48 protein-coding genes, 5 pseudogenes, 2 CRISPR repeat arrays and 1 riboswitch (2 of these 56 running past the window's edge) are annotated in these 56,677 nt (G+C 71.2%); of the genes and pseudogenes, 27 read left to right on the top strand and 26 right to left on the bottom strand.

The features are described 5' to 3' along the window. The 9 genes from ACH4KB_RS26515 to ACH4KB_RS26555 all read right to left on the bottom strand — a co-directional run. Positions 1–830: the 5' portion of a cytochrome P450 gene (locus tag ACH4KB_RS26515; protein ID WP_398068403.1), read on the bottom strand. 499 nt of this gene lie to the left of the window's left edge; only the first 830 of its 1,329 coding nucleotides appear in the window; the start codon lies at positions 828–830; the stop codon falls past the left edge of the window. Beyond that, entirely contained in the window at positions 827–1,441 is a 615-nt protein-coding gene (locus tag ACH4KB_RS26520; protein ID WP_398068404.1) for a GTP-binding protein, read from the bottom strand. Before ACH4KB_RS26520 ends, ACH4KB_RS26515 begins: the two co-directional genes overlap by 4 nt. After that, the gene (locus ACH4KB_RS26525; RefSeq protein WP_398068405.1) at positions 1,422–1,778 is read right to left on the bottom strand and encodes a DUF742 domain-containing protein; all 357 of its coding nucleotides are present in this window, start codon (positions 1,776–1,778) and stop codon (positions 1,422–1,424) included. The genes ACH4KB_RS26520 and ACH4KB_RS26525 overlap by 20 nt, the downstream gene beginning before the upstream one ends. Then, positions 1,775–2,191: a roadblock/LC7 domain-containing protein gene (locus ACH4KB_RS26530; RefSeq protein ID WP_007447032.1), complete on the bottom strand. Its 417-nt coding sequence runs from the start codon at positions 2,189–2,191 to the stop codon at positions 1,775–1,777. Before ACH4KB_RS26530 ends, ACH4KB_RS26525 begins: the two co-directional genes overlap by 4 nt. Positions 2,192–2,331: 140 nt before the next feature. Continuing rightward, positions 2,332–4,362: an ATP-binding protein gene (locus tag ACH4KB_RS26535; protein WP_398068406.1), complete on the bottom strand. Its 2,031-nt coding sequence runs from the start codon at positions 4,360–4,362 to the stop codon at positions 2,332–2,334. Between the two features lie 626 nt (positions 4,363–4,988). Continuing rightward, positions 4,989–5,354: a winged helix-turn-helix transcriptional regulator gene (locus ACH4KB_RS26540; RefSeq protein ID WP_398068407.1), complete on the bottom strand. Its 366-nt coding sequence runs from the start codon at positions 5,352–5,354 to the stop codon at positions 4,989–4,991. A gap of 44 nt (positions 5,355–5,398) precedes the next feature. Beyond that, positions 5,399–6,226 carry an NAD(P)-dependent oxidoreductase gene (locus tag ACH4KB_RS26545; RefSeq protein ID WP_398068408.1) on the bottom strand — a complete coding sequence of 276 codons (828 nt, stop codon included), beginning with the start codon at positions 6,224–6,226 and terminating at the stop codon, positions 5,399–5,401. 4 nt (positions 6,227–6,230) lie between these two features. Further along, positions 6,231–6,356, bottom strand: coding sequence for a DUF397 domain-containing protein (locus tag ACH4KB_RS26550; RefSeq protein ID WP_398068409.1), 126 nt, complete (start codon positions 6,354–6,356; stop codon positions 6,231–6,233). Next, positions 6,313–7,227 carry a Scr1 family TA system antitoxin-like transcriptional regulator gene (locus tag ACH4KB_RS26555; RefSeq protein ID WP_398068410.1) on the bottom strand — a complete coding sequence of 305 codons (915 nt, stop codon included), beginning with the start codon at positions 7,225–7,227 and terminating at the stop codon, positions 6,313–6,315. The genes ACH4KB_RS26550 and ACH4KB_RS26555 overlap by 44 nt, the downstream gene beginning before the upstream one ends. A gap of 167 nt (positions 7,228–7,394) precedes the next feature. Between ACH4KB_RS26555 and ACH4KB_RS26560 the strand changes: the two genes are divergently transcribed. Together ACH4KB_RS26560 and ACH4KB_RS26565 are read left to right on the top strand one after the other, a co-directional pair. Then, a complete protein-coding gene (locus tag ACH4KB_RS26560; protein ID WP_398068411.1) occupies positions 7,395–7,928 on the top strand; it encodes an ATP-binding protein in 534 nt (177 codons plus the stop codon). A 304-nt stretch (positions 7,929–8,232) separates the two neighbouring features. After that, positions 8,233–8,862: a hypothetical protein gene (locus tag ACH4KB_RS26565; RefSeq protein WP_398068412.1), complete on the top strand. Its 630-nt coding sequence runs from the start codon at positions 8,233–8,235 to the stop codon at positions 8,860–8,862. 33 nt (positions 8,863–8,895) lie between these two features. Here the strand turns inward: ACH4KB_RS26565 and ACH4KB_RS26570 are convergent, their stop codons facing one another. From ACH4KB_RS26570 to ACH4KB_RS26595, 6 genes and pseudogenes are all read right to left on the bottom strand, one after another. Beyond that, on the bottom strand, positions 8,896–9,285 hold the full coding sequence (locus ACH4KB_RS26570; protein ID WP_265601181.1) for a VOC family protein: 390 nt from the start codon (positions 9,283–9,285) through the stop codon (positions 8,896–8,898). Beyond that, the gene (locus tag ACH4KB_RS26575) at positions 9,282–9,575 is read right to left on the bottom strand and encodes an ArsR/SmtB family transcription factor (RefSeq protein WP_398068413.1); all 294 of its coding nucleotides are present in this window, start codon (positions 9,573–9,575) and stop codon (positions 9,282–9,284) included. The genes ACH4KB_RS26570 and ACH4KB_RS26575 overlap by 4 nt, the downstream gene beginning before the upstream one ends. Positions 9,576–9,957: 382 nt before the next feature. Then, positions 9,958–11,389: direct repeats of the CRISPR family, unit length 28 nt; unit sequence GGGACCACCCCCGCGTGCGCGGGGACCA. A gap of 191 nt (positions 11,390–11,580) precedes the next feature. Further along, positions 11,581–11,667, bottom strand: a pseudogene (locus ACH4KB_RS26580) (transcriptional regulator); the annotation flags it as partial. A 55-nt stretch (positions 11,668–11,722) separates the two neighbouring features. Further along, positions 11,723–12,052, bottom strand: a pseudogene (locus ACH4KB_RS26585) (methyltransferase); the annotation flags it as partial. Positions 12,053–12,212: 160 nt separating this feature from the next. Then, complete coding sequence (locus ACH4KB_RS26590) at positions 12,213–12,347, bottom strand: hypothetical protein (protein ID WP_274030583.1); 135 nt, start codon at positions 12,345–12,347, stop codon at positions 12,213–12,215. 125 nt (positions 12,348–12,472) lie between these two features. Continuing rightward, entirely contained in the window at positions 12,473–12,784 is a 312-nt protein-coding gene (locus tag ACH4KB_RS26595; protein WP_398068414.1) for a hypothetical protein, read from the bottom strand. A 30-nt stretch (positions 12,785–12,814) separates the two neighbouring features. Between ACH4KB_RS26595 and ACH4KB_RS26600 the strand changes: the two are divergent. The 3 genes and pseudogenes from ACH4KB_RS26600 to ACH4KB_RS26610 all read left to right on the top strand — a co-directional run bounded on the left by ACH4KB_RS26600 (position 12,815) and on the right by ACH4KB_RS26610 (position 14,455). Beyond that, positions 12,815–13,079, top strand: a pseudogene (locus ACH4KB_RS26600) (hypothetical protein). Beyond that, positions 13,048–13,578, top strand: a complete 531-nt coding sequence (locus ACH4KB_RS26605; protein WP_398068415.1) for a DUF6879 family protein — start codon at positions 13,048–13,050, stop codon at positions 13,576–13,578. Before ACH4KB_RS26600 ends, ACH4KB_RS26605 begins: the two are co-directional and overlap by 32 nt. Positions 13,579–13,603: 25 nt before the next feature. Next, on the top strand, positions 13,604–14,455 hold the full coding sequence (locus ACH4KB_RS26610) for a helix-turn-helix domain-containing protein (RefSeq protein ID WP_398068416.1): 852 nt from the start codon (positions 13,604–13,606) through the stop codon (positions 14,453–14,455). An 89-nt stretch (positions 14,456–14,544) separates the two neighbouring features. Beyond that, a CRISPR array of direct repeats spans positions 14,545–16,037; the repeat unit is 29 nt; unit sequence GGGACCACCCCCGCGTGCGCGGGGACCAT. A gap of 300 nt (positions 16,038–16,337) precedes the next feature. Here the strand turns inward: ACH4KB_RS26610 and ACH4KB_RS26615 are convergent. Continuing rightward, on the bottom strand, positions 16,338–17,387 hold the full coding sequence (locus ACH4KB_RS26615) for a MarR family transcriptional regulator (RefSeq protein ID WP_398068417.1): 1,050 nt from the start codon (positions 17,385–17,387) through the stop codon (positions 16,338–16,340). Positions 17,388–17,878: 491 nt separating this feature from the next. Further along, a complete protein-coding gene (locus tag ACH4KB_RS26620; protein ID WP_398068510.1) occupies positions 17,879–19,546 on the bottom strand; it encodes an MFS transporter in 1,668 nt (555 codons plus the stop codon). Between the two features lie 640 nt (positions 19,547–20,186). Between ACH4KB_RS26620 and ACH4KB_RS26625 the strand changes: the two genes are divergently transcribed. After that, on the top strand, positions 20,187–20,975 hold the full coding sequence (locus ACH4KB_RS26625) for an ABC transporter ATP-binding protein (protein ID WP_398068418.1): 789 nt from the start codon (positions 20,187–20,189) through the stop codon (positions 20,973–20,975). Beyond that, positions 20,972–23,557, top strand: a complete 2,586-nt coding sequence (locus ACH4KB_RS26630) for an ABC transporter permease (RefSeq protein ID WP_398068419.1) — start codon at positions 20,972–20,974, stop codon at positions 23,555–23,557. The genes ACH4KB_RS26625 and ACH4KB_RS26630 overlap by 4 nt, the downstream gene beginning before the upstream one ends. A gap of 232 nt (positions 23,558–23,789) precedes the next feature. Here the strand turns inward: ACH4KB_RS26630 and ACH4KB_RS26635 are convergent. The 3 genes and pseudogenes from ACH4KB_RS26635 to ACH4KB_RS26645 form a co-directional block, all read right to left on the bottom strand. After that, a pseudogene (locus ACH4KB_RS26635) lies at positions 23,790–23,885 on the bottom strand (hypothetical protein); the annotation flags it as partial. 309 nt (positions 23,886–24,194) lie between these two features. Then, a complete protein-coding gene (locus ACH4KB_RS26640) occupies positions 24,195–24,554 on the bottom strand; it encodes a hypothetical protein (RefSeq protein WP_398068420.1) in 360 nt (119 codons plus the stop codon). A 106-nt stretch (positions 24,555–24,660) separates the two neighbouring features. After that, complete coding sequence (locus ACH4KB_RS26645) at positions 24,661–25,332, bottom strand: DNA-binding response regulator (RefSeq protein WP_398068421.1); 672 nt, start codon at positions 25,330–25,332, stop codon at positions 24,661–24,663. A gap of 675 nt (positions 25,333–26,007) precedes the next feature. On the opposite strand from ACH4KB_RS26645, the gene mfd reads away from it, so the two are divergent. After that, complete coding sequence (gene mfd / locus ACH4KB_RS26650) at positions 26,008–29,541, top strand: transcription-repair coupling factor (RefSeq protein WP_398068422.1); 3,534 nt, start codon at positions 26,008–26,010, stop codon at positions 29,539–29,541. A 20-nt stretch (positions 29,542–29,561) separates the two neighbouring features. Here the strand turns inward: mfd and ACH4KB_RS26655 are convergent, their stop codons facing one another. Together ACH4KB_RS26655 and ACH4KB_RS26660 are read right to left on the bottom strand one after the other, a co-directional pair. Beyond that, entirely contained in the window at positions 29,562–30,431 is an 870-nt protein-coding gene (locus ACH4KB_RS26655; RefSeq protein WP_398068423.1) for a nucleotidyltransferase domain-containing protein, read from the bottom strand. A 137-nt stretch (positions 30,432–30,568) separates the two neighbouring features. Continuing rightward, positions 30,569–31,156, bottom strand: a complete 588-nt coding sequence (locus tag ACH4KB_RS26660; RefSeq protein ID WP_398068424.1) for a TetR/AcrR family transcriptional regulator — start codon at positions 31,154–31,156, stop codon at positions 30,569–30,571. Between the two features lie 114 nt (positions 31,157–31,270). Here ACH4KB_RS26660 and ACH4KB_RS26665 point away from each other — a divergent pair, with 114 nt between their 5' ends. Then, complete coding sequence (locus ACH4KB_RS26665) at positions 31,271–32,140, top strand: hypothetical protein (protein ID WP_398068425.1); 870 nt, start codon at positions 31,271–31,273, stop codon at positions 32,138–32,140. Positions 32,141–32,251: 111 nt separating this feature from the next. Next, positions 32,252–33,061, top strand: coding sequence for an HNH endonuclease family protein (locus tag ACH4KB_RS26670; protein WP_398068426.1), 810 nt, complete (start codon positions 32,252–32,254; stop codon positions 33,059–33,061). 22 nt (positions 33,062–33,083) lie between these two features. On the opposite strand, the gene ACH4KB_RS26675 is transcribed toward ACH4KB_RS26670, so the two are convergent. Beyond that, positions 33,084–33,755, bottom strand: a complete 672-nt coding sequence (locus ACH4KB_RS26675; RefSeq protein ID WP_398068427.1) for a hypothetical protein — start codon at positions 33,753–33,755, stop codon at positions 33,084–33,086. 83 nt (positions 33,756–33,838) lie between these two features. Continuing rightward, a complete protein-coding gene (locus tag ACH4KB_RS26680; RefSeq protein WP_398068428.1) occupies positions 33,839–34,396 on the bottom strand; it encodes a GNAT family N-acetyltransferase in 558 nt (185 codons plus the stop codon). A gap of 117 nt (positions 34,397–34,513) precedes the next feature. On the opposite strand from ACH4KB_RS26680, the gene ACH4KB_RS26685 reads away from it, so the two are divergent. Next, complete coding sequence (locus ACH4KB_RS26685) at positions 34,514–35,260, top strand: N-acetyltransferase (RefSeq protein WP_398068429.1); 747 nt, start codon at positions 34,514–34,516, stop codon at positions 35,258–35,260. Between the two features lie 194 nt (positions 35,261–35,454). Then, complete coding sequence (locus tag ACH4KB_RS26690; RefSeq protein WP_398068511.1) at positions 35,455–35,985, top strand: isochorismatase family protein; 531 nt, start codon at positions 35,455–35,457, stop codon at positions 35,983–35,985. Positions 35,986–36,017: 32 nt separating this feature from the next. Here the strand turns inward: ACH4KB_RS26690 and ACH4KB_RS26695 are convergent, their stop codons facing one another. Beyond that, complete coding sequence (locus ACH4KB_RS26695; RefSeq protein ID WP_398068430.1) at positions 36,018–36,746, bottom strand: hypothetical protein; 729 nt, start codon at positions 36,744–36,746, stop codon at positions 36,018–36,020. A 207-nt stretch (positions 36,747–36,953) separates the two neighbouring features. Here ACH4KB_RS26695 and ACH4KB_RS26700 point away from each other — a divergent pair, with 207 nt between their 5' ends. The 5 genes from ACH4KB_RS26700 to ACH4KB_RS26720 all read left to right on the top strand — a co-directional run bounded on the left by ACH4KB_RS26700 (position 36,954) and on the right by ACH4KB_RS26720 (position 43,614). Next, complete coding sequence (locus ACH4KB_RS26700) at positions 36,954–39,344, top strand: N-6 DNA methylase (protein ID WP_398068431.1); 2,391 nt, start codon at positions 36,954–36,956, stop codon at positions 39,342–39,344. Positions 39,345–39,442: 98 nt separating this feature from the next. After that, positions 39,443–40,030 carry a hypothetical protein gene (locus ACH4KB_RS26705; protein WP_398068432.1) on the top strand — a complete coding sequence of 196 codons (588 nt, stop codon included), beginning with the start codon at positions 39,443–39,445 and terminating at the stop codon, positions 40,028–40,030. Further along, positions 40,027–41,670 (top strand): protein kinase, encoded by a 1,644-nt coding sequence (locus ACH4KB_RS26710; RefSeq protein ID WP_398068433.1) that lies wholly within the window; start codon positions 40,027–40,029, stop codon positions 41,668–41,670. The genes ACH4KB_RS26705 and ACH4KB_RS26710 overlap by 4 nt, the downstream gene beginning before the upstream one ends. 196 nt (positions 41,671–41,866) lie before the next feature. Next, on the top strand, positions 41,867–42,523 hold the full coding sequence (locus ACH4KB_RS26715; protein ID WP_398068434.1) for a SurA N-terminal domain-containing protein: 657 nt from the start codon (positions 41,867–41,869) through the stop codon (positions 42,521–42,523). 74 nt (positions 42,524–42,597) lie between these two features. Beyond that, entirely contained in the window at positions 42,598–43,614 is a 1,017-nt protein-coding gene (locus ACH4KB_RS26720) for a nucleoside triphosphate pyrophosphohydrolase (protein ID WP_398068435.1), read from the top strand. 46 nt (positions 43,615–43,660) lie between these two features. Here the strand turns inward: ACH4KB_RS26720 and ACH4KB_RS26725 are convergent, their stop codons facing one another. Next, positions 43,661–44,917, bottom strand: a complete 1,257-nt coding sequence (locus ACH4KB_RS26725) for a cytochrome P450 (protein WP_398068436.1) — start codon at positions 44,915–44,917, stop codon at positions 43,661–43,663. A gap of 419 nt (positions 44,918–45,336) precedes the next feature. On the opposite strand from ACH4KB_RS26725, the gene ACH4KB_RS26730 reads away from it, so the two are divergent. The 10 genes and pseudogenes from ACH4KB_RS26730 to ACH4KB_RS26775 form a co-directional block, all read left to right on the top strand. Then, positions 45,337–47,493 (top strand): recombinase family protein, encoded by a 2,157-nt coding sequence (locus ACH4KB_RS26730; RefSeq protein WP_398068437.1) that lies wholly within the window; start codon positions 45,337–45,339, stop codon positions 47,491–47,493. Continuing rightward, positions 47,441–47,734: pseudogene (locus ACH4KB_RS26735) on the top strand (cytochrome P450); the annotation flags it as partial. The gene ACH4KB_RS26730 and the pseudogene ACH4KB_RS26735, both read left to right, overlap by 53 nt. Before the next feature lie 175 nt (positions 47,735–47,909). Then, positions 47,910–49,001, top strand: coding sequence for a transglycosylase family protein (locus ACH4KB_RS26740; protein WP_398068438.1), 1,092 nt, complete (start codon positions 47,910–47,912; stop codon positions 48,999–49,001). Between the two features lie 289 nt (positions 49,002–49,290). Continuing rightward, positions 49,291–49,474: riboswitch (cyclic di-AMP (ydaO/yuaA leader) on the top strand. 5 nt (positions 49,475–49,479) lie between these two features. Continuing rightward, positions 49,480–50,190 (top strand): transglycosylase family protein, encoded by a 711-nt coding sequence (locus tag ACH4KB_RS26745; protein ID WP_398068439.1) that lies wholly within the window; start codon positions 49,480–49,482, stop codon positions 50,188–50,190. 324 nt (positions 50,191–50,514) lie between these two features. Further along, positions 50,515–51,795: a phosphopyruvate hydratase gene (eno, locus tag ACH4KB_RS26750; protein ID WP_398068440.1), complete on the top strand. Its 1,281-nt coding sequence runs from the start codon at positions 50,515–50,517 to the stop codon at positions 51,793–51,795. A 110-nt stretch (positions 51,796–51,905) separates the two neighbouring features. After that, positions 51,906–52,385, top strand: a complete 480-nt coding sequence (locus tag ACH4KB_RS26755) for a septum formation initiator family protein (RefSeq protein ID WP_398068441.1) — start codon at positions 51,906–51,908, stop codon at positions 52,383–52,385. Positions 52,386–52,474: 89 nt separating this feature from the next. Further along, positions 52,475–53,083 carry a DUF501 domain-containing protein gene (locus ACH4KB_RS26760; RefSeq protein WP_398068442.1) on the top strand — a complete coding sequence of 203 codons (609 nt, stop codon included), beginning with the start codon at positions 52,475–52,477 and terminating at the stop codon, positions 53,081–53,083. Further along, entirely contained in the window at positions 53,080–54,033 is a 954-nt protein-coding gene (locus tag ACH4KB_RS26765; RefSeq protein WP_398068443.1) for an exopolyphosphatase, read from the top strand. Before ACH4KB_RS26760 ends, ACH4KB_RS26765 begins: the two co-directional genes overlap by 4 nt. A gap of 489 nt (positions 54,034–54,522) precedes the next feature. Next, positions 54,523–55,908 (top strand): NAD(P)/FAD-dependent oxidoreductase, encoded by a 1,386-nt coding sequence (locus ACH4KB_RS26770; protein ID WP_398068444.1) that lies wholly within the window; start codon positions 54,523–54,525, stop codon positions 55,906–55,908. A gap of 329 nt (positions 55,909–56,237) precedes the next feature. Next, positions 56,238–56,677: the beginning of a class I SAM-dependent methyltransferase gene (locus tag ACH4KB_RS26775; protein ID WP_398068445.1), read on the top strand. The gene runs 874 nt beyond the window's last position; the window shows 440 of its 1,314 coding nt (coding positions 1–440); the start codon lies at positions 56,238–56,240; its stop codon lies beyond the right edge, outside the window.

Here is a 56,677-nt window from a genome sequence, read left to right on the forward strand (position 1 = left end):
GCGGCGGCGATCACCGAGATCAGGTCCTGGACGATCTCCTCGTCCGTGAGGCCGGCCCCGTGCGTCACCATGCGGGAGGTGACGTCGGTGCCGGGTGCCGCCCGCTTGTCCTTGACCAGTTGGCGCAGCCGGTCGCCGACGCGTCCGTAGGCCGCCACCGGGTCGTCGCCCTCGCCGGCGTCGAGCGAGATGCGCAGGTCGTCCACCAACTGCTGGGTGTCGGAGCCCGACACCGGCATGCCGCACATCTGGACCACGGCCCGCATCGGCAGGGCGTGGACGTAACTGCTCATCAGCTCCGTCCGGCCGCTTCCGGCGAACTCCGCGATGAGCCGGTCGGCGATGCGCCGGCAGTCGCGTGCCAGCTCGAACTGGTCGATGCCTTCGAGGGCTTCGGTGATGACGCCGGCCCTGCGCCGGTGCTCGTCTCCCTCGGTGAAGAGCACCGACGGCTGGTAGCCGACGAACGGCATCAGCGGCCAGTCCGGGGGAATGGTCTCCCACTGGTTCCAGCGGCGTGAGTCCCGCGCGAACAGTTCGTCGTGCGTGGTGACGTAGGTCAGTTCGGCGTAGCCGAGGACCAGCCAGGCCGGAACGTCACCGTCCAGCAGGACCGGCGCCACCGCCCCGTGCTCCCGTCGCAGCGAGCGGTAGAGCTCGGTGGGCGTCTGCTGGTAGGAGGCCCCGGACAGCCGCACCGCGCCGGCGTCGCCACCGGCACCGACCGGGCAGCCGGAGGGGGCCTGGGACTCGAAGGAGGGACTGGAGGAACTGGACGGACTGGACGGACTGGACGGACTGGAGGAACTGGAGGTGCTGGAGGGGCTCATGGTGTCGTCTCCCGGGCGATGGCCATCGTGCGCAGATGGTCGACGAGCGTGATCAGTACGTTCTTGCTGGACCGCCGGACCCGGGCGTCGCAGTCGATCATCGGGATGTGCTCGGGCAGCGCCAGGGCCTGACGGATCTCGTCGAGGGGGTGGGCGAGGTCGTCGTCGAAGCGGTTGACCGCCACCACGAACGGGGTGCCGTGGTGTTCCAGCCGGTCGATCGCGTACCAGGAGTCGTCCATGCGGCGGGTGTCCACGAGGACCACGGCGCCGAGCGTGCCGGAGAACAGGCGGTCCCACAGGAACCAGAAGCGCTCCTGGCCCGGTGCGCCGAACAGGTAGAGCACGATGCGCTCGTTGAGGCTGATGCGCCCGAAGTCGAAGGCGACCGTGGTGGTCGTCTTGCCGTCGACGCCGTCCGTCTCGTCGACGCCGACGCCCGCCTGCGTCATCACCTCTTCGGTGTTCAGCGGCCGGATCTCGCTCACCGAGTGGACGAGCGTGGTCTTGCCGACGCCGAATCCTCCGACGACGACTATCTTCAGGCCGGTTTCCGCGGCGTCGGCCAGCGGGGTGCGCTGTGCGGGCAGCTCATAGCTTCCGGAGCCCATGGAGCACCTCCTTCAGCAGGTCGGAGTCGGGGAGCGCGCTGGGTGAGGTGGCCGAGCGGGGGTGGCGGGCGGTGATGCGGCCCATGGCGTGGAGGTCGTCGAGCAGGATGCGCACCACGGTGACGGGGAGCGAGAGTTCGGCGGCGATCTCGACGACGGCGGTCGGGTGGCGGCACAGGTCGAGGATCCGCGCGTGCTCCGACTGCATTCCGGCGGTGGGCCGGCACTCGCTGACGACCAGGGTCACCAGGTCGAAGGAGTCCGCGGAGCGGCTCCGTCCGCCGGTGACCGTGTAGAGCCGGTCGGGAGCTCCGGTGTCGACGGGGCGAAGGGTCATGACGCGCTCCTCGGCACCTCGCCGCGTGGTGCGGCGCGCAGGTGCTCGCCGATCTGCTCGACCATCTCCGTCATCTGGTGGCCCACCACGCTGGGGTCGGCCTCCTCCGTGGCGACGACGGCCAGATGCGCGCCCTCACCGGCTTCGACGATGAAGAGCAGGCCGCCGTGGAACTCGGTCATCGAGTGCCGGACGCCTCCGGTGCTGTCGCCGAACTCGATGGAAGCGCCCTGGGCGAGCGCCTGCATGCCCGAGCAGATGGCCGCCAGTTGATCGGCCTGGTCGAGGGTGAGGTGCTCGGTCCAGCAGAGCTTGAGCCCGTCGCGTGACAGGGCCAGGGCGTGCCGGGTGCCGGGGGTCTGCTCGAGGAGCCTCTGCAGGAGCCAGGTGAGGCTGTTGTCTGTGGTCTGCATGACGAGTGACGGGACCGTGGCGCCGGGGGAGCGGCGAGGGCCCGCACCTCCAATCTCGGGTGTTCGAGCGAGCGCGTCCGGTGACCGGACACCGAACGGATGGGCGTTCCGGGTTACGGAGAGCGGATGGGCCTTCCGGGTTACGGAGCGGTGGTCGGCGGTACGGTCCCGCCGTCGGGTCCTTCGGCTCTGCCGTCGGGGTCTCCGGCCAGGCCTTCGGGATGTCCGGGAGCGCCTCCGGGACTGCCTGTGGGCTTGGTGCCGCGCCGGAAGGCGCCGAACTGCTGTCCCGCGCTGCGCGGCGGTGAGGTTCGCGGCGCGGCGCCGCGCGGGTCCCCCGGAGCGGCGGGCGCGGGCGAGCCGCGGTGACGGCCGCGTTCCCGGTCCGCCTCGGCCATGGTGCGGCCGGGGGTCCGTACGGGCAGGCCGCCGGGGGTGGAGCTCACCGCCGGGCCGCCGGCCCCCCGCCCGTGCTCGCGCGGACGGACCACGAGGTGGCTGTCCGCCGTTGCGGGCGCCGGAGGCGTTACGGCGGCGGGTGCGACCGCTTCGGTCCCGGAGGGCGTCAGGGGCGCGGGGGTCACGGGCGGCGGTGTGTAGGACGGTGACGACGGTACGGGCGTGGGCTCGGGTGCGGGCGGGTGCGCCGGGGAAGCCGGTGCGGCGGGAGGCGTCTGGGGGGCCGGTGCGGCCGGTGCCGGTGCCGGTGCTGGTGCCGGGGAGGTGGGCGCGGGCGGCGTCGGGGCGGGCGCGGCGACCGCCCGCTGAACCGGAGCCGGGTGGTTCTCCCGGGGCTCCTGCGCGATCAGATGCCGGGGCAGCAGGACGACCACACCGGTGCCGCCGCGCGAGGACGGGCGGTAGTTGACGCTGATCCGGTGCTTGAGCGCGAGCCGTCCCACGACGGCGAGGCCGAGCCGGGTGCCCTGGAGGGTCGCGAGGTCCGTCATCCGGCCGGCGACGGAGTCCGCCGCCCGCCGCATCGCCGCGTCGGCCATCTTCAGACCGCTGTCCTCGATGGTGACGACGATGCCGGTGCCGCGTTCCTCGACGTAGACGTGCACCTCGTCGATGGGCGGGGAGAAGTTGGCGGCGTTGTCCATCAGTTCGGCGAGCAGGTGCATGACGCCTTCGGCGGCGAAGCCGGAGATGGAGACGTTGGATGAGCAGTGCAGCCGTACGCGCTGATAGGCGGCGATGCGGCCGACCGCGCCGCGCAGGATGCTCTCCATGACGATCGGCCTGTTCCAGGCGCGGCTCGGCCGGCCGCCCATCAGCAGCGCCAGCCGGTCGGTCATCAGGCCGAGCTGCGAGGTGCTGTGGTCCAGCTTCAGCAGATCCCCGAAGACCTCTTCGCCATGACGTTCCTGCATGTTCCGCAGGTCGGCGAGCATGCTGACGGACTTCGCCTGGACCCGGCTGAGCGCCTTGGCCGACGCGGTCGTCGCCGCGAGAGCACGGCGCTCGCTGAGCGCGAGTTCCCGGAGCACGGCCTCGACCGACGCGCGCAGCAGTGGCTGCTCCGGCAGGTACACCTCGGACTGCACGGTGGCGCCGGACTCACCGTCGCGGAGCCTGGCGACCACGCCCGGCAGCGTCTCACGCGTGAACCGGTCCACCTCGGAGGTCAGCGCGTGCAGCTCGTCACGGAGCCGTGCGTTCTCTGCTCCCAGCGAGTCGTGGACCCGGGTGCTCTCCGTCCGCAGCGCGGCGGCCTGCTGCGCCTGCCCTTCGACCGTGGTCGCGAGGACGTGCAGCAGCTTGCGCTGACGCGGGCTGCGCGGCAACGGAACCCGGCCGAGGGCGTCGGTGGCCTTCACTCCGCCGCGTACCAGCTGGATCAGCGCGGGCAGCGCCACGTCGGCGGTGTGCGCGGTGTCCGTTTCGAGAGCGGCCAGCGAGGCCTTGAGCTGTTCGGTCTCCGCGCCCTTGGCCGAGGCCGCGCGCCGGGCCCGCCGGGTGACGCCGTGAGCGGTGGCGAGCGTGACGGCCAGGGCCACCCAGGCGGTGAGCACCACCGCCACGACCCAGCCGCGGGCCTCAGTAGGCGCCAGAGTCACCGCCACGGCTCCGGCGACGGCACACGCCGACAACACGGCCACGAGCGGGGCTATCGCGGCCCTCGGCGCTTTCCTCGGCCGGTGCTGACTGGCTGGTGCGGGTTTCGGCATGGATGCGGTTCCCTCGGTTCTACCGGGCAGAAGGTATGCGGCCGCTCCGAGAAGGTGCAGATCACCTTGGTGCATCGGAGGAAAGCGGAAGCGGTCTTTCCTGTCAGGGGTTGACCACATCGTAGACACGCTTGTGCGGCGGATGATCCGGTCTGCGGCATAGTCCGTAGGCAGAGCGATTTTGTCGAGAAGTGAGCAGCAGGTTAAGGGAGTTGTGGTATTGGCGAGGCAGCGCGCTCGTGAGGGCAGGCGCCGGGGCGAACCAGGCTGCCGAACAGCGGCCAGGTGTGTGCGATGGGCCCACCGATGGGCCTCGGACGAAGCAGTGAATCAAGGCGCGAAGCGGGGATGGCAGCTACGGAGGGATTCTTTTCGGTCAATCTGGAAAACCTCGCCGTGCCGTTCGACAGGGCGCGGCGGCATCGGCAAATCCGGCATGTCACCGGTAAATACTCAGTGACACCAGTAAATAGCTGTGCGACCCGGCGCCTCACCCGCGAGCCCTCCCGCCGACAAGGACCGAAGACTGCCCAGGACCACCTCGCGCAAGCCGCCCGAACCCACACCAACGCCCCGACCACGGCCCCGACCATGGCCCTGACCCGGACGGAGTTCAGAACCAGCTTCTATGCGCCGGCTTGCTCTTTGCCGTGGGTGGGGACGATGTCGAGCTGGCGCATGCGCCGGTCGCCCCATTCTCCCAGACCCTCGAGTGCCGCGTAGAGCTCGGCACCTGTCTTGGTCAGTTCGTATTCGACTCGAGGCGGCGTCTCCTCGAACACGGTCCGCCGGACGATCCCGTCCGCCTCAAGGTCGCGTAGTTGCTGGGTGAGGACCTTCTCGCTGATGCCGGGGAGGCTGCGGCGCAACTCGCCGAAGCGATGGAGCCGTTCGTCCAGCGCCCAGAGGATCAACGCTTTCCACTTGCCCTCGACGACATCCATCGCGGCGTCGAGGGCACAGATGTAGGGCGGGTTACGCATCCGCCTCATGGTAGTCGGGTTAGCCCTTGTTTGTGGATGCTCCTGATGCGGGATCAGCGAGATCGACTGGCGTCAACGGCACGGCGCATCCGCCACAGCGAGGCGCGCAGGTGTCCGGCCAGATCCGCGGGCACGCCCGCTTCCCCGGAGGCGGAGAGGATGTTCTCCAGGCCGGTCGCCTGCATCCCCGGGTTGTACTCGTCCGGGACGGTTTCGCTCGCGTCGGCCCCGGCGACCGTGATCGGCAGCATCTGCTCCATCCACGGCTGGAGCACCTCCCGCCTGAACGTCTCGACGTCGCCGCCTTCCGCGTGCGCCAACGCCACGGCGTGATCGGCACCGGCCCCCAGGCCGTACGTGCCGCTCAGGGCGGCCATGTCATACAGCGCGGCGAACCCCGGGTCCTCGCCCACCCAATGAGAGCGGCCGATGGAGTCGAGCGCGGGGGCGACACGTTCGAACACGTCTCGCGCGCCGCTGTAGAGGATGAAGGCTCCCTGCGTCCCGATCGTGGCGGGTACGGCCATGATCCCGCCGGCCAGGAAGTTCACCCCGTACCCCTTGAGCCATTGGGCAAGCTCTCGCGCCTGCCGTACGGAGCCGCTGGTGAGGTTGACCAGGGTGCCACCGGCCAACTCCCGCATGGCTGGTGCGAGCGTCGCGCGGACGCTGGCGTCGTCCAGAAGGCAGACAACCGTCAGATCGCCGACGTTGATCGCCTCTTCAGGACTGGATGCCTCCCGCGCACCACGCGCGACCAGTTCACCCGCTTTCCCCGGAGTACGGTTCCAGACCGTCACCTCGCGACCGGCATCGAGGAGCGCGCTCGCCAGCGCTCGTCCCGTAGCTCCCAGGCCGAGAATGGGCCCGGCTGCGGACACACGTTCAGTGAGCGGCGACCGCTTCGACGAACGCGGCCCAGGCGGCGGCCGGGAGGACGAGGGCGGGGCCGTGGGGGTTCTTGCTGTCACGGACGGGGACGACGCCGGGGAATCCGTCCGCCACCTGCACGCAGTTGCCGCCCTCCTCGTTGCTGTAGCTGCTCTTGCGCCAGGCGGCGGCGGTCAGATCGGGACGGGATACTCGCTGCACGGTAATCAACCTCCAGCACGGATCGGATCAGGTCGAGCGACATAAGCGGCGGCAGGGCCATCGCCCTGAGGTGATGGTAGGTCAGGGTGAACTGTTCGACCTCCTCCGGTTCCTCGGTCAGCTGGCCGTGGTGCGCACCTTCCGTGTAGGCGATCTCAGCACCGTCCGGCATCACCAGCACAGAGAGAGAGCCGGCCAGTGCGCCGTGCGCGCCCTGGCTGAACGGCAGCACCTGAATGGTGATGTTGGATTCCTCGGCCATCCTCAACAGCTTCTCCAGTTGGCCGCGCATCACGGCCGATCCGCCGACCGGTCGGCGCAGCACGGCTTCGTCGAGGATGATCCACAGCTCCGGCCGGTCCGGGCCGGTCAGCCGCACCTGGCGGTCGAGTCGGGCCGCAACGCGTTCCTCCAGATGCTCGGCGTCCCGCAGTGAGTGGCCCATGCTCAGCAAGGCCCGCGCGTACTCGGGGGTCTGAAGCAGGCCGGGCACGGCATGTGAGGAGTACTCGCGGATCACAGTCGCACGGGCGGAGTAGGCGATGAACGCCTGCGACCAGTCCGGATATGCCTCCCGGTACACGTACGGCCAGAGGTCGATCAGCAGGTCGTCCGCCACCAGCTCCCTGTCCAGGGCCCGGGTCAGCTCCAGGGTCGGTTTCGCCCCGGTCGCGCGCTCGATCTGAGCGATGCGGCTGCCGACCACATGCGTGAGCGCACCCACGTCGGTCTGGGTGAGCCCGGCCGCCGTACGTAACTTGCGTACGCGCGATCCGAAGAGGGCGGCCATGGAGGACTGCGGGTCAATGGGTTTGGTCACGGCGCTGCTTCCGTTCCTTACGGCCTGCGAGGTAAGGCGCTGTCACCTTCCGAGGCTAGGCCGCGCTGCCGACTCTTCAGTACGGAACGTCACGGAACTCGCACGTGTGGGTGACGTGAGGAGAGTCGAGTGAACGGATGGTCGGCATGACCGGCAAAAGGACGACCACGGCGGAGCAGGCGGAGAAGGCTGGTACGCGGGAATCGGTTTCTCCCGTCCCGCGTGGCTTCGGGCTGACCGCGAACGGCTACGGCTCCCTGGCGCGGCAGTTCCCTTCCACACCTCAGGGTGCGCGGCTCGCCCGCCTCTCCGTGGTACGGCAGTTGGGCCACTGGGGATTCGGGCCGATGACGGACGCCACGTGCTCGGTGGCCCTGGTGGTGGCGGAGCTGGCCGCCAACGCGGTGTGCCACGGGCGGCTCCGGGGGCGGAACTTCCACGTGCGGGTGGACTACGAGGGTCCCGCGAGCCGCTTCCGTATCGAGGTCTCGGACGCCGTGCTCGGCCGGACGCCCGAGGACCCGAAGCTGCCGCCGGACGATCAGGAGTCGGGGCGCGGTCTGTTCCTGGTGGAGTGCCTGGCGTCGCGGTGGGGGTGGGAGCCTCGGAACCCGATCGGGAAGACGGTCTGGGCGGAGGTGGCAGCTGTCCGGCCGGACGGCGTGGGTTAGTCGGCGGGCGCGTCTGGCCCAACACCCCCCAGATACACGGCAGTTCGGCGCGCGATCGTGGGATATTGGGTGGCACTGTTCTCTGAGACGGGGGTCCTCCATGAAGAGTGCGCGGCGAGCGCCGTTCCGGGTGTGGTTGGTATGGCTTCTGGTGCCTGTGTTGCTGGCGGTGGCCGGCTGCGGGGCGTCCGGGCGCAGGGGTGGAGGGCCGGAGACGGACTCCGGCCGGCCGCCCGCCTCCTCCGGGGCGAGGGATGGCGACGAATCGGGAGACTCGGGTGGCGGCCCCGGCGTCGAGCTCGGCGTGGACGTCAGCATCGGCGGCGGGAGCGGGAGCGGGGGAGCCGATGACGAGGACTCGGGCGGTGACGGCGGTGACGGCGGGTCCGATGGGGGTGGTGCGGTGAAGCCGCCGCCCGTGAGCGACCCGACGACGGAGGCGTTCCGGCGCGTACGGGTGGGAAGCTGTCTGCCCATCCACCGCACCGGGCCCGGTAGCGACTGGAACGTCGACGTACCGCCCGAGGCCGTCTCCTGCGGCTCCAGGCGAGCCGGCCTCTTCCGTGTCACGCGGACCGGGGGCAGCGGTGTCAGCTGCGAGACGGGCAAGGGCCGTACGTTCTGGAGCTACCACTCCCGCGCGACAGGGGCCACGAAGCTCTGCCTGGAACGGGTCTGGGTGGAGCGCTACTGCATCCTCGGCAACAACACCAGTGACGGCATGTCGCTGGGCACCACCACCGCCGTCGACTGCCGGGCCAAGCGCGTACCCAAGCCGTACGACCATGTCCTGGTCGTCGCCGGCGTCTACCGCGCCCCGTCGGACGCCGGCTCCAAATATTGCAGGGAGGGTTCGTCCGACCGGCGCACGTACTGGTCCCTGGTGGCGGCCAACCGCACGATCCTGGTCTGCTTCACCTATCCGAACTCCTGATGAGGGCGGTCCGCGCCGGTCCTGGGTGCGGTGTCAGGAGGTGTGCATGATCTGGATCAGGTTGCCGACGGTGTCGTCCAGGACCGCCGTGGTGACGGCGCCCATCTCCGTCGGCTCCTGGGTGAACCGGACCCCGAGCTTGCTCAGCCGATCGAACTCCGCCTGTACGTCGTCCACCGCGAAGGCGGTGGCCGGGATGCCGTCCTCGACCAGGGCCGTCGTGTACGGCCGTACGGCGGGGTGCTTGTTCGGTTCCAGGAGGAGTTCGACGCCGTCGGGGTCCTCCGGCGAGACCACGGTCAGCCAGCGGTCCTCGCCGCCGACCGGGACGTCGTGCTTCTTCCGGAAGCCCAGTACGTCCGTGTAGAAGCGCAGGGCCTTCTCCTGGTCTTCGACGAAGACGCTGGTCAGGTTGATCCTCATGAGGTGCTCTCCGGTGCTTTCGGCCCGAGCCATCGGCTGACGATGTGCTCAAGGGGTTCGGTGTCGAGGTCGTGGAACTTGTAGCGGCCCTGGCGGCGTGTGACGACCAGCCCCGCCGCTTCCAGGACGGCCAGGTGCTGGCTGACCGCCTGGCGGGACAGGCCCAGGCCGTGTTTGGTGGCCAGCCGCGCGCATATCTCGAACAGGGTCTGACCGTTCCGTTCGGTCAGCTCGTCGAGGATGCGCCGCCGGGTGGGGTCGGCCAGGGCCTTGAAGACATCGTCCGCCATGACCCCACAATAGGCAAGTAGCGACTTGCCTATCAAGGCGGGTCCGGTCGCCGGGATTGATAGTCGACTTGCGGAGGGCGGGTCGTGGAGGGGGCCGTAGGAGAAGGGGTGCCTTCGCGTGCGGGGCCCTGTCGCCCAGGTAGAACGACGTGACTCCCATGGGCCCCGCATGCGCGGGGATCACCAGGTCGTGTTGCGCGCCCTGAACCTGGTCACGGGGCCACCCCCGGGTGCGCGGGGACCACGGGAGCACGGTCGTGCCCGCCGCGTAGATGAGGGGACCACCCCCGCGTGCGCGGGGACAACCTCGAACCGCCGAAGAAGTACCGCTTCAGTGTGGGACCACCTCTGCCTCCAGCAGGGCCTGGGGCCGGTGCTGACCGGGACCACCCCCGAGTGCGCGGGGACCGCCCAAGAAGGGCTTCGGAGACCTGAGCGCCGGAGGGACCACCCCCGCGTGCGCGGGGGCCACTGCTCCGAGGCGACGTACAGCGCCAGCGACAGGGGGCCACCCCCGCTTGTGCGGGGACCCTCATGACGCCCTTTACGACGGCATCACCGAGCAGGGACCACCCCCGCATGCGCGGGGGCCGTGCGGGGTCGAGACCGACCTCGCCGGTGGCCTGGGGACCACCCCCGCGTGCGCGGGGACCACTACTGGCACAAGGAAGTCAGCGCGGCCGAAGCGGGACCATCCCCACGTGCGCGGGGACCATAACAGGCGGGCGCACACGAACTGGTTGCCGCCGGGACCACCCCCGCGTGCGCGGGGACCATAGCGCCAAGGAGGACCCCGACAACCCCGGCGAGGGACCACCCCCGCGTGCGCGGGGACCATAAGCCGAAGTGGCGGACAGTCAGCCCCACGTCGGGACCACCCCCGCGTACGCGGGGACCACCCGGTAAAGCCCTCGATGTCGAGCGGGGAAAGGGGACCACCCCCGCGTGCGCGGGGACCATATCGGCAACGACGTGTTCGACGGCTGGCAGCGGGGACCACCCCCGCGTGCGCGGGGACCACTAGCGGCACTTCGGCACGCTGAGAATGGGTCAGGGACCACCCCCGCGTGCGCGGGGACCACCTCAAGGGCCAGGAGACGACCGGACTGCTCACGGGACCACCCCCGCGTGCGCGGGGACCACACTGCCGTACGGGGAAATGCTCACGGCCGCCCGGGACCACCCCCGCGTGCGCGGGGACCACCACAGCGCCTCCGAGCGCGCCAACCTCCTGGTGGGACCACCCCCGCGTGCGCGGGGACCACGATGAAGCTGAAGTTGCCGTTCCCGTCGCGGAGGGACCACCCCCGCGTGCGCGGGGACCACTCCGTCACGGTGATCACGATGACCCGGAAGTCGGGACCACCCCGCGTGCGCGGGGACCACGGCCCAGGGTCCCTGGTACCAGAGCAGGGCGTGGGACCACCCCCGCGTGCGCGGGGACCACCGGGAAAAACTGGTCGCGCTGGGCGCGGGACAGGGACCACCCCCGCGTGCGCGGGGACCACTCCCAATTCGCGGGCAGCGCCGACCTGTTCACGGGACCACCCCCGCGTGCGCGGGGACCACAGCGTGCACCGAACCGAGGCTGGGGCACTGCCAGGGACCACCCCCGCGTGCGCGGGGACCACTGTGCTTAAGTGTTCCCGAACGTAGTCAATGCGGGACCACCCCCGCGTGCGCGGGGACCACTACGCGCCCGCCGACCTGACCAGCACCGCACGGGGACCACCCCCGCGTGCGCGGGGACCACGGCCTGGACGGGCTGAACGATCGCTTCACCGAGGGACCACCCCCGCGTGCGCGGGGACCACAGTTCGTGACCTGCGGGTTTATGCGCCCGAGGGGCTGTTTTTACCCACTTCTTGAGAAACGGACATATCTCCTCGATGTAGCAAACCGTCCTGGCCTGGAGTTGGACGTGTACAGGGGTGATTCTGCCCTCTGCCGGTCGCGTGCGGTATCTCGTCTCTGCAAGAGGCAGGGCGTTCGTCGTCGTGTTCGGTTCCAGGACGGCCAGGTGCTGGCTGACCGCCTGGCGGGACAGACCCGGGCCGTGTCTGGTGGCCAGTCGCGCGCATAGCAGCAGCAGAGCGCCCGGCCGGAGACGCGGGCATCCCGCCGGGCGCTCGCTTGAGGGACGGGCTCTACCCGCGCCTCGCCTCGATCACCGCAAGCGGGTCACGCAGCCACGTCTGCTGGCCGCGGTCGGTCACGGTCAGCCCGAACTGGCCCGGGTCCGGGCTGCCGAGTTGCTCGTACTCCCGCCATGCCGTCTCGATCTCTTCCCACATCAGGCCAGGCCCGTACTGCCACACGGCCTCGCCTGTCGCCGTGGCGGCGGCAGCCCCGCTCTCGTGGCTCACCCACACTCGGGCGCCGTCCGGGGTCCCTGTGCCGCTGACCCGGACGCCGGGCAGGCGGGCCCCCGCGTACAGGGCGAACCCGAGGTCGAGGATCCGGGCGGGGTCGAGGCCCGTTCACACCGGTCCGGGAGCTGCCGCCAGACGGCCTGCGGAATGTAGTCGGCGCGCGGCACGGCGTCCCAGACCTTCCGCCACTCCGGGCTGAGTAACCCTCGGTGGGCGAGGCCCTGCACGAGTGCGGCGTAGGTGGGCACCCCATGCTGTGCCGTACTCATGACTGCGGGCTGTGCTTCTGCGGGCGGCTTCCGTCCGGCGACGGGGCCGGGGCGGGGTCCGGCACCCAGGGCTTGTCCGACGGCTCTCCGCCGTGCTTGCCATCGTCGGCCTGTGCGGTGTGCGTGGTCATCCTGTCTCCTTCGTGGGTGGGAGCGTGGCAGTGCCGGAGCAGGGTCACGCTGTGGTCAGAGCAGTGGGCGCCGGTGTCGTCCCGGACGGGGGAGGTGTGCATGCCGCCGTCGGCGTAGCACCACGTCATCGTCCGGGCGTCTGGCACGCGGGGCACTCGAAGGCGGGGAACTGGTTCGAGGCCTCCGGCTGTTCGAGGGGCACGACCTCTGCCTCCTCGCGCACGATGAGAGTGAGCCCGTCGCGGCCCACCTCGTACACCGTGATCGTCATCACGGGTATGCCCCCCGTCGCAGTCGGTGAGATACGCCAGACCGTAGGGACCGCCTGGGCGCGCACACCAGCCATGTGCAGATATGTGCACTCGAACCCCTTCGGGGGCAGCCCCAGGAACGCCCTCTTGACCTCACCCTGGCTGTGCCTGACGGTGTTGCACACAACCGCACACCCCTCAGCCGGAGGTGCCACATGTCGTTACAGTTCATCGGAATCGACCCGCAGACCGGCGACGACGAGAGTCCAACCGTGTGGATCGACCAGGGGAAGGGCGAGCTCGTCTTTCAGGGGTGGAAGCCGAGCCCCGAACTTGAAGCCGAGTGCGCCGCCCTCGAACTTCCCGGGCACGCCGTGGGAATCCCGGACACCGAAGCCGTGGTCCGCATCCCCGCCAGGATGGTGGACATGATCAGGGGTGGCGTGCGATGCCCTCGAATGCGCCAACCACGTTCGCTGACCTCCTGGCCCAGTGTGAACGGTCCGCTGTGCACCTGGAGATGCGGGACGTCTACGCCGTCGACAAGGAGAAGGGCCCGTTCGCGGAATGGCGCGCCGGCTTCCGCCACGACCCAGCAGACCGCGCGTCCTGGTGGCGGCCCTGGCTCGACTTGGTCGCCGAGACTGTAGGCCGCGGTGTCGTCATCCGCCGGGCCCGCATCGTGTCCGAGCCCCTCAGCGAGTACATCCGCTACGAGCACTCCGGCACCTTCACGAACATCGAGGCCGGCGAGCAGGTGCGGTGGCTGCCCCGCCGCCGCGCCTCCGACATCGCCCTGCCCGGCAACGACTTCTGGCTGTTCGACGACCGCCTCGTCCGGTGGAACCACTTCGCCGGCGACGGCTCGTCGCAAGGCCCGGAGCACACTACCGACCCGTCAGCAGTGAAGCTGTGCGGCGAGGCGTTCGAAGCCGTGTGGGGCCGAGGCGTAGCGCACGATCAGTACGAGATCCGCTGACGACCGCACCTGGACAGGCCAGCACATGACCACATCCCCCTCCTCCTCGGCCCAGGCCGCGCGCGAAGGCGTCGCAAAGCGATTGCGTGACCTGCGCAAAGGAGCCGGGCTCACGGTCACCGAGCTGGCCGCCGGGTGCGGCTGGCACCACGCCAAGACATCCCGCATCGAGAACGCCCGCACCGCCCCCTCCGCCGTCGACATCCGCCGCTGGTGCCGTACCGCCGGCGCGGACGCCTTGGCCGAAGATCTCATCGCCCAGTCGCTCCACGCCGCATCGATGTACACGGAGTGGCGCCATCAGGTCCGACACGGACTCGCGCAGCTGCAGAACAGTTCCGTCACCTTCTTCCGGCAGACAGAGCTGTTCCGCGTCTACTCTTCCTCGCTCGTCCCCGGCCTCCTCCAGACCGAGGGGTACGCGGCTGCCGTTCTCGCGATGAGCGCCCGGTTCCGCGAACTGCCGGTCGACGACAGCGCCGAAGCCGCCCGCGCCCGCGTTGACCGCTCGCGCGTCATTCACGAGCGGGGCCACCGCTTCGTCCTCCTCATCGAGGAGGCCGTACTCCACTACCGGATCGGCGACGCCGACGCGATGGCCGCCCAGCTCGGCCACCTCCTCACCGCCGGAGCCCTCCCCGCTGTGTCCCTCGGCATCATCCCGAAGACGGCGCACCGCGAGCAGTGGCCGCGCGAGACGTTCCACCTCTACGACAACTCCCTCGTCTCCGTCGAGCTGGTCTCGGCCCGGGTCCGCATTACCCAGCCCAGCGAGATCGCCCTGTACGCGAGAGCGTTCGAGGAGCTGCGGCAGACTGCGGTGTATGGCGCGGCAGCGCGGGCCCTGGTGGTGAAGGCCATCGACTCCCTCGGCTGACCCCGGGCACGACCCCCACCAGCAACTTCCTTTTCCAGCGGCCGTCGCAACACCCCACCTCAGGGGATGCAGTGGGGGCGCGATTAGGCGGGACCATCCCCGCGTGCGCGGGGACCATCCGGGTCTGGACCACATCGTCACCCGGTACGAGGGACCACCCCCGCGTGCGCGGGGACCACTCCGCGCTGATGCCGGGCCGCGAGTTCGTGAAGGGACCACCCCCGCGTGCGCGGGGACCATGTGCGGGCGGCACTCGAGAACGCCGGCATGACGGGACCACCCCCGCGTGCGCGGGGACCATGGCGACATCCGTGTCGCGCTGATGCTGGAGACGGGACCACCCCCGCGTGCGCGGGGACCATGCCGAAGCGCTGGCGACCGGCATCCGGTGCCTGGGACCACCCCCGCGTGCGCGGGGACCATCGCAAGGAATCCGCGATCCTCGACAGCCTGACGGGACCACCCCCGCGTGCGCGGGGACCATTACGTCGTCGTCCAGGTTCCCGTCGCCACCTCGGGACCACCCCCGCGTGCGCGGGGACCATACACCCACCTGCCACGGCCCGGCCGGGGCACAGGGACCACCCCCGCGTGCGCGGGGACCATGACGACACCGCCCCCCGCAACTACAAGATCGTGGGACCACCCCCGCGTGCGCGGGGACCATACGGCGCGCCCCGGCCGTAGACGGCCCAGCCGGGGACCACCCCCGCGTGCGCGGGGACCATGACGTCTGGATGTCCTGGCACATGGTGGGCACGGGACCACCCCCGCGTGCGCGGGGGCCATCCGGATTCCTTGGCCTTGGCGACGAGCGCCGCGGGACCACCCCCGCGTGCGCGGGGACCATGACGCGTACGGGGTGTTCTTGTCGGACAGGGCGGGACCACCCCCGCGTGCGCGGGGACCATCCGCGATGAGCCAGCTGTTCCGCCGGTACGACGGGACCACCCCCGCGTGCGCGGGGACCATCCGGTGTACGCGGCGACCAGGTCGGCGGCCTCGGGACCACCCCCGCGTGCGCGGGGACCATGGCACGTGGTTCATCCGCCTAACCGGCGCGATGGGACCACCCCCGCGTGCGCGGGGACCATGTCTCTCCGGCCCCGGCCTCGCGCGTCTCGCCGGGACCACCCCCGCGTGCGCGGGGACCATGTCTGGGGGGCGGCCCGGGACCAGGTCGACGGGGGACCACCCCCGCGTGCGCGGGGACCATCACCCCGGAACGGGCAAAACCCCAGGTCAAACGGGACCACCCCCGCGTGCGCGGGGACCATTCACGGAGCACGGTCAGGCGGGCGTCCGTCGGGGGACCACCCCCGCGTGCGCGGGGACCATTTCCCGAAGGTGTTCATCTACTTGCCTCCCTTGGGACCACCCCCGCGTGCGCGGGGACCATCTGGACAGCTACAAGCGCGGGAAGCGGATCGTGGGACCACCCCCGCGTGCGCGGGGACCATCGGACCGCTTTGCGGAGCCGTTCGACGAGGAAGGGACCACCCCCGCGTGCGCGGGGACCATGTGCGCTTCTTGCTGATGCGCAGCGACACCACGGGACCACCCCCGCGTGCGCGGGGACCATAGTTCGTGACCTGCGGGTTTATGTGCCCGAGGGGTTGTTTTTATCCACTTCTTGGGAAACGGACATATCTCCTCGATGCGGCAAATCGTTCTGGCCTGGGGCTGGGCATGTACAAGAGTGATTCTGCCCTTCGCTGGGGCGTGTGCGGTATCTCGTTCTCTGTAAGGAGAAGGGCGTTCGTCGTTGTGTTCGGGATCTCGCGGAGGTGCGTGGCTGCCCTGCGGGAGGTTCGGTGACCTGTCGTGCGCTTTGCCCGTGGCTTCTGTCGGCCGGGGTGCGAGTTGATCGTGGCGCTCGGGCTCAGACGGGTTTGAGCAGGTCGCGGAGGTTGCTCATGTGGGCCTTGACGTCGGCGATCTCGGACGGGTGGGGCGGGGTCTCGTGTGCCGGGGAGTGGGCGGCGCGGCAGGGGCGGCAGAGGCCGTCAGGGAGGGCTCCCGGCTGGCCGGGGCGTCCGCAGTCCGTGCATTCCACGAGAAGGAGGCGGCGGGTTGGTGCGGGGGTGGTGGGTTGGGTGTTCTCGGTGGGGAGTTGGGGCGGGATCTTGTCGGTGAGGCGGCGGCGGAGGAAGCCGAGGGGGCTGTCGACCCGGGCGGGGAGTCCTGCGGTCAGGGCGCTGGTCAGGTAGTCCACGCTTACACCCCGGGCGAGCCATTCCGTGGCTTGCGGTTCCAGCGTGGCGCAGTCGTCGGCGGAGAGGGCCAGGCGGTGGTCGTCGCGGCCGAGGCGCGCCAGGGCGAGGTAGGCGCGGGAAGGGCCAGCCTCGGAGGTGTCGGCCGTCGCGGAAACTGTGCCCGGAACGGGCGGTGAGAGTGGCGTGGGCTCGTCGTCCTGTGCCTGGGCCTGGGTGCGCTGGTGCGGTACGGCGGTGGGCTCGGGGGCCGGTTCCGTACCGCGCCCCTCCGGGGCGGGCAGCGGCGGCGGTTCCTCGGCCGGGGCCCACGGTGACGGCGGTGTCGTGTCTAGCACGGACGGGGACGGCGCGGGGGCTGCGGCTAGCGCGGCCTTCTCGGTGGCGAGGTAGGCGTTCCACCACTCGTTGTCCCGAGCCGTGCGCGACCAGAACGTGCGGAAGACCCAGCGGGTCTCGTCGCCCGCACCGACGACCGGGCACCGTACACGCCGCAAATGCCCGGCGACCGACAGGGAGTTCAGCGCGGTGGAGATGGCCTGCTGCCCGTAGAGCGGGAGCTGCTTGGCCAGCGTCTTCACGCTCATCGCCGCGCCCTCGGGGAGGTGGTCGACGAACCCGGCGACATACCGTTCCCGCGTCGGCAGGAGGACGAAGTCGTCGCGCGTACGCGGGCGTTGGTCGGGTGCGGAGCGTTTGCCGTAGCCGGGCTTGGCCATCGGGTATGCGGGTGAGGCTGCTGGGGCATGCAGGGCAGAGCTATGGTGCTGGATAGCCAAGGGATCGTCTTTCTAGGGTGTCGATCTTGCGGTGAGACCCCGGCCTGGTGCTTGCAACACCGGTCGGGGTCGTTTGGTTCTCGCACCGTAAGCAGTCGTCACGCTGCGCCGCAAGCTGTCACGATTAGTCATACTTGCTGACCGTTACGGAGGTGGGGAGGGAGGGCGGTTTTCCCAAACCCCTTCCTCTACCTACCGGTTAAAGAAGGTGCTCGAATCCCGGGTCCCGCATCCCGAAGCCCGAGTCTTGGCCCCCGAGCTTCGGGCCGCGGACCCACTCACGTACCCCCGCAAGAGTGAACCGACCGCCCCGGGACCCGGGACCCGGGACCCGAGCTTCGGGAGGACTACGTATTGCGGGCACGCGTCGCCGCCCGCCGTGGGTCGGAGCTGTACACCAGAACCGACCAGAACCGGGCGGCAGGCCGCGTCTAGGAGGGACTGTCCTGCCGGTCGGCCGCCCCGGTGGTCCTGGAGGTTTCGGCGGCCTCGGTGATGACCGGGAAGCGGCGCGGGGCCAGGGTGATCAGGGCGAGCAGGGCCAGCGCCGCGGCTCCGGCGGCCCCGATGTAGACGTGGTCCACCGCGGCGTCGACCGCCCGGCGCAGGTAGTCCGTCGCCGCCGCGGAGAGGGTGCCCGGGGCATCGAGGGCGCGGGCGACCGCGTCCAGGTCGTCGGGGAGGCCGGCCACCGGGGCGTCGAGGAGGCGGGCGGCCAGGACGCCGTTGGCGACGGCCCCGAAGACCGCCGCGCCGATGCTCTGGCCGACCTGGCGGCAGAAGAGGACGGACGCCGTCGTCGTACCGCGCTCCGCCCAGCCGACCGTCGACTGGACGCCCACGATCAGCGGGAGTTGGAAGAGGCCGAGCGCCGCGCCGAGCAGGAGCATGAGAAGGGCCGGGTGCCAGGGCTCGCCGGGGTACGGGAGCAGGGGGAAGGCCAGCAGGATCAGCAGGGCCGCGCCGATGCCGATGATCGCGGTCAGGCGGAAGCCGATGCGGTTGTAGACCCGGTCGGACAGGGCCGCCGTGACGGGCCAGCTCAGCGTCATCACGGAGAGTACGAACCCGGCTGCTATCGGGCCGAGGCCCAGCACCGACTGGGCGTACGTGGGGAGGAAGACGGTCGGCGCGACCATCAGCAGGCCCAGCGCGCCGAGCGCCAGGTTGACCGAGGCGATGGTGCGCCGACGCCACACCCAGCCCGGGATGATCGGCTCCGCCGCCCGCCGTTCGATGACGACGGTGAGCACGGCCAGCACCGCGCTCGCCCCGAACAGGCCGAGCGAGGGCGCCGAGAGCCAGGGCCAGGCGACACCGCCCTGTACGAGCGCGGTGAGCAGCAGGGCGCCGGTCGCGAAGACGGCGAGCGCGCCCGCCCAGTCGACGCGGGGCCGGACGGCGGGGCGGGGGCGGGCGGGTTCATGGAGGTGGCGGACCACCAGCCAGAGGGCGATCGCTCCGACCGGGAGGTTGATCAGGAAGATCCACCGCCAGTCGGCGTACCCGGCGAGCAGCCCGCCGACCACGGGCCCGGCGACCGCCGAGGTGGCCCACACTGTCGACAGCTTCGCCTGGATGCGCGGGCGTTCCTTGAGTGGGTAGAGGTCGGCCGCGATGGTCTGGACCGTGCCCTGTAGCGCGCCGCCGCCCAGGCCCTGGACGATGCGGAACGCGATGAGCGCGCCCATGTTCCAGGCGGCCGCGCAGAGGACCGAGCCGATCAGGAACAGGATGATCCCGGCTATCAGGACCGGCTTGCGGCCGAAGGTGTCGGAGAGCTTCCCGTAAAGGGGGAGCGTGACGGTGACGGCCAGCAGATAGCCGGAGAAGAGCCAGGAGAAGACGGTGAACCCGCCGAGGTCCCCGACGATCTGGGGGACGGCGGTGGACACGATAGTGCCGTCGATGGCCGCCAGCGCCATGCCGAGCATGAGCGCCGCCACGACGGGGCGGCGGCCCCGGGGGGTGGTGAGGGCAGGCGGCCCGCCCGTGCTGCCCCCGCCCGTGTCGGGGACCGTACCCGCACCCGCACCCGCACCCGCGCCGGGGCCGACTTCGGCGTCCGTACCGGTTCCGTCCATGCCGGTTCCGTCCATGCCGGTTCCGCCCGTACCGGTTCCGTCCATGCCGGTTCCGCCCGTACCGGTTCCGTCCATGCCGGTTCCGCCCGTACCGGTTCCGTCTGCGCCGGGGGCGGAGCTCGCCACTGTGCCGTCGGCGCCCACGTCGCTCTTGTCGTCCGTGCCGCTCACCGGGTTTCCTTCCCTATGCACGTATCTCCCGGGGCACTGTCTCATCCGGGAGCGCCGTACGGGGCGGGACGAGGAGAACGGTCGAGGGTCCGGCGAGGGGAAGGGCAGGGGAAAGGCAGGGTGGGGAAGGCAGGCAACGGCGGATCCCTCCGCTCCGCTTGGGTGGCCGCCCCGCCCGCGGTTCCGCCGGGGCGAACGGTGCCCCTGACCTCACCTCCCCCCGGGGGACGAGTCCCCTAGGGGGCGCCCCCTCATAGTGGCCAGGGCCCGTTCCTCCCGGCGGAGGACGTGGCGGCAGGGAGCGTTTCCTTAACCTGTTCTTACGTCGCCGCGAGACATCGCCTACGGCCCGCCGCAGGGGGGCGGGTGGGGAAAACCCCACCTGAAGACTGCGCTGGGCACCATCGCGCCGGACACCGTCCAGAACCCAGACTCGGACCGTACCCAATGACGTCCAGTCATCGACCGACATAGGAGAAATACCGTGACAACGGCTGTGACCATTCCCAGGCACGGGGGCACTGGAGGGCGTACGGCCGTCGCGGCGCGAGCGCGGCAGGTCGTGAAGGCGTACGGGACCGGGGAGACCCGGGTCGTCGCGCTCGACCACGTCGATGTGGACATCGCCCGCGGGCAGTTCACGGCGATCATGGGCCCGTCCGGCTCCGGCAAGTCGACCCTGATGCACTGCCTGGCCGGGCTCGACACGGTGACGTCGGGCGAGATCTTCCTCGACGAGACCGAGATCACCAAGCTCAAGGACAAGAAGCTCACCCAGCTCCGGCGCGACCGGATCGGGTTCATCTTCCAGGCGTTCAACCTGCTCCCGACGCTCAACGCCATCGAGAACATCACGCTGCCCATGGACATCGCGGGCCGCAAGCCCGACGCCGCCTGGCTCCAGCAGGTCGTGGACACGGTCGGGCTCTCCGAGCGCCTCAAGCACCGCCCCACCCAGCTCTCGGGCGGTCAGCAGCAGCGTGTCGCCGTCGCCAGGGCGCTGGCCGCCCGGCCGGAGATCATCTTCGGTGACGAGCCCACCGGAAACCTGGACTCCCGTGCCGGGGCCGAAGTCCTGGCCTTCCTCCGCAAGTCGGTCGACGAGCTGGGCCAGACCATCGTCATGGTCACCCACGACCCCGTCGCCGCCTCCTACGCGGACCGGGTGCTGTACCTCGCCGACGGTTCCATCGTCGACGAGATGCAGAACCCGACCGCGGACCAGGTCCTCGACCGTATGAAGCACTTCGACGCACGTGGGCGGACGTCATGACTGTCTGGAAGACCTCGGTGCGCAACTTCCTCGCGCACAAGGGCCGGATGGCCCTCTCCGCCGTGGCGGTGCTGCTGTCCGTGGCGTTCGTCTGCGGCACGCTCGTCTTCACCGACACGATGAACACCACCTTCGACAAGCTCTTCGCTGTGACCTCGCCCGACGTCACCGTCAGCCCGAAGGCGGCCGGCGAGGCCGACGAGCAGCCCGACAACGGCAAGCCCGCCTCGCTGCCCGCCTCCGCCGTCCAGGAGGTCGCGAAGGTCGACGGGGTGAAGAAGGCGGAGGGCGCCGCCCTCTCCATGGCGGTCACCGTCGTCGACAGCGAGAACAAGAACATGGGCTCCGAGACCGGAGCCCCCACGATCGCGAGCAACTGGACCGAGAACGACCTGCGTTCGATGGAGATCACCTCCGGACACGCACCCCGCGGCCCCACCGAGGTGATGGTCGACGCCGACACCGCGAAGAAGCACAAGCTCAAGACCGGTGACGAGCTGCGCATCATCGCCGCCACCGGTGACATCACGGCGAAGATCAGCGGCATCGCGTCCTTCACCGTCACCAACCCGGGCGCGGCCATCGTCTACCTCGACACCGCCACCGCCCAGAAGCAGCTGCTCGGCGCCCCCGACGTGTTCACCCAGATCCTGGTGAGCGCGGAGAGCGGCGTCAGCGATACCCAGCTGAAGAAGAACATCGCCACCGCCCTCGACGGCTCGGGCGCGTACAAGCTCCAGACCCAGCAGGAGGCCTCGGAGGCCAACAAGGACTCCATGGGCGCCTTCCTGGACGTCATGAAGTACGCGATGCTCGGCTTCGCCGGAATCGCCTTCCTCGTCGGCATCTTCCTCATCGTCAACACCTTCTCGATGCTGGTCGCCCAGCGGACCCGCGAGATCGGTCTCATGCGGGCCATCGGCTCCAGCCGCAAGCAGGTCAACCGTTCCGTGCTGGTGGAGGCGGTCCTCCTCGGCATCGTCGGCTCCCTGCTCGGCGTCGCGGCCGGCGTCGGCCTCGCCGTCGGCCTGATGAAGGCGATGGGCGCGGTGGGCATGGAGCTGTCCACCGGCGACCTCACCGTTGCCTGGACGACCCCGGTGGTCGGCCTCGTGCTCGGCGTCGTCGTCACCGTCCTCGCCGCGTACATCCCCGCCCGTCGGGCCGGCAAGGTCTCGCCGATGGCCGCGCTGCGCGACGCCGGGACCCCCGCTGACGGCAAGTCCGGCTGGATCAGGGCCGGTATCGGTCTGTTCCTGACGGCGGCCGGCGGTGCGTCCCTGTGGGCGACGAGCCAGGCGGACAAGGCCACCGAAGGCTCGATGTTCCTCGCCCTCGGCGTGCTGCTGACTCTGATCGGCTTCATCGTGATCGGCCCGCTCCTGGCCGGTGTGGTGGTGCGCGCCCTGAGCGTCGTCGTCCTGCGGCTCTTCGGCCCGGTCGGCCGGCTGGCCGAGCGCAACGCCCTGCGCAACCCCCGGCGTACGGGAGCGACCGGAGCCGCCCTGATGATCGGGCTCGCCCTGGTGGCCTGCCTCTCCGTCGTCGGGTCCTCCATGGTGGCCTCGGCCACCGAGGAGCTCGACAAGTCGGTCGGAGCGGACTTCATCGTCCAGGACAGCGGCGCCGGGCGGCCGATCGTGCCCCAGGCCGCCGAGGCCCTGGACGCCGTGCCGCACCTGGAGCACATGACGAGCTACACCTACGTCGAGGCGAAGATCACCGCCCCCAACGGGAAGACGGAGGACGACGGGATCACCGCCGCCGACCCGACGTACCAGCAGGACGTCCGGCGCACCGCCCTCTCCGGCGACCTCTCGAAGGCCTACGACAAGAACGCCATGTCCGTCGGCGAGGACTACGCCGAGAAGCACGGGGTCAAGGTCGGCGACACCCTGACCGTCGCGTTCAAGGCGGGGGAGACGGCGAAGTTGAAGGTCGTCGCCATCACCTCCGACGACACCAACATCGACCGCGGCGCGATGTACACCAACCTCACTACGGCGGCGTCCTACGTCCCGGCCGACCGGATGCCGCAGAACGTCGCCATGTTCGGCAAGGCGGAGGAGGGCAAGGAGAAGGAGGCGTACGCGGCCCTGAAGAGTGTGATGGCCGAGTACCCCGTCTACAAGGTGCAGAACCAGGCCGACTTCAAGGAAGACCTGAAGGACCAGATCGGCCAGTTGCTGAACATCGTGTACGGCCTGCTCGCCCTGGCGATCATCGTCGCGGTGCTCGGTGTGGTGAACACCCTCGCCCTGTCCGTGGTCGAACGGACCCGCGAGATCGGCCTGATGCGCGCCATCGGGCTCTCCCGCCGCCAACTGCGCCGCATGATCCGGCTGGAGTCCGTGGTCATCGCCCTCTTCGGGGCGCTGCTCGGACTCGGACTCGGGATGGGCTGGGGCACCGCGGCCCAGAAGCTGCTGGCGCTGGAGGGCCTGGAGGTCCTGGAGATCCCGTGGCCGACGATCCTCACGGTCTTCGCCTGCTCCGCCCTCGTCGGACTGTTCGCCGCTCTCGTCCCGGCTTTCCGGGCGGGCCGGATGAACGTCCTGAACGCCATCGCGACGGACGGGTGAGCGAGCGCCTTCCCAGCAACGGTGACCCTCCGGGCGTCACCGTAGGCTGACCCGCAGGCCCCGGGACGTTCCTCCAAACGTCCCGGGGCCGAGCGCGTTTCCCGCACCGGCAGGCGATGGACACCACCGGGAGCCCTCGGGCCTCGGCTGAGCTCAGTCCGGATGGGGCAGGGCCGCTTCGAGCGAGCACCGCAGCGGCCCTGACCCCGGGCGGATCAGGCCGCTGTCGGGGTCAGGCCGCTGTCGCCCACTCCACCCCGAGCGCGGCGAGCTGTTCGCGCTGCTGGTCGCTCAGCTTCTCCCGCCTGCTGCGGGTGTTGCTGATCCAGGTGCCGAGCCGGGCCGGTCCGCGACTGCCGCCGTTCGGTGCGGGCCGCGCGAAGTGCCCTCAGCCTGAGGAGTGGAGCGGCCCGGTCGCGGTCGAGCGCGAGGGCTGGGCAGGCCGCCCGGACACCTTCGAGGGCTTGGTTGCCCTTCTGCGTGAATGGGGCGCAGTCCCTCCTTGACCGTTTCGTCCCAGCGGGAGCGCCGAGGGCCATCATCCGGTCATCTGGCTGCTGCACCGCCGGGTGCTCGCCCGGGAGGCGACCGGGACACAGCGCCCGCCGAGCGGGAGGTCCGCACCGCCGACAATCGGTCACGCGGCGTAGAACCATAGGGTCATCGCCAGGGCCAGTGGGATCGGGCACGCCAGGACTGCCAGCAGGAGGCTGCGTGTGTCAGCGGACATGTGCCTCACCCCCGGCACCAGGCGGACCGCGACGAGCACGGCCGCACCACCGAACAGGCCGGCGAAGCAGCGCAGGAGGAATCCCCCCACAGGCATGCCCTCCGCCGCGCTCCACAACGCTGTCGTCCCGACCACGAAGCCCAGGCAGGCGAGGGACGTCATCGTCAGCACCCACAGCCCTGCGGCAAGGAGCGCCACAGGGGTGTGCCGACGCGGAGGAGTGAGCCGGGCCGGTCGGTAGAGAGCGTCGTACGTGCGAGGGTCCATGCCCTGATCCTCGCCAGTTCCCTGCCGCCCGAGCATGAGATGGACTACTCAAACCGAGCGCCACCTCGTGCCTACTCAGTCGTCCCGCTCAGACCGAGCTCAGGGCCTAGATCCAGCCGCGTTCCCGGGCCAGCAGTGCGGCCTGCGCCCGGCTGGCCGCGCCGAGCGTCTGCATCAGATCGGCGACGTGCCGCCGATAGGTCCGCACCGACACTCCCAGCTCCCGCGCGCCCGCCTCGTCCTTGCCCACCGTGCACATCGACACCAGCACCCGCCGCTCGATGCCGGAAGGGCGAAAGGCGCCCTCGCCGCTCTCCGGGCCGTCCCCCGCCCGGGACGGGTCGTCGGCCGCCTGGTCCCAGATCCGTTCGCACAGGGAGACGATGCTGGAGACCAGGCCGCTGCGGTGGGCCAGGAGCGCGCCCCGCGAGGTCTCGGGAGGGGGCGTACGGGCCCCCTGCTCCGCGCGTAGACCGTCAACGACGTGCCGCGACCGGGTGACGCGCTGGAGCTCCTGATGGAGCGTGTGGAGCCGGATGTCCACCAGTCGGGTGAGAGCCACCTCGGGATCCGTCGGGAAGATTTGCCGCTCGGCGTCCTCGGCGCGCAGCAGCCCCAGCTCCTGGAGCCGGGCGATCCGGGCGTGCGCCTCCCGAGGGCGGGAGTGCGACAGGCGGGGGAGGTCGTCGGCGCGGGTGCCGGGGTTGCGCAGGAAGTGCCGGTAGATCTCTTCCTCGGCCTCCGGGACCCCGAAAGCAGACAGCTCGTTCTCGCCCACGTACGCCCCCGATGCCTGGTGCCGTGGAGGCGTACGCCGAGGGGATCGCCCCGCGCCGCCCGTCCCGGCCACTGCTCGCTCCGCCCGTGCCCCGTGCCCTGTCCCCGTGCCCCGTGCCCTGCTCGCTCCGCCCGTGCCCCGTGCCGTTGACCGTGCCCCGTACCGCATGGGTGGCGCGCCGGTCGATGTATCCGTCCGCGTGCCCGTGCAATGGTCGGGCAAAGACTAGACGCTGGGGACACTCCTGTGAGGGTCCCCGGCAGAACTGCGCGCGGGACGGAGACGAACGGTGCGCGACCGTCGACGAGCGGCGGTGCCGGCGCGACGGGCGGCGGGGCGGGGCGGGGCGCGGACCGGGCATGAACCGGCCGCCCCGGACCGGGCATGGACCGGCCGCCTCGGATCGGGCATGGACCGGCCGCCTCGGATCGGGCGTGAACCGGGCGGCCCGGCCGGGGATACGGGCGGCGGCATGCGGGCGGTACGGACCCTGGGCTCACCGGTTGCGGGCGCGACTGTCGTCCCCGGGTCGTACTCTGGAAACCACCCCGGCCCCCGGGGGTGCCCGGCGGTTCAGGCACCCCTGACGTGTCGGGCCCTTCGCGTTGCCCCGGTAGCAGCCGGCTGCCGGTGAACCCTGAGCCGCACCTGATCTGAACCCCGGACGGAAACTTCATGAGCCTGCACGGTCTGCTGGATGTCGTCGTTACGGACCCGGCGCTCGCCGAGGCGGTGAAGGCCGCCGGGGACGGGCACCGGGCCCACGTCGACCTGGTGGGCCCGCCCGGCGCGCGCCCGTTCGCCGTGGCCGCGCTGGCCCGGCAGACCGGCCGGACCGTGCTGGCGGTCACCGCTACGGGCCGGGAGGCCGAGGACCTGGCCGCCGCCCTGCGCACGCTGCTGCCGCCGGACACGATCGCGGAGTACCCGTCCTGGGAGACCCTGCCCCACGAGCGGCTCTCGCCCCGCTCGGACACCGTGGGCCGCCGCCTCGCCGTGCTGCGGCGGCTCGCCCACCCGCGCGCCGACGACCCGGAGACCGGCCCGGTCTCCGTCGTCGTCGCGCCGATCCGCTCCGTGCTCCAGCCCCAGGTCAAGGGGCTCGGCGAGCTGGAGCCCGTGGCGCTGGCCGGCGGGCAGAGCGCGGATCTGGGGGAGGTCGTGGACGCGCTGGCGGCCGCCGCGTACTCCCGGGTCGAACTGGTCGAGAAGCGCGGCGAGTTCGCCGTACGCGGCGGAATCCTGGACGTCTTCCCGCCGACCGAGGAGCACCCCCTCCGGGTGGAGTTCTGGGGCGACGAGGTCGAGGAGATCCGCTACTTCAAGATCGCCGACCAGCGGTCCCTGGAGGTCGCCGCGCACGGGCTGTGGGCCCCGCCCTGCCGCGAGCTGCTGCTGACCGACCAGGTGCGGGAGCGGGCGGCGGCCCTCGCCGAGCAGCACCCCGAGCTGGGCGAGTTGCTCGGCAAGATCGCGGAGGGCATCGCGGTCGAGGGCATGGAGTCCCTGGCCCCGGTCCTGGTCGACGACATGGAGCTGCTGCTCGATGTCCTGCCCGAGGACGCGATGGCGATCGTCTGCGACCCGGAGCGGGTCCGCACCAGGGCGGCCGACCTGGTCGCCACGAGCCAGGAGTTCCTCCAGGCGTCGTGGGCGGCGAGCGCGGGCGGCGGCGAGGCCCCCATCGACGTGGGCGCGGCCTCGCTGTGGGGCATCGCGGACGTCCGGGACCGGGCCCGTGAGCTGGACATGATGTGGTGGTCGATCTCGCCGTTCGCGGCCGACGCCGCCGACCACGACGACGACACCCTCCAGCTCTCCATGCACGCCCCCGAGGCGTACCGGGGCGACACCGCCCGTGCGCTCGCCGACACCAAGGGCTGGCTGGCCGACGGCTGGCGCACGGTGTACGTCACGGAGGGCCAGGGCCTCGCCACCCGTACGGTCGAGGTACTGGGCGGCGAGGGCATCGCGGCCCGCCTCGACGCGGACCTGACCGAGCTCACCCCGTCCCTGGTGCACGTCTCCTGCGGGGCCATCGAGCAGGGGTTCGTCGACCCGGCGCTGAAGCTCGCCGTGCTCACCGAGACGGACCTGACCGGCCAGCGCACCGCCACCAAGGACCTGGGCCGGATGCCGGCCCGCCGCCGGAAGACGATCGACCCGCTCACCCTGGAGGTCGGCGACTACATCGTCCACGAGCAGCACGGTGTCGGCCGGTACGTGGAGATGGTGCAGCGCACGGTCCAGGGCGCGACCCGCGAGTATCTGCTCGTCGAGTACGCCCCCGCCAAGCGCGGCCAGCCGGGCGACCGCCTCTACATTCCCACCGACCAGCTGGAGCAGGTCACCAAGTACGTCGGCGGCGAGGCCCCGACGCTGCACCGGCTCGGCGGCGCGGACTGGACGAAGACGAAGCAGCGGGCGAAGAAGGCGGTCAAGGAGATCGCCGCCGACCTGATCAAGCTCTACTCCGCCCGGATGGCGGCCCCCGGCCACGCCTTCGGCGCGGACACCCCCTGGCAGCGGGAGCTGGAGGACGCCTTCCCGTACGCGGAGACGCCCGACCAGCTGTCCACGATCGCCGAGGTCAAGGAGGACATGGAGAAGACGGTCCCGATGGACCGGCTGATCTGCGGCGACGTCGGCTACGGCAAGACGGAGATCGCGGTCCGGGCCGCCTTCAAGGCGGTCCAGGACGGCAAGCAGGTGGCGGTCCTCGTCCCCACCACTCTCCTCGTCCAGCAGCACTACGGCACGTTCACCGAGCGCTACTCACAATTCCCGGTCAACGTCCGCGCCCTGAGCCGCTTCCAGTCGGACACCGAGTCCAAGGCCACCCTTGAGGGCCTGAAGGACGGGGCCGTCGACCTGGTCATCGGCACCCACCGCCTCTTCTCCTCCGAGACGAAGTTCAAGGATCTCGGCCTGGTCATCGTGGACGAGGAGCAGCGGTTCGGCGTCGAGCACAAGGAACAGCTCAAGAAGCTCCGCGCCAACGTCGACGTGCTCACGATGTCCGCGACCCCCATCCCCCGTACGCTCGAAATGGCGGTCACCGGCATCCGCGAGATGTCCACGATCACCACCCCGCCGGAGGAGCGCCACCCGGTCCTCACCTTCGTCGGCCCGTACGAGGAGAAGCAGATCGGCGCGGCGGTCCGCCGTGAACTCCTGCGCGAGGGCCAGGTCTTCTACATCCACAACCGGGTCGAGTCCATCGACCGGGCCGCCGCCCGCCTCCGCGAGATCATCCCGGAGGCCAGGATCGCCACGGCCCACGGCCAGATGTCCGAAGCGGCCCTGGAACAGGTGGTGGTGGACTTCTGGGAGAAGAAGTTCGACGTCCTGGTCTCCACGACGATCGTCGAGTCCGGCATCGACATCTCCAACGCCAACACCCTGATCGTGGAGCGCGGCGACAACTTCGGCCTCTCCCAACTGCACCAGCTGCGCGGCCGGGTGGGCCGAGGCCGCGACCGGGGCTACGCCTACTTCCTCTATCCCCCCGAGAAGCCCCTGACGGAGACGGCCCACGAACGCCTGGCCACCATCGCCCAGCACACGGAGATGGGCGCGGGCATGTACGTGGCGATGAAGGACCTGGAGATCCGCGGCGCGGGCAATCTGCTCGGCGGCGAGCAGTCCGGCCACATCGCGGGCGTCGGCTTCGACCTGTACGTCCGCATGGTCGGCGAGGCGGTCGCCGACTACCGGGCCCAGATGGAGGGCGGCGAGCAGGAGGAGCCCCCGCTGGAGGTCAAGATCGAGCTCCCGGTCGACGCACACGTCCCGCACGACTACGCCCCCGGCGAGCGGCTGCGCCTCCAGGCCTACCGCGCGATCGCCGCAGCCTCCTCGGAGGACGACATCCGCGCGGTCCGCGAGGAGTTGACCGACCGCTACGGCCCCCTGCCCGAACCGGTCGAGAACCTCCTCCTGGTCGCCGGCCTGCGCATGCTGGCCCGCGCCTGCGGCGTCGGCGAGATCGTCCTCCAGGGCTCCAACATCCGCTTCGCCCCGGTGGAGTTGCGCGAGTCCCAGGAGCTGCGCCTGAAGCGCCTGCACCCCAAGACGGTCATCAAGCCGGCCGCCCACCAGATCCTGGTGCCGCGCCCGACGGCCGGGAAGATCGGCGGCAAGCCGGTCATCGGCCGCGAACTGCTGGCGTGGACGGGGGAGTTCCTGACGACGATCCTGGGGTCCTGATTGCCCGGGAACGGCTGAGGTCACTCGGCCGGAGAAAGCGCCTCCGCGATCTCCTCGTGCAGCCCCAGCGGCAGCCGCGTCCCCCACCGGTCCGCCGCCCCGGCCGCCAGCTCCCGGCTCCACCCCCAGCTGTTCGCCGCCGCCGTGCGGAGGGCCTCCGGGGTCAGCGGCCCGGTCGTCGTGGCGTACCGCTCGACGTCCGCCGACGGCAGGTCCGCCTCCAGGGCGCGGCTCAGGGTGAGCCAGTGGGTGGTCGAACCGCGCAGCAGGCGGCAGAGCTTGAGCTGGAGCGGGGCGATGACGGCGTGCAGCAGGTTGTGGGCGCGGGCGTGTTCGCCCCGGGCCTGAACGTGGGCCAGCATCAGGGTCCAGTTGGCCAGCTCGTCCGTGAGCTGCTGGGCGGTGGCCACCGGCTCCGGCGGGCGGAAGGCGGCCAGTTCGCGGGCGGCGGCCGTGAGGTCGCCGGTGCGGTCCAGGAGGACGGCCGCTTCGGGGCGGGGGAAGTGGACCTGCCCGCGCCAGGTTGCGATCTCCGCGATGCCGGGACCGGTGGGCTCGACGTGGAACTCCCCGCGCATCAGGTCGTCGAAGACCACGGCGAGGATGCCGTACATGTTGGTGTACGCCAGCTTCAGCGGGGCCAGCCGCTCCACGAACGCGCGCCCGTCGAAGGCGTCGACGTCCTCCTCCCGTACGTAGAGGCAGGCGTCCAGGTCCGAGTGGGCGTCGGCCTCGCCGAGCGTCCACGAGCCGTAGAGGAGGACGCCCTCCACCCGTGGATCGGCCTCGGCTGTCGTGCGCAGCAACTCGATGCGGCGGGCCAGTGCCGGGGCTTCGGCGGGCAGGGGGGTGCGGGCGTCACGGGCGTGGGCGGGCGGGGTGTGCGGCATGGCCGGGTCTCCTGAGTGGGGCGCGGGGGCATACGAACGAGGCCCGGCGGTCGACGCCGGGCTGCTTCCGGTCCCGGTGCGGGACCTCTTTCGTCACTCAGGAAACGCCCATGAGGGGCAGTCTAGAGGGCGCCCCGTCAGCCGGCGCGGCCGTTCTCCGGCGTGAAGACCAGCGCCGTGAGCGACCGGAACGCCTCCTCCGGGTCCCGGCCCTCCATCGCGTCGGCCAGAGCGCCGCTGAGCAGCAGCGTCGCGAAGCCGTGGGCCAGGGACCACGCGGCCACCCCCGCGAGGCGGTCGTCCTCGCCCCGGCCGGCCGGCGGGAGGTCCGCCACGCCCGCGCGCAGGGCCCCGGTCGCCCGGGCGCGGGCGGCCAGGAGGTCCGGGTCGTCGGTGCGGTGCAGGTCCGGCTGGAACATCACCTGGAAGTGCGCGGGGTGCGTCGCCGCGAACCGTACGTACGCCACGCCCCGCTCCCGGAGGTCCGGTGCTCCGGCCAGTGCGTCGGCGAACAGGGCGTAGCCCTCGGCGGCCACGGCGGTCAGCAGGCCCGTACGGTCCTTGAAGTGGTGCGCCGGCGCGGCGTGCGAGACGCCGGCCCGCCGGGCCAGGTCACGCAGGCTCAGGGCGCCGGGGCCGTTCGTCGCGATGACGTCGAGGGCCGCGTCCAGGATCACGCGCCGCAGGTCGCCGTGGTGGTAGGTGCGCTCGCGCTCGCTGTTCATGCCAGCACCCTACCCGGCATCTTGTCATTGACAAGTTTCGGTGGCGCGCGCATGCTGGAGGTCTGATCTAGTCACTGGCAAGATGTGCGACGCGTGTTCCGAAGGGTGGAGATCATGACCGGAGAACCGGCCCGTGTGCGGCAGATGTGGCACCTCCTGGAGCCCCTCCACGCCGTTCTGTACTACGCCCCCGAGGCCTTCGAGGAGGCCGCCGCGCTGGGGTACGACACCGAGGAGCGCTGGGCGGGCTACTTCGCCTGGCGGGCGGCTCCGCTGGGGGCGGTGGGCGCGGAGGAGGCGGTGCGGACGTTCCACAGCTTCGCCCCGGCGATGGTGGAGCGTTACGTTCCGGGCGTCTGGGCGACCGCAGCCCCCGCGGCCGTGCTCGCGGCCCGGCTGCGGGCGGTCGACCGGTCCTACCGGGCCCTGTTCGGGGACCGCGTGGAGGGACCGGAGTTCGCCGAGGCCGCCGTACTGGCCAGCCGCGCGGCGGAGGCGGCGGGCCCAGGGGCTCCCGGTGGCCTCGGAGCCGCCAACGCCGCGCTGCCCTGGCCCGACGCCCCGCACCTGGTGCTCTGGCAGGCGGCGACCGTCCTGCGCGAACACCGGGGCGACGGGCACATCGCCGCCCTCGTCGAGGCCGGCCTCGACCCGGTCGAGTCGCTGGTCTCCTTCGCGGCGGTCGGCGCGGCGCCCGCCGAGGTGTTCGCGAGCCGGCAATGGGGTCCGGAGGAGTGGGGCGCGGCCCGGCGGCGGCTGCGGGAGCGCGGGCTGCTGGCTGCGGACGGCACGGCCACGGACGCGGGGCGCGAGCTGCGCGCGAAGGTGGAGCTGCGTACCGACGAGGAGGCCGCCGCGCCGTGGCGGGCACTGGGGGAGCAGGGGCGCGAGCGGCTGGTGGCACTGCTGGGGGAACCCTGGCTGGAAGTCATCGGGTCGGGGATGCTGCCCGGCGAGAACACCCTGGGCATCGGGAAGGTGTGACCGGGCCGGGGCGCACGGTGTGCTGAAGCGCGGTCATGGAGAACCCTCCGGCGGGGAAGACGCCCATAGGATTCTCGGCGTTCGGCTCTCTCCCCGTCAGGACGGCTTCACGTGATAGCTCCCCGTACGCACCGCCGCCGTACGCACCGCGCGGCGGCCCTGCCCGCCGTCGGCGCTCTCGTCGCGATCGTCCTGGCGGGCGGCTGTGGCCCCGACGGCCTGGCGGGCGACGGCGGCGGAGCCCGCACGAGCGGCGGGACCAACGGCGGCGCGCAGTCCGCCGAGGGCTTCGGCGCCAGCCCGCTGGACAACCCCGACGGTACGAAGCCGGGCCTGGCCCCCCTCACCACCGACGCGGACCGGGCCGCCGCCCGGAAGATCATCGAGAAGGTGGCCACCAAGGGGCGCGGCCCGAAGACCGGCTACGAGCGGAAGAAGTTCGGCTACGCCTGGAAGGACGGGATCGACGGTATCCCGCTCGCCCGCAACGGCTGCGACACCCGCAACGACCTGCTCGCCCGGGACGGCAAGGACATCGAGCACAGGGCGGGATCCGACTGCGTGGTCATGTCGATGACTCTCCAGGACCCCTACACCGGTGAGAGCATCGACTGGCGCAAGCGGCGGGCCACCGAGGTGCAGATCGACCACGTGATGCCGCTGTCCTACAACTGGCAGATGGGAGCCGCCCGCTGGAACGAGGCCAAGCGTGAGCGGATCGCCAACGACCCGCTCAACCTCATCCCGGTGGACGGCCCGGCCAACAACGCCAAACGGGACTCCGGCCCCGCCGCCTGGCTGCCGCCGTACAAGCCGGTCCGCTGCTCCTACGCCGTACGGTTCGCCCAGGTCTCGCTGAAGTACGAACTCCCGGTCACGGCCGCCGACAAGCGGACCATGCTCACCCAGTGCGGCGGCTGAGCGGACCCCTGGGGCCGCCCGATCAGACCTTGCCGCCGCAGATCACGTCGTACGGGCGGCCCATCGCCATCATCAGCTGCATCGGCTCCGTGGTCGCCGCCGGGCACTCGGTCTTCTCCTTGACGAGGCCGAGGACCTTGAAGTCGTCCGCCCCGGCCGAAACGCAGGCGATCTCCTTGGCCGTCGCCGAGACGCAGTCGCCCTCGACCAGCTGGCCCCCGCCGGCGCCCGCGTCGCCGGGGTGGTCGCCCGTCAGGTTGCGGCCGCAGACCGTGTTGGTCGGGATGCCGCCGCCCTTCTTGTCGTCGCCGGAGCCGAAGACCCGGGAGACCTGGATGATCAGGTCCGTTCCGGCCGGGCACTGGATCGCGTTGGGCAGGAAGCTCGCGTCCTCGATCTTCAGGGCCTTGAAGGTCGCGCCCTGCTCGTCGCAGTCGTAGGCGCGGTAGCCGTCCGGCTTGTTCTCCGGGTCCGGGCCTCCGCAGTCACCGATCTCCCACGAGCCGCCCTTGCCGTCCGACGCGGACGAGGACGAGGACGACGAGGACGAATTCGAGGACCTCTTCGAGGAGTCGTCACCGAAGATCTTGGACGCCCCATAGCCCAGGCCGAGGATCACCGCGAGCACGACGATGCTCTGGAGACACCCGGCGGCTCTCCGGGGGCGGGGCGGTGCGGTGGCGGGCTGGGTCATGGTTCTGCTCCTCGACGAGTGGCGCACCGGGTGCGAAGTCACGGGTGGGGACGCGGCATGGACACTTCATGGTTCCGGCTGGATCACGCCGGTCCGGGAATGGCCTCGCCGAGGTCCTTGACCAGGAAGCGGGCCGGATCCGCGACCTCCTGCCGGACCCCGTCGGCGTCGAGGAACGCGTACCGGTCCAGGTAGCGGCAGCCGGTCTCGCGGTAGCCGATCCGCAGGTAGAGCGCGGCCGCCCGGCGGTTGTCGTCGTCCACGCCCAAGCCGATCCGAGCGATCCCGGCGTCGTGGACCCGGTGTTCCGCCGCACGGATCAGCGCCGTACCGAGGCCCCGCGAGCGCAGGTCCGGTGGCCAGACCGCGAGCCCGTTCAGCTCGGGGCAGTCGGGGAAGCGGGCCCGGACCTCCGGGGCGGCGCAGCCCTGCCACAGGATCTGCGCCGACCCGACGGGTACGTCGCCGGCCCAGGCGGTCAGAAAGGTGCTGAGTCCCCGCTCCTGCCGCTCGAACCGGGCGGCGTGCCGCCGGGTTCGGCCGGGCGAGGGCAGGTGCCGCTCCAGGAGTTCGAGATCCGTCGCGCGGCAGGGCCGGATCCGTACGGGACCGACGGAGGCGGACGGAGGCGTCGTCGTCATGCGGCGTGACGGTAGCCGGGCGGCGGCGGCGGCGCGGGCGAGCGGCTTTGGCGTGCGCCGTGGCTCCGAGCCGATATTCGCTGGTCGGAGCGGCGGAGGCTGTTTAGGGTCGCGCGTATGGAGCTGAACATCACCACCCTCGCCGAGCGCCCCGAGCTGGCCGACGCCCTGGACCGGATGCCGGACACCTGGCCGGAGTTCGTGCTGGAGGACATCGTCGGATGGGCGAACTTCGCACGGATCGCTGTGGAGTTCCCCCAGTGCGTGCTGGTCGCGACCGACCCCGAGGGCGTCGTGGTCGCGCGCTCCTACAGCGTGCCCTTCCTGTTGGACGCCCCCGGCCGTGGCGAACTGCCCGTCGGCGGCTGGGACCGGATGTTGCTGTGGGCCTTCGCGGACCTGCGGCGCGGGCGGACGGCGGACACGCTCGGGGCGATCGAGATCACCGTGGCCACCGGCCATCAGGGCAAGGGGATATCGGGCCGGATGCTCGCCGCGATGCGCGACAACGCGCGACGGCTCCGCTTCGGGGAGATCGTCGCCCCGGTGCGGCCGAGCGGCAAGCACCTGCGGCCAGGCCTGCCGATGGAGGAGTACGCCCGCCTGACCCGCCCCGAGGACGGGCTGCCCGAGGACCCCTGGCTGCGGGTCCACGCCCGGGCGGGCGGCAAGGTGGACTCGGTCGCCACGGTGTCGATGACGGTGAGCGGTTCGCTCGCGCAGTGGCGGGAGTGGACCGGGCTGCCGTTCGACACGGACGGTCCGGTGGAGGTTCCGGGGGCGCTCCTCCCGGTGCACTGCGCGCTCGCGCACGGATACGCGGTCTACGTCGAGCCCAACGTCTGGGTGCGGCACCAACTGTGACGCCCAGGCCGGAAGGCCCGGGCACGGTGCCCACCGCGATACCGGCCCGTCCGGGCACGGTGCCCACCGCGATACCCGTCCGTCCGGGCACGGTGCCCACCGCGATACCGGCCCGTCCGGGCACGGTGCCCACCGCGATACCCGTCCGTCCGGGCACGGCTCCCGGGCCCGCCCCCGCCCTCCTCGTCATCGACATGCAGAACGCCCTGGTGGCGATGGCGTACCGGGCGTCGGCCACCGTCGAGGCCATCGCCGCTCTCCAGGCGCGGGCCAGGGCCGCCGGCGCGCCGGTGATGTTCGCGCAGCAGGGGGACGACGAACTGGAGCCCGGGACCGGCGGCTGGCGCATCGTGCCCGAACTGGCCCCCGCCCCCGGGGAGACGGTCGTACCCAAGGAGGCCCCGGACAGTTTCCTCGACACGGAACTGGACGCGGCCCTGCGCGCCCGAGGGGTCACCGAGGTCGTCGTCACCGGGTTCGCCACCGAGATCTGCGTCGAGTCCACCGCCCGGCAGGCACTGAGCCGGGGGTACGACGTGGTGCTCGTCGCGGACGGCCACACCACGTCCGTCCGGTCCGGCCCCGGCCCGTACGCCGCACCGGAGGCGTCCGTCGCGCACCACAACGAGATCTACCGCAACCTCCGCTTCCCGGGCCGCCGGGTACGCGTACTGGCGGCGGCCGAGGTGGACTTCACCGGCGGAGCCCCGGCCCCGGCCGGCTGACCGGGGGCGGGGCTTCGCGCACGGGCCGGGCCCTACTGCTCCAGGTCGACGATGTCCTTCGCGGCGGGCTTCTCCGCCACCACGGGCACGTCGAACTCGGACAGGCTCATCGTCATCGGCTCCTCGCCACCCCGGGACGCGACGCGCAGGATGTACGGGGCGCCCTCGGCGGAGACGTCGATGGTGAACGTCTCCTTGCCCTCCTTCTCCGTGAGGCGCAGGGCCGGCTTGCCGGCGACCGTCGTGGGTCCCTTCTTGCGGGCGGCGTTGTCGCCCGCCTCGAACTCCTTGAGCAGCCCCTTCAGGTCGCAGAACTCGATGGTGTCCTTGGTGTCCGGCTCGGAGGCCTTCGACTCCATCCAGCGGCCCGCGATCAGCTCGACCGCCGCGTCCACGTCCGCCTTCGGCTCGCCCTTCGACTGCTCGCGCAGCAAGGTCTCGTCGAGCTTCGTCCAGACCGTGTCGCCGGTCTTGCGGACCTCCATGGTGCCCGTGCCGCCCATGGTCATCGTTCCGGTGCAGTCACCCCCCAGACTCGTGGCGAAGTCGGCCTGGACCCGGCCGTCGGAGGTGGTCATGTCGAGTCCGATCCGCAGGGACTTGACCCCGGTCGTCTTCGTGAGGGCCTGGTTCACGACCTCCGGCCCCGAGGCTCCGGCGAACGGCCCGGTCTCCGTCGGGGAGTCCGTTCCGCAGGCGGCAAGGCCGAGCAGGGTCATCGCGCAGACGGTGTTGACGGATATGCGGGTGATGAGACGCATGGGGGCAGGCTCCGAAGGAGAGGCGCGAGCGCGCCGGTCAGTAGAGAGAAAAGCGGGCCCTGGCGGGGCGGACCAATAACAGCAGAGCTTGTGAACCGAGTCAACACGAAAGAGTCGTGACGGGTCGGGCAATGGTGTTTTCCGGTGTGGTGCGGGTGATTCGCTATGCTCGCGGGCACGCAGCGCGGACGGACCGAGGGAGTGCCAGTGCCGGAGAACGCCACGGAGGTCACCGCGGCCGGGATCGCGCGACTGGCAGGAGTGGGCCGTGCCGCCGTCAGCAACTGGCGCCGTCGGCACGCCGACTTCCCCCGGCCCGTCGGCGGCACCGCGACCAGCCCCGCCTTCGCGCTGTCCGAGGTGGAGCGGTGGCTGCGCGCCCAGGGAAAACTTGCCGAGGTGCCGCTGGGCGAGCGGGTCTGGCAGGCGGTGGCCGGTCACCCCGCAGGGGCCGACCAGGCTCTGCTCCACACAGGCTGCGCCCTGCTGCTCGTCCGTGACCGGCCCGCCGCCTGGCTGGAGTTGACCGCAGCGTCCGACGAGCGGATGGCCGACGCGCTGCCGCACGCCGTGGACCACGTGCTCACGGCCAGGCTCGGCCCCGACGCCCCTTCCGGCGTCTCAGGGCCCGGCCGGGCCGCCGCACCGGAACCAGAGACAGTCCGCACGCCGGAAACCGCCCACGCGACAGCGTCCGCCGGCTCGACCGGGCCCACCGCACCCGCACCCACCGCACCCACCGCACCCAGCGCACCCGCCGCACCCGCCTCCGGAGCCGCACACCCGGCGAACCAGCCCGAGGCTTCGGGAGTTCACGGGGCGGCTTCGGGAGTGCACGGGGCGGCTCCGGGAGTGCACGGGGCGGCTCCGGGGGTGCACGGGACGCGAGCCGTTCACACCCCCACCGCGCAGGCCCTGCTGCCTTCCGTGCCGCTCCTGCGCGCCGCCGCGGAACTCGCCGCCGGGATCGGGGCCGGCCAGACCTTCGAGTTCCTGCTCGGCCGGCACCTGGACGCCAACCCCCGCCAGTACACGCTGACCCCGCCGCACCTCGCCGAGCTGATGGCGGACCTCGCCGAACCCCCGAAGGACGCCGGTCGCCCGGCCCTCGACAGGCCGCTCCGCAGCGTCCTGGACCCGGCCGCCGGTACCGGCGCCCTGCTCCGCGCCGTCTCCGGGCCCGCGGCGCTGTACGCCCAGGAGGCCGACGCCGGGCTCGCCGCCCTCACCGCCCTGCGCCTCGCCCTGGGCGCCGACGGAACGCGGAGCTCCCGCCCCTCCCTGGCCGTGCGGACCGGGGACACCCTGCGGGCCGACGCCTTCGCCCGGCTCACGACCGACACCGTGCTCTGCCACCCACCCTTCAACGACCGCAACTGGGGCCACGACGAGCTGGGCTACGACCCGCGCTGGGAGTACGGCTTCCCCGCCCGCGTCGAGTCCGAACTGGCCTGGGTCCAGCACGCGCTGGCCCGGCTGCGCGACGGCGGCACCGCCGTCCTCCTGATGCCTCCGGCGGCCGCCTCCCGGCGCTCAGGCCGCCGCATCCGCGCCGACCTCCTGCGCAGGGGAGCCCTCCGCGCCGTCTTCGCCCTCCCGGCCGGCGCCGCACCCCCGTACGGCATTCCGCTCCACCTCTGGGTCCTGCGCAGACCGACGCCCGGAGTCCGCCCAGGGCCGGACCTCCTCCTGGTCGACACCGCCGGTCTCGCGGCGTCCGCCGGGGAAGCGGGCGGCAAGTCGGCGGGCGGCGGACGTGACCGGCTCGACTGGCCCGCCGTGCGCGCCGCCGTGCTCGACGCCTGGCGCGACCGGTCCGACCTCCCCGGCGTCAGCCGCGTCGTCCCCGTGGTCGAACTCCTCGACGACGACGTGGACCTGGCCCCGGCCCGGCATCTGCCCCGCCCCGCGCCCGGGGGAGACGGGTCCGGACTCGGCGAGGTGCGGGAGCGGCTCACCGAGACCCTCCGGCTGACCGCCCGCCTCACCCCGCCCCCCGCCGCCCCCGCCGTCCCAGCGCACCGCCCCAGGACCACCGTCGGCGAACTCGCCCGCGGCGGGGCGCTCTCGCTGCACACCGGCAACGCGGCCCCGGGCGGCCCGGGCCCCGTCCTCACCGAGCACGACGTCCTCACCGGAGCGGCCCCGGCCGGAACCCCGCTCACCGGCCCGCAGGCCCCGGGCGGGCCCCCCGACGACCCGGTCGTGCTCGAACCCGGTGACGTCGTGGTGCCCGTGCTCGGTGGCGGGACCGTCGTCCGGGTCGTCGGCGAGGGCGACGTGGGCGCCGAGCTCGGCCGCAACCTCCAGCTGCTGCGGCCCGACCCGGCCGCCCTCGATCCGTGGTTCCTGGCCGGTTTCCTGCGCGGCACCGCCAACAACCGGCAGGCCAGCAGCTACGCCTCCACGGCGGCCCGGCTGGACGCCCGGCGCCTCCAACTGCCCCGGATGCCGCTGGCCGAACAGCGGAGGTACGGGGAGCGGTTCCGCGAACTGGCCGCGTTCGAGGACGCGTTGCGGACGGCGGAGCGGCTCGGCGGGCTGCTGGTCCAGGGGATGTACGACGGGCTGACGGACGGCACGGTCACGCCCGGGTGAGGTGAACCACAACGGTTGGGCCCATCCGGGGTCGCCCGGTCGGCGGAGGTGTATACGCTCACCCCACACGTCCGACATACGCGTCCCAGGAGCAGCACATGCACGGCTACGGCCCGACGCCGCAGCAGCAGACGACATCCCGGCCGTCCTCGGCGACGCTCGCCGCGGTGCGCGTGGTCTTCGTGGTGGTGACCGTGCTGAGCTGCGGCCTGCTGGGCTGGGTCGCGATGCTGCGGCTCGCCATCGTCACCCGCAGGACGCGCGACTGGGTTCTCATGGCGGTCGTGGTGATCCTCAACATGGGGCTGTTCATCTTCATCATGGAGACGCCGGACGACCCCGACGAGATGTCGGACGCGCAGGCGCTTCTCCTGTTCGCCTGGCTCGTCGTCGTGCTGACGGGCGTGATCGCCTACTACCTGTACGCGGAGATACGCCACTACGGCTCTCCCGGCGCCCCGCCCCCGTACGGCGCCCACGCGACCGTGCCCCCCGCGCCGCTCCCGTACCAGCAGCACCCGCGGCACCCGCAGCAGAGTCAGCACCCGCAGCCCAACCCGTACACCGTGCCGACCCCGCCGCCCACGCCCACCCCCGCGCCCCAGCGCCTCGACCAGGTCCGCGCCGAGCTGGACGAGCTGAGCGACTACCTCCGCAAGGAGACCGGCGAGGGCGAGGGCCGGTGAGCGGGCGGATCATCGCCGACCGGTACGAACTGGCGACCATCCTCGGCCAGGGCGGCATGGGCCAGGTGTGGACGGCCTACGACCGGCGGCTGGACCGCCGCGTCGCCGTGAAGCTGCTCCGCCCCGACCGGGTCGCCGGGCCCACCGGCAGCGACGCCGCCGACGAGCTGCGCCGCCGGTTCGTCCGGGAGTGCCGGGTCACCGCTCAGGTCGACCACCCCGGCCTGGTCACCGTCCACGACGCGGGCAGCGAGGGCGACGACCTCTACCTCGTCATGCAGTACGTCGAGGGCGCCGACCTCGCCGACCATCTGGCCGAGCGGAACCCGTACCCCTGGCCGTGGGCCGTCGCGGTCGCCGCCCAGCTCTGTGCCGTCCTCTGCGCGGTGCACGCGGTGCCGATCGTCCACCGCGACCTCAAGCCCCGGAACGTGATGGTCCGGCCCGACGGCACCGTCACCGTCCTCGACCTCGGCGTCGCCTCGGTCCTCGACACGGACACCACCCGCCTCACCCACACCGGTTCACCCATCGGCTCCCCCGCCTACATGGCCCCTGAGCAGGCGATGGGCGGCGCGGTCGGCCCGTACACCGACCTGTACGCCCTCGGGGTGCTCCTGCACGAACTCCTCAGCGGTGACGTGCCGTTCGCCGGCTCCACCGCGCTCGGCGTGCTGCACCGCCACCTCTACGAGCCCCCGCTCCCGGTCCGCAAGACCCGCCCCGAGGTCCCCGCCGCCCTGGAGGCCCTCGTGCTGCGGCTCCTCGCCAAGGACCCCCAGGACCGGCCGGCCTCCGCCCAGGAGGTGTACGAGGGCCTCGCCCCGCTGCTGCCCAAGCACGGGGCCCCCGCCGAACCGCTCGACCCGACGCGTCCGTTCCTGCGCCCGCACGCCCCCTGGCCGGACCGGGCAGCCACCCCGGCCTCCGTGCCCGCACCCGCCGCCTTCGCCGCGACGCCCCCCTCCCTCGGCGCCCCGCCGTCCTTCAACCCGCCCCCGGCCGCCGCACCGACCCCGGCGCGCCCCGCCCACCTGCCGCCGAGCACTCCGCCGCCGTCGCCCGCCCGGCCGGACGTCGCGCGGGCCGTGGACGAGGTCAAGAAGCTGCTCGGCGAGGGCCGCATCACCCAGGCCGTGGACGTCCTCGGCGCCACGCTCCCGGCCGCCGCCGCCGAGCACGGCGAGCACTCACCGGTCGTCCGCATCCTGCGCAAGCAGTACGCCGCGACCCTGATGGACGACGGGCAGTACCGCCGCGCCCTGCCCGAACTGCGCCGCCTCGCCGAGGACCGCACCGCCGAAGCGGGCCAGGCCGACGCCCAGGCCCTCCAGTTCCGCTACGACGCCGCCCAGTGCCTCGAACAGCTCGGCGAGGCCGGGGCCGCGCTGGTCGAGTACCGCGCGATCCTCCCGTACTACGAGCACGCCTACGGGCCGGTCGCCTCCGACCCCGGCCGCGCACTCGACATCCGGCACCGCATCGGGCAGCTGCTCCTGGCGGTCGGCGACCACACCGCGGGCCGGGCACAGCTCCAGGCCCTGCTGTACGACGCCGAGCGCACCTACGGGCCGCACCACCCGCTGCCGATGGACCTGCGCCGCCTGCTCAGCCACCAACGGGACGTCCGCGGGGGCTGACAGCGCCCCCGTACCGCCCCCACCGGAGCACTTCCCGACCACGCCGGCGACCACTTTCCCGGCCATCTTCCCGACCACATCCCCAACTCCTCCCGAATCGTTGGTCGAATCAGTGGCACCGGCCACCTCCACTGCCTAACATCGATCACCGCAAGGCTTTGTGCACTGATGCACAAACTCTCCCCGGGAGGCTCCTTTGCACCGCCGTCGTCGCACCGCGTTCGCCGTCCTCGCCGCGACACTCGTCGCCGCGCCACTCCTTTCGGCCTGCGGCAACCAGTCCCACCCCGGCGCCGCGGCCGTCGTGGGCGGCGAGCGGATCGAGGTGTCGACGGTCCAGAGCCGGGCCGCGGACGTCCGCAGCGCCCAGGAGAGCTCCCCGGAGGCCGTCCAGCTGGTGAACAAGTCGGGCCAGCTCAGCCGCGCCAAACTGCACGGGCTGATCTTCGGCCGGATCCTCGACCGCGCCGCCGAGGACGCGGGGGTCACGGTCACCCGCAAGGAGATCCAGGAGATGCGGAAGACCAGCCGCGCCCAGCAGGGCGGCGAGGAGCGGTTCGAGGCGATGATGCTCCAGCAGCGCTGGGTCGCCCCGGACCAGATCGACGCCGACATGCGCCAGGAGGTCCAGCTCCCGAAGCTGGCCGAGGCGCTCGGCGCGGACCTCGGCACACCGGCCGGCCAGCAGGTCGTCGGCGAGGCCCTCACCAAGGCGTCGAAGGCCCTCGACATCGACGTCAACCCGCGCTTCGGCACCTGGGACGACCAGAAGATGCAGCTCGGCAACTACAGCGCGCCCTGGATCACCCAGGTCACCGAGTTCGCGCCGAAGGAGTCCCCGGCGGGCGCCTGAACGACGGGTGTCTGAACCGACGGGCGCCTGAACCGGCGGACCGGGGGCCCCGGGGCCGGAGGTAGGTTCGCAGGGTGAACGCCGAAGCCCCCGACGCCCCCGTCGAGACCCCCGCCGATCCCGGCCGCATCGTCCTGCTCACCGCCAGCCACCGGGTCGCGCCCGGCCTGCTGTCCTGGCCGGCCTGGCAGACGCTGCACGCGGCCGACCGGGTCATCGTCGCCGGTCCTGACCACCCGCAGCTCCCCTACCTCCGCGAGGCGGGCGTGACCGTCGAGCACGCCACACCCTCCGCCGACGAACTGGTCGCCGACTGCGCGGGCGGCCGGACCGTCGTCGTCCTGGTCGGCGGCGAGGGCGACAGCCGTCTGACGGACGGCCTGGCCCGGCTCGGCGGCTCGGGCCGGGTGGCCATGCCGGACCTGGAACTGCTCCCCGGCTCCTACGACCTGCCCGGGGCCCGCCTGCTGGACCTGGTCCAGGTCATGGACCGCATCCGCCGGGAGTGCCCCTGGACCTCGCAGAAGACGCACCGGGGCCTCGCCAAGTACGCCATCGAGGAGGCGTACGAACTGGTCGAGGCGATCGAGGACGGCGACCGGGACGAACTGCGCGAGGAACTCGGCGACGTCCTGCTCCAGGTCGTCTTCCACGCCAGGATCGCCGAGGAAGGCCGCCCGGAGGACGGGGCGGAGCCCTTCGCCATCGACGACGTCGCGGGCGGTCTCGTCGAGAAGCTGATCCACCGCCACCCGCACGTCTTCGGCGACGAGAGCGCCGAGACCCCCGAGGACGTCCACGCGCACTGGCTGCGCACCAAGGCGATCGAGAAGCAGCGGACCTCGGTCACCGAAGGCGTCCCCCTCGGCCAGCCCGGCCTGGCCCTCGCCGCGAAACTCGCGAGCCGCGTCCGTACGGCGGACTTGGACGTCCCCCTCCCCACGGGCGACACCATCGGCTACGAGCTGCTCGCCCTCGCCGTACGCGCCGAGGCGAACGGCACCGACCCGGAGGCCGCCCTGCGCGCCGCAGCCCGCGCCTACCGCGACGCGATCCTGGCGGCGGAGGGCGACGGGCCGGGCGTTCGGTAGGGGCGCGGTTGCTCACCGCCCGCCGAGTCTGTGCGGCAAGAAGCCGTCACCGTGATCCACCAGGCGACCTTTCCGGTGTGAACTTCACCGGAAGGGTGCGCAGGCCGCGCATGATCAGGCCGCCACGCCACCGTAGGTCGGCCGGGTCCACTGCGAGCTGTAGGTCCGGCAGGCGGCGGAACAACGTCTCCAGAGCCGTGCGCCCCTCCAGCCGAGCGAGAGGTGCACCGAGGCAGTAGTGGATGCCGTGCCCGTATCCCAGGTGCTGGTTGTCCCGGCGGGCGAGATCGAGAATGTCGGGGTTCTTGAACCTCTCGGGGTCGCGGTCCGCCGCCGCGAGCGCCACGAGGACTGGGTCACCCTTTCGGATCGACTGTCCCCCGATTTCGAGCCCCTCGGTGGCGTACCTCCAGGTTGCCAGCTCCACCGGGCCGTCGAAACGCAGCAGTTCCTCCACGGCACTATCGATGAGGGATCCGTTGCCCTGCTCTACCGCATTCTGGAAGACGGATCGCTGAGCAGGGTTCCGGAAGAACGCATGGGCGCTGTTGCCGATCAAGTTAATGGTTGTTTCGAAACCTGCAAACAGGATCACGAATGCCATGGCGGCGACCTCGTCCTCGGTGAGGTGCTCGCCGTGGTCACTCGCCCGGATCAGGTCGGAAATCAGGTCGTCGCCGGGGTCGGCGCGCTTCTTGTGGATCAGCTCGGAGAGGTAGGCGCGAATCTTCTTCACGGAGCGGGCGACGCCGCCACGCGGGCCGCCACCGTGCCGGATCATCATCCCAGCCCAGTCGCGGAAATCGTCCTGGTCCTCGCTGGGTACGCCGAGCAGGTCGCAGATGGCGTAGATAGGGAGCGGGAAGGCGAATTCACGGATGAGATCGGCTTCCCCGTTCTCCGCGAATGCGTCGACAAGGTTGTCCGCCAGTTCTTGTACCCGTGGAGCGAAGAGCGCGGCCCGGCGCGGGGTGAACGCCTTGGACACGAGTCGCCGAAGCCTGGTGTGGTCCGGCGGGTCGATGTTGAGCAGGTGCGTCATGAGGCCTGCACTGCGCTCCCCCGGGATACCGGTCTTGGTGCGGCCCTGGGCGTCATCAGCATGGTGCTCGGGGTTTTTGGAGAGCCGCGCGTCGGCGAGCGCCTGCCGCGCGTCGGCGTACCGGGTCACGAGCCACGCTTCCACTCCGGACGGCAGTTCGGTCCGGTGCACGGGCGCGTGCTCCCGCAGCCAGGCGTACGCGGGATACGGATCGGTCGCGAATTCCCAGGAGAAGAGCTCCGGAGCCGGGGTGTCGTTCATCCGGCGACGGTATCGGGCGCTTGTGCGGCGAGAGCCCACCGGCCTGGCGTTGAGATCTCGGCACCGAGGCTCTCCGATGCCGCCCTGACAGGGATGGCACGCCACCGACCGAACGGGCTCATCACCGATCCGGATCCTGGCGGCGATACCCGGCCGGGCGTTCTCCCCGGATTGCCTTCCTCGAACAGGTCGCGGCCACCGTGCTTCACATGTCCGACCAGGTCGCGTGCGTAGGGAAAGAAGTCCCTACTCCTGCCCGCGCGTTGGCGACTGCCTCAAGTCCTCTTCGGGTCGCCAACTGGGGTAATCTCCCCGGAAACGGCACCGGCCCCAGAGCGCTGTAGTGAGCGCCTTGAGGCCGGAACCTTCCCGGCGGTGTGCAGCCACCCCGGGGACGGAACAGTCTCGGAGGACTGAACATGCCCATTGTGGCACGCGCACACCTGCGCGAATCCGGCGCGATCATCGTGGCGAAATACGCCCGCGTCTCCACCTTGGACCAGCTCGACGGCTTCGGGCTCGAAGCCCAGGACGAGATCTCCGGTGGTTGGCTCGACCGCCACCCCGACGTAACCGTGTACGACGACTACGTGGACGAAGCGGTGGCAGGCACGCTGGAGAGCCGCCCGGAGATGGACCGGCTGGTCCACGACGCGCACCAGCGGCACTTCAACCGCATCCTTGTCCCCAACGTCGACCGAATCGGCCGTACGGCCCGCGCCGCCTACCAATGGGCCTGTAACATGGCGGACCTCGGCATCTACTTCATCTCGGTCGCCGAGGGCATCGACACCAGCACCGACGTCGGCTGGTCCAGGTTCGTGCAGTACGTCACCTTCTCCGAGATGGAGTGGCGGCGTATCAAGGAGCGTACCTTCGCCGGCCGCGAGCTGAAGATCAGCTACGGCGGCTGGCCAGGTGGCCCCGCCCCTTACGGCTACACGCTTGCCCAGGACACCTCCTGGGTCGGCAAGCGTCGGAAGAAGTTCAGCGTTCTCGTCACCGACGAGCACGAGTCCATGGTGCTCTCCGTGGCCGTCGGACTCGTCGTCGACCAGGGCATGAACTACACCGAGGCGTGCGACGAACTCAACGAGCGCAAGCTCTCCACCCGCAGCGGCGTGCCCTGGACCGTCGGGAACCTGCGTAATCGCCTCTGGAGCGAGACCATCCACGACGGTCACGTGGTCTACCGGAAGACGAACCGGGGCAACGGCAAGAACACGACCCTGCGCTGCGAGGACGGCACTCCGGTTCATGGCGACCCGGTGAGAATCGGCGTTCCGCCCATCTTCAGCGAGGAGCGTTCCCGGCTCCTTATGGAGACGCTCAAGAAGATCGGCTTTCAGAACGGCCGCAGCAAGGATCAGATCTACCCCCTCAGCGGTCGCATCGACGGGCATTGCGGCGAGGTCTACACCGGCGCCGGCCGAAGCGGCGACGCACGCGCCTACCGCTGCAAGGGCATGACCGACAAGGAAGGGTCCTGCGGCGAGCCGCACTTCAACGCCGATGGGATCGAGGGTGTTGTCTGGGCGGAACTGACCAGGTTCATGAAGGACGAAGGCCGCCTTCGGACGATGGCAACCGAGTGGGTTGGCGTCCTGCCCGGTGAAAAGGAGAAGTACCAGCAGCGGGCCACCGAGTTCGCCACGAGAGTCGCGGTTCAGGAAGACCTCATCCACCGGAAGGTGCCCGAGTACCTCAGGGCCGGCGTCGACCCCGTCGTCCTCAAGGCGTCCGTCAAGGAGATGCAACAGGAGCTGGAGGAGTTCCGGAAGCAGAAGGGGTTCGCGGAACAGTGGCTGGAGGCGTTCACCGAGTATGAGCGCCAGGCACACAACCTCGTCGCCGTCGCGAACAACGCCCGCGAGTGCCTCGACAACATGACGCTGGAAGAGCGCGGGGAAATCTTCGGCATGTTCGACATCAGGGTTGCTCCCGGAGCTATGGAGAACACGGCCAAGCCCGGTGTCAAGTGCGCGGTGAGCCAGTGGCACTGGGAGACCGGGACCCTCGTCCCGCCGGACCCGACGGACGAGGAATGGGAGTCGGTTCTCGCAGTCCTGCGCACCTTCTTCCAGGGTAGGGCGAAGCGGCACTTCACTACGGAGTGCGACATCCGTGCACAGTTCCGCGGCATGCTCCACCGCCTCCGGCGCGGCCTTGCCTGGAACGACATGCCCCTCACCTGGGGGCCGATCGACGCCATGCGGACACGTCAGCTCAAGTGGTGGCAGAAGGGCGCCTGGCCCGAAGTCATGCAGGCCCTCGGCGCGGAAAGGAGGGGAGTGGAGGTGTACCGTCGGCCGACCCTTCCCCCGCTCACGGTCACCGGCCGGCTCCGTGCGGGGCTGCTGGCGGAGGTGCGGAGCGAGGTACCCAAGGACAAGGGGGAGAACGCGATCGATGATCGCGACGCGGTCAAGGCGGACCGACGCGGCTATCTCTTTGAGTGCTCAGCTGGTCAGATCGGGTTCGAGACGGCGGTCAACCTCATCGGCGACGGTACGTGCGTTCCTCCGCGACCCGGAGAGGTTCGCGGATCCGGACACTCTGGACCTCGCACGGCGTGACAATCAGCACCTCGGGTACGGGCACGGCGTCCACTACTGTCTGGGAGCGCCACTGGCCCGGTCGGAGGGGCAGGCCGCACTGGCCACACTGTTGAGGCGCCTTCCTGACCTGCGGCTTGCGGGAGAACCTGGCGATTTGCGCTGGCGCGGCGGGCTCATCATGCGAGGACTGCGCACCCTTCCGGTCGAGTTCGAACCGGGTGTCCGGGCCGTGAAAAGTGACAGAGCGTCAACTTCGTGACTTTCACGTGATCTGCGCTGCATCGACTTGTGACACACGTTCGAGTCCCGCTAGGTTCACGGTTCGACGCGTCGGGCGCACCTTGCTCACGCGCCACTTGGGCGCCGAAGCAGCCACGGAATCCGCTGTGCGGCGCTCAGGCCACTCGCTTGTCAGTCGCACGGAAGGCATACCCATGGGCTCCGCGAACGGCAGACACCGCCGCCCTCGTCAGGCACCCGCCATCATCGTCGCCGCGGGCGTGACGGGATCGGCCATCGCCATCCCGCTGCTCGGCGCCGGCGGCGCGCACGCGGCCGAGGCCACCACCTGGGACCGGGTCGCCGAGTGCGAGAGCGGCGGCATGTGGAGTGCCGATCTCGGCAACGGCTACTACGGGGGGCTCCAGTTCTCGCAGGAGACCTGGTCGGCGTACGGCGGCACGGCGTTCGCGCCCCGCGCCGACCTCGCCAGCCGCTCGCAGCAGATCTCCGTCGCCGAGAAGGTCCTGGACGACCAGGGCCCGAAGGCGTGGCCCAGCTGTGCGGTGATCTCCGGCCTCGCGGTGGACGGCGGTCTGCCCGGCGTCGACCCGGGCACCTCGCCGTCCGCGGACCCGTCCGCGGATCCGTCCGCCGACCCGTCGGCGGACCCCTCGGCCGACCCGGCCTCCACCCCGACCGACGAAGCGGGCGAATCCGGTGAGTCCGGCGAGTCCGGTGAATCCGGCAAGGGTGAGAAGAGTGATGGGGCGGACAAGGGCGGTAGTGGTGGCGCGGAGAAGGGGAGTGAGGCCCCCGACCCCTCGGTGACGCCCTCCGCCCCGCCGGCCTCCGACGCGCCCGACACCTCGGACCCCTCCGCCGCCCCCGACGCCTCGACGGGCGAGGACGGCAAGGGGGGCAAGCATCGGGGAGCCCCCGCGCCCGAGGAGGCCGACGCGGGCCGGGAGGACGGTCCCCGTGAGTCCGGCCGGCACGCCTCGCGCGGCGAAGGCGACGCGCGGGACGGTGGCGCGGCGACCGCCGGCGGGTACACGGTGCGGCCCGGGGACAACCTCTGGGCGATCGCCGACGCCCAGGAGATCCCCGGCGGATGGACCGGCCTGTACGAGACGAACAAGGACCTCCTGGGCTCCGACCCGGACCTGATCCTGCCCGGCCAGAACCTGGACCTGGGCCCGGACCGGGGTGCGGGTGAGGACGCGGGCGAGGGTGCGGCCAAGGGCCCGGACCCGGCCGCTCCCGAGGGCGCAGGAACACCCGCAGGGGCGCCCGCCGCCAATTGATCGAATTCGGGAAAACACCCCGAAAATCGAGGCAGTTAAGAGACCTATGTCCACTTTTGCGTAAGTGAGACATGGGTCTCTTTGCTTCAACTGGCGCGTCTCGTCCGGCTGGTCCGGGCGAATCGCCCCTCACCTGCGGAAACGACCCGCCGGCCACGGCGAGTTCGGGCTGATTGCCCTCTATGTCCATCTTTGAATGTCGGGGTTGCCTGTGTTTACGGTCGGAGCCGCTCGCACCGCGGGCCCCGTCGACCGTCACGCCGAATCCTGCCGTCGGTCGAAGGGAACAGACGCGTAAGCGCCGTAGGCAGGAGCGGGGGACCCAGGTAAGCCGCCGGGTCCGGACGCCTCGTCGAAACCGACGAGAACGTACGGGACCGGCTAGGGGTGAAGTCGCGAGCAGCACCGCGCGACCGGGCAACTCATCAGCCCGAACCCGACAGCTCACCTCGTAGGCGTCGGTGAGGAGATTCGTTCCATGCTGCTGAACAGCAAGGGCAAGCACCGCCGCCCGTCCAAGGCCACCCGTATCGCCACCCTCGCGGGCGTCACCGGCGCCGCGATCGCCGTCCCGCTGATGGGTGCGACCAACGCCTCCGCCGCCTCCGTCGAGACCTGGGACGCCGTCGCCCAGTGCGAGTCCGGCGGCAACTGGTCCATCAACACCGGCAACGGCTACTACGGCGGACTGCAGTTCTCGCAGTCCAGCTGGGCCGCCGCCGGCGGTACGCAGTACGCCTCCCGTGCCGACCTGGCCTCCAAGGACCAGCAGATCGCCACCGCCGAGAAGCTCCTCGACATGCAGGGCCCGGGCGCCTGGGCCTGCGCCGGCGCCGGCGGTCTCACCAACGACGGTGTGGACCCGGGCGTGAACACCGGCTCCGGCTCCGGCTCCGGCGAGAGCAAGCCCGAGCAGGCGCAGCCCGAGCGTCAGGCCGAGCAGCCCACCACGCGCTCCGAGCAGCGCGAGGCCCCCAAGGCCGAGAGCAAGAAGACCGTCACCACCCCGACCGGCGAGAAGGTCCAGAAGGGCGACGGCGAGTACAAGGTCAAGGCCGGCGACACCCTGAGCACCATCGCCGAGGCGGAGGGCGTCAAGGGCGGCTGGAGCAAGCTCTTCAAGCTCAACGACGACATCGTCAAGGACGCGGACCTGATCTTCCCGGGTCAGCAGCTCCACCTGAAGTAACCGCCGTCTCTCCTCCCCGGAGGAGAAGCGTCCGGCGGCACTTCTCCTCGCACGGCTCCCCGGCCCGGCGCGCTCGTTCCCCCCAGCGCGCCGGGCCGGGTTCTTCGTGAGCGGCGGGCTCCGATGGACCCGCATGCGTTCACCTCTTGTTGTTACCGCACAGTAGATTTCTAGAGTTTTGTCCCGTGATGCAGGTCCTTGGGCCCTTTTTCGTCCCAGGAGGCGGGCGGTCGGCTGGCCGACGCGGCCGGGCCCGATAGGCTCGTGTCGCAAGGCCACAGTGACCCTGCACAACCAGTGTCAGATCCCAGAAGGAGATGCCTCGTGCCGTCCATCGACGTCGTCGTAGCCAGGGAAATCCTCGACTCCCGGGGCAACCCCACGGTCGAGGTCGAGGTTGGCCTCGACGACGGCAGCACGGGCCGTGCTGCTGTTCCGTCCGGTGCCTCCACCGGTGCGTTCGAGGCCATCGAGCTTCGCGACGGTGACCCCAACCGCTACATGGGCAAGGGCGTCGAGAAGGCCGTCCTCGCCGTCATCGAGCAGATCGGCCCGGAGCTCGTCGGGTACGACGCCACCGAGCAGCGCCTCATCGACCAGGCGATGTTCGACCTCGACGCCACCGAGAACAAGGCGTCGCTCGGTGCGAACGCCATCCTCGGCGTCTCGCTGGCCGTCGCGCACGCCGCCTCCGAGGCGTCCGACCTGCCGCTCTTCCGCTACCTCGGCGGCCCGAACGCGCACCTGCTGCCCGTTCCGATGATGAACATCCTGAACGGCGGTTCGCACGCCGACTCCAACGTGGACGTCCAGGAGTTCATGATCGCCCCGATCGGCGCGGAGTCCTTCTCCGAGGGCCTGCGCTGGGGTGCGGAGGTCTACCACACGCTGAAGAAGGTCCTCAAGACCAAGGGCCTGTCCACCGGACTCGGCGACGAGGGCGGCTTCGCCCCGAACCTGGAGTCCAACCGCGCCGCCCTGGACCTCATCGTCGAGGCCATCAAGGAGGCCGGTTACGTCCCGGGCCGCGACATCGCGCTCGCGCTCGACGTCGCCGCGTCCGAGTTCTACAAGGACGGCGTCTACGAGTTCGAGGGCAAGTCCCGCTCGGCCGCCGAGATGACCGAGTACTACGAGGAGCTCGTCTCCGCGTACCCGCTGGTCTCCATCGAGGACCCGCTGTACGAGGACGACTGGGCCGGCTGGAAGGTCATCACCGACCGCATCGGCGCCAAGGTGCAGATCGTCGGCGACGACCTCTTCGTCACCAACCCCGAGCGACTGGCCCGCGGCATCGAGGAGGGCTCCGCCAACGCCCTGCTCGTGAAGGTCAACCAGATCGGTTCGCTGACCGAGACCCTGGACGCCGTCGAGCTGGCCCAGCGCAACGGCTTCAAGTGCATGATGTCGCACCGCTCCGGCGAGACCGAGGACGTCACCATCGCCGACCTCGCCGTCGCCGTGAACTGCGGCCAGATCAAGACCGGCGCCCCGGCCCGCTCGGACCGCGTCGCCAAGTACAACCAGCTGCTGCGCATCGAGGAGATCCTCGACGACGCCGCGGTGTACGCGGGCCGTTCCGCCTTCCCGCGCTTCAAGGGCTGACCCGTAGCGTCAAGACGGTAGCCTCCGTCCGTCCCCGCACCCGGTCCCGTACCGTGTGCGGGGACGGACGTGCGTAGGAGCCGACGAGCTCTGACGGGGAGGCGGGACAGATGGCCGGGAAGGACCGCGACCGGTTCTCCACCGCGACCAGGCTGCGACTGCTCGGCGAGCAGACCGCGGCCCGCGTGTACCGATCCCAGAACCGCCGGCAGGCCCGCCGCTCCCGGCTCACCGGCCGGGCCGCGTTCCTGGCGCTGGTGGTCTGCTCCCTGGTGGTGGCGCTCGCCTACCCGATGCGGCAGTACGTCTCCCAGCGCGACGAGATCGCCGAGCAGGAGCGGCTCTCGCGCCAGGCGGAACGGCGCACCGAGGAGCTGCGGGACGAGAAGGCGCGGCTCCAGGACGACGCGTACATCATGCGGCTGGCCCGCCAGCACCTCCACTACGTCCTCCCCGGGGAGACCGGCTACACCGTTGCCGACCCCGACGCGGCCCAGGACCGCCGCGGCGAGTCGGGCGCGAGCGACCGGCCGTGGCACGCGAACCTCTGGGACGACGTGGACAGCGCCGACCGGGCCGAACGCGACTGACACCGACCCCGTACATCCCTCCGTACATCCCTCCGTACATCCCTCCGTACGTCCACCTCTACGAGCTTCCGAGCAGAACCAAGGCAGGCATGGAAACGCCCCCTCCGCAGACCGAGTCCACCCAGCCCACCGATGCGGACATCGCCGCGTTCGAGCAGCAGCTCGGCCGCCCGCCGCGCGGTCTGCGCGCCATCGCGCACCGCTGCCCCTGCGGCAACCCGGACGTGGTGGAGACCCAGCCCCGTCTGGAGGACGGCACGCCGTTCCCGACGACGTACTACCTGACCTGCCCCCGGGCCGCCTCGGCGATCGGCACGCTGGAGGCCAACGGGGTCATGAAGGAGATGACGGCCCGTCTGGGGACCGATCCGGAGCTGGCCGACGCCTACCGGGCCGCGCACGAGGACTACATCACCCGCCGCGACGCCATCGAGGTCCTGGAGGGCTTCCCGAGCGCGGGCGGCATGCCGGACCGGGTGAAGTGCCTGCACGTCCTGGTCGGCCACTCGCTGGCCGCGGGGCCCGGGGTGAACCCGCTGGGCGACGAGGCCATCGCGATGCTGCCCGAGTGGTGGGCCAAGGGCCCCTGCGTCACCCCCTGCGTGCCGCAGGGCGAGGGCTGGACGGTGGACGAGGGCGACGGCGGCCACGTCGCCTTCCGCCCCCTGGACGGGACCGCGGACGGGAAGGACACGTGACCCGGGTCGCCGCCGTCGACTGCGGCACGAACTCCATCCGGCTCCTCGTCGCCGACGTGGACCCCGCCACCGGCTCCTTCACCGAGCTGGACCGGCGCATGACCATCGTCCGCCTCGGCCAGGGCGTGGACAGGACCGGCCGGCTCGCCCCCGAGGCGCTGGAGCGGACGTTCGCCGCCTGCCGTGAGTACGCGGCGGCCATCGAGGAGCTGGGCGCGACACGGATCCGCTTCGTCGCCACCTCCGCCTCCCGGGACGCCGAGAACAGCGCCGACTTCGTGGCCGGGGTACGGGACATCCTCGGCGTCGAGCCCGAGGTGATCACCGGCGACCAGGAGGCGCAGCTCTCCTTCGACGGGGCCACCAAGGAGCTGGTGGGCAGCGACCACCTGGAGAAGCCGTATCTGGTCGTCGACATCGGCGGCGGCTCCACGGAGTTCGTCCTCGGTTCGGACCGGGTGGAGGCGGCCCGGTCGGTGGACATCGGCTGCGTACGGATGACGGAGCGTCATCTGATCGTGGACGGGGCCGTCATGGACCCGCCCAGCCACGAGCGGGCCGCGGCGATCCGCGCGGACGTCGACGCCGCACTCGACCTCGCCGAGCAGACCGTGGAGCTCAAGGGGGCCGGCACCCTCGTCGGTCTGGCGGGCACCGTCACGACGATCGCCGGAATCGCGCTGGAACTGCCGGAGTACGACTCCGGGGCCATCCACCACTCACGGGTCACCCGCGGCCAGGTCCGCGCGATCACCGAGCACCTGCTCCGCTCCACCCACGACGAGCGCGCCGCGATTCCCGTCATGCACCCGGGCCGGGTCGACGTGATCGGCGCGGGGGCGCTCGTCCTGCTCGCCGTGATGGAGCGGACGGGAGCCCACGAGGTCGTCGTCAGCGAGCACGACATCCTCGATGGGATTGCCTGGAATGCGGCAGAGGATGCTCAGTAGCGCTTTGGGCGACATCCTCGACGGCATCGCCTGGAGCGCCGCGTAGCCGGGCGGGCAGTCCTCCGGCTGCCCGCTCAATAGCGTCGTCACCTGCACCGTTGAGCCCGGACCCGGCCCTTCCGGGCCGTTCGGGGGCCTCTCCGGGGACGCGTCGCGGGAAACTTCGTGAACTTCTTCACAAGGAATGGGGCCCTGTTGGTCGTGGTTGGGGCCCATCAGGCCGGAACCGGTCGCCCGGGAGGGTGTGCGGAAGTGTCGCGTGCGCGTTCCGGCAGCGTTGCGACCGCATGAAGGGGAGGGGTGGTCCACCCGCCCCAGAGGGTCAAGGGCCAGCTCACAAGCGGTGAACAACGTTTCCCGCGGTGTGGTGGTTCCCTTTCGTGCCCATGACCTGGGTCACGTGGGCGGCGAAGTGTAGCAGAGGGTCGGTCAATCCTTGTGAAGGGGCTCACGAGCACCCCCCCTGGGGCGGGGTGGATACTCGATGGCATGAGCACCACGGAGCGTCCCAGGATCCTCGTTGTAGGCGGTGGGTACGTAGGCCTGTACGCAGCTCGTCGCATTCTGAAGAAGATGCGATACGGAGAGGCGACCGTCACGGTCGTCGACCCGCGGTCGTACATGACGTACCAGCCCTTCCTCCCCGAAGCTGCCGCAGGCAGCATCTCGCCTCGGCATGTCGTCGTCCCGCTGCGACGCGTGCTGCCCAAGGCTGAGGTTCTCACCGGTCGTGTCACGACCATCGATCAGGACCGCAAGGTCGCCACGGTCGCGCCGCTCGTCGGCGAGGCCTACGAGCTGCCCTTCGACTACCTGGTCATCGCGATGGGCGCGGTCTCCCGTACCTTCCCGATCCCCGGCCTCGCCGAGCAGGGCATCGGCATGAAGGGCGTCGAGGAGGCCATCGGCCTGCGCAACCACGTCCTGGAGCAGCTGGACAAGGCTGACTCCACGACCGACGAGGACGTCCGCCGCAAGGCGCTGACGTTCGTCTTCGTGGGCGGCGGCTTCGCCGGCGCGGAGACCATCGGCGAGGTCGAGGACATGGCCCGCGACGCGGCGAAGTACTACACCAACGTGCAGCGCGACGACATGCGCTTCATCCTCGTCGACGCCGCCGACAAGATCCTTCCCGAGGTCGGCCCGAAGCTGGGCGCCTACGGCAAGGAGCACCTGGAGAGCCGCGGCGTGGAGATCTACCTCTCCACCTCGATGGACTCCTGCGTCGACGGCCGCGTGGTGCTGAAGAACGGCCTGGAGGTCGACTCCAGCACCATCGTGTGGACCGCCGGTGTGAAGCCGAACCCCGCGCTGACGCGCTTCGGCCTGCCGCTCGGCCCCCGCGGCCACGTGGACACCTCGGAGAAGCTCCAGGTGCAGGGCACCGACTACATCTGGGCCGCGGGCGACAACGCCCAGGTGCCGGACATGGTCGGCCGCCGCGCCGGCAACCCGAACGCCTGGTGCCCGCCCAACGCCCAGCACGCGCTGCGTCAGGCGAAGGTCCTCGGCGACAACGTGATCTCCGGTATGCGGGGCTTCCCGCAGAAGGAGTACAGCCACGCCAACAAGGGTGCGGTCGCCGGTCTCGGCCTGCACAAGGGCGTCGCGATGGTCGTCATGGGCAAGATGAAGATCAAGCTCAAGGGCCGTCTCGCCTGGTACATGCACCGCGGCTACCACGGCATGGCCATGCCGACCTGGAACCGCAAGATCCGGATCTTCGCCGACTGGACGCTGGCGATGTTCCTCAAGCGCGAGGTCGTCTCGCTCGGCGCCATGGAGACGCCGCGCGAGGAGTTCTACGAGGCCGCCAAGCCGGCCCCGGCCCCGGCCGCCGCCAAGTCCGAGGGCGAGAAGGCCAAGGCCTCCTGACCCCCCGGTGAAGCGCTCCGCGGGGAGCGCACCGTACGACGCCCGAAGGGGCCGTCCGCCATCCGTGGTGCGGACGGCCCCTTCGGCGTATCCGGGCGGGGACCGGACCGGGGCCGGACGGCGGCCCGTGGCCTGTTCCCGCCCATATGGGTGGCGCGTACACACGTTTTGCCGTTTCGTTGCCCGGTAGCGGGATGACGGAGAGTGCGAGGAGAGTTGACGCAGGTGTACCTCGCCACGCCACCCGGGGTGTCGCGGCGGGGCTACGAGCATGTCTGTTCGTCTGTGCTTGTCGTGCTTGTCGGGGAAACACCACGGAGGTGTGCGCCATGGCAGACGCCGCGTCGCGGCTGACCGCTCTTGCCGAGGAGTTGCTCTCGGAACCCCTGCCGGTCCGTGTCCGGGCCTGGGACGGCAGCGAATCGGGGCCGCCCGGCGCCCCGGTCCTCGTGATCCGCCACCGCCGCGCCCTGCGGCGGCTCCTGTGGAAGCCGGGCGAACTGGGCCTGGCCCGCGCCTGGGTGGCGGGGGAGATCGACATCGAGGGCGACCTGTACGAAGCGCTCGGCCATCTGGCCGGGCTGCTCTGGGACCGGGGTGCCGACGCCAAGGATTCCGTCCACCCGGTCCGCGACCCCAAGGTCCGCGCCTTCGCCCGCGGCCTCCTCGACCTCGCCGGCCCCTGGCCGCCCCCGGCCCCGCCCGCCGAGGAGGTGCGCCGCCGCACCGGCCCGCTGCACACCAGACGCCGCGACAAGGAGGCCATCAG

It is taken from the genome of Streptomyces sp. NPDC017520 (assembly GCF_044329855.1).
In the GTDB taxonomy this organism is placed as follows: Bacteria; Actinomycetota; Actinomycetes; order Streptomycetales; family Streptomycetaceae; genus Streptomyces.

Coding starts and splice junctions, on each gene's coding strand:
- ACH4KB_RS26520 (WP_398068404.1), bottom strand. CDS start 1,441: ATGGGCTCCGGAAGCTATGAGCTGCCCGCACAGCGCACCCCGCTGGCC.
- ACH4KB_RS26525 (WP_398068405.1), bottom strand. CDS start 1,778: ATGACCCTTCGCCCCGTCGACACCGGAGCTCCCGACCGGCTCTACACG.
- ACH4KB_RS26530 (WP_007447032.1), bottom strand. CDS start 2,191: ATGCAGACCACAGACAACAGCCTCACCTGGCTCCTGCAGAGGCTCCTC.
- ACH4KB_RS26535 (WP_398068406.1), bottom strand. CDS start 4,362: ATGCCGAAACCCGCACCAGCCAGTCAGCACCGGCCGAGGAAAGCGCCG.
- ACH4KB_RS26540 (WP_398068407.1), bottom strand. CDS start 5,354: ATGAGGCGGATGCGTAACCCGCCCTACATCTGTGCCCTCGACGCCGCG.
- ACH4KB_RS26555 (WP_398068410.1), bottom strand. CDS start 7,227: ATGGCCGCCCTCTTCGGATCGCGCGTACGCAAGTTACGTACGGCGGCC.
- ACH4KB_RS26560 (WP_398068411.1), top strand. CDS start 7,395: ATGGTCGGCATGACCGGCAAAAGGACGACCACGGCGGAGCAGGCGGAG.
- ACH4KB_RS26570 (WP_265601181.1), bottom strand. CDS start 9,285: ATGAGGATCAACCTGACCAGCGTCTTCGTCGAAGACCAGGAGAAGGCC.
- ACH4KB_RS26575 (WP_398068413.1), bottom strand. CDS start 9,575: ATGGCGGACGATGTCTTCAAGGCCCTGGCCGACCCCACCCGGCGGCGC.
- ACH4KB_RS26590 (WP_274030583.1), bottom strand. CDS start 12,347: ATGACCACGCACACCGCACAGGCCGACGATGGCAAGCACGGCGGAGAG.
- ACH4KB_RS26605 (WP_398068415.1), top strand. CDS start 13,048: ATGCCCTCGAATGCGCCAACCACGTTCGCTGACCTCCTGGCCCAGTGT.
- ACH4KB_RS26610 (WP_398068416.1), top strand. CDS start 13,604: ATGACCACATCCCCCTCCTCCTCGGCCCAGGCCGCGCGCGAAGGCGTC.
- ACH4KB_RS26615 (WP_398068417.1), bottom strand. CDS start 17,387: ATGGCCAAGCCCGGCTACGGCAAACGCTCCGCACCCGACCAACGCCCG.
- ACH4KB_RS26620 (WP_398068510.1), bottom strand. CDS start 19,546: ATGGACGGAACCGGCATGGACGGAACCGGTACGGACGCCGAAGTCGGC.
- ACH4KB_RS26630 (WP_398068419.1), top strand. CDS start 20,972: ATGACTGTCTGGAAGACCTCGGTGCGCAACTTCCTCGCGCACAAGGGC.
- ACH4KB_RS26640 (WP_398068420.1), bottom strand. CDS start 24,554: ATGGACCCTCGCACGTACGACGCTCTCTACCGACCGGCCCGGCTCACT.
- mfd (WP_398068422.1), top strand. CDS start 26,008: ATGAGCCTGCACGGTCTGCTGGATGTCGTCGTTACGGACCCGGCGCTC.
- ACH4KB_RS26655 (WP_398068423.1), bottom strand. CDS start 30,431: ATGCCGCACACCCCGCCCGCCCACGCCCGTGACGCCCGCACCCCCCTG.
- ACH4KB_RS26660 (WP_398068424.1), bottom strand. CDS start 31,156: ATGAACAGCGAGCGCGAGCGCACCTACCACCACGGCGACCTGCGGCGC.
- ACH4KB_RS26665 (WP_398068425.1), top strand. CDS start 31,271: ATGACCGGAGAACCGGCCCGTGTGCGGCAGATGTGGCACCTCCTGGAG.
- ACH4KB_RS26675 (WP_398068427.1), bottom strand. CDS start 33,755: ATGACCCAGCCCGCCACCGCACCGCCCCGCCCCCGGAGAGCCGCCGGG.
- ACH4KB_RS26680 (WP_398068428.1), bottom strand. CDS start 34,396: ATGACGACGACGCCTCCGTCCGCCTCCGTCGGTCCCGTACGGATCCGG.
- ACH4KB_RS26685 (WP_398068429.1), top strand. CDS start 34,514: ATGGAGCTGAACATCACCACCCTCGCCGAGCGCCCCGAGCTGGCCGAC.
- ACH4KB_RS26690 (WP_398068511.1), top strand. CDS start 35,455: ATGCAGAACGCCCTGGTGGCGATGGCGTACCGGGCGTCGGCCACCGTC.
- ACH4KB_RS26695 (WP_398068430.1), bottom strand. CDS start 36,746: ATGCGTCTCATCACCCGCATATCCGTCAACACCGTCTGCGCGATGACC.
- ACH4KB_RS26705 (WP_398068432.1), top strand. CDS start 39,443: ATGCACGGCTACGGCCCGACGCCGCAGCAGCAGACGACATCCCGGCCG.
- ACH4KB_RS26725 (WP_398068436.1), bottom strand. CDS start 44,917: ATGAACGACACCCCGGCTCCGGAGCTCTTCTCCTGGGAATTCGCGACC.
- ACH4KB_RS26730 (WP_398068437.1), top strand. CDS start 45,337: ATGCCCATTGTGGCACGCGCACACCTGCGCGAATCCGGCGCGATCATC.
- ACH4KB_RS26740 (WP_398068438.1), top strand. CDS start 47,910: ATGGGCTCCGCGAACGGCAGACACCGCCGCCCTCGTCAGGCACCCGCC.
- ACH4KB_RS26745 (WP_398068439.1), top strand. CDS start 49,480: ATGCTGCTGAACAGCAAGGGCAAGCACCGCCGCCCGTCCAAGGCCACC.
- ACH4KB_RS26755 (WP_398068441.1), top strand. CDS start 51,906: ATGGCCGGGAAGGACCGCGACCGGTTCTCCACCGCGACCAGGCTGCGA.
- ACH4KB_RS26760 (WP_398068442.1), top strand. CDS start 52,475: ATGGAAACGCCCCCTCCGCAGACCGAGTCCACCCAGCCCACCGATGCG.
- ACH4KB_RS26770 (WP_398068444.1), top strand. CDS start 54,523: ATGAGCACCACGGAGCGTCCCAGGATCCTCGTTGTAGGCGGTGGGTAC.